The sequence below is a fragment of the Herbidospora sp. NBRC 101105 genome (genome assembly GCF_030269205.1).
In the GTDB taxonomy this organism is placed as follows: domain Bacteria; phylum Actinomycetota; class Actinomycetes; order Streptosporangiales; family Streptosporangiaceae; genus Herbidospora; species Herbidospora solisilvae.
In genome coordinates, this window is the sequence record NZ_BSSX01000003.1 from 658,944 (window position 1) to 715,878 (window position 56,935).

Consider the following 56,935-nt stretch of genomic DNA (forward strand, 5'->3'; position numbering starts at 1 on the left):
GGCGCTCGGCGACCACTGCGGGTTCACCGCGCACGACATCGACCCCGCGTCCACCGACCCGCTCGCCGTCGCGCTGAACGCGGCCCGGGCCCGGCACCGGCGTGTCCACCTGGAGGAGCGGTGGTGGAAGAAGGCCACCGTCCCGATGGTCGGCTTCACCAAGGAGACCGGCCGGCCGGTGGCGCTGCTGCCGCGCAGGGGCGGCTACCTGATCTCCGAGCCGGGCGAGGGCGTGCGCCGTGTCACCGACGAGGTGGCCGCGACCCTCGGCGAGGCCGCCTGGCAGGTCTATCCGTCGCTCGACGACGGCATCACCACGCCGCTCGCCCTGCTGCGGTTCGGGCTGCGTGGTGCGGGCCGGGAACTGGGCTGGCTCTTCGCGGCCGGAGGCGGCGCCGCGCTGCTCGCGCTCGGCGTGCCGATGCTCACGTTCGTCCTGCTGAGCTCGGCGCAGAACCCGGCCGACCTGCCGGCCACGATCTGGATCGCGGCCCTCATCGTGGGCGCGGTGACGGCGAGCACGCTGCTTCTCGCGGTGCGGAACTCGCTCCTCGTCCGGGTGCAGGGCCGGTTGCAGGAGCGGCTCGAACCGGCCATCTGGAGTCATCTGGTCTCGCTCGACCTGCCGTTCTACGCGCAGTACAGCACCGGCAACCTGGTCCACCGGGCCAACGCCGTCGCCGACATGCGCAAGGCGCTGGGCCAGGCCGCGGTCAACTCGCTCCTCGGTGGCGTGTTCTCGCTGCTCGGACTGCTGATCCTGGTGACGATCGACTGGCGGCTGGCGCTGGCCGTGCTGGGCGGGGTGCTCCTGCTGCTGGCCGTCCTGGCCCTGCTCGCCGTGCGCCAGCAGCGCCATGAGCTGGTCCTGCACGAGGAGTACAGCAAGATCTACTCGCTCCTGTACGCCTGTCTCAGCGCCATCGACAAGATCCATGTGGCGGGCCGGGAGGCGCAGGTCTTCGGCCTGTGGTCGCGGCTGTTCGCCGCGCAGCAGCACGCCGCCGCCGCGTCCCTGCGGGAGCGGGCGGTGTCGGCGGCGATCGGCGCGGCGGCGCAGCCCCTGCTGCTGCTCGTCCTGGCCGCCATCGGCCTGTCCCTGAACGTGCCCGCGGCCTCCTTCGTGGTCGCCGCCGTGGCGCTCGGGCAGTTCGTGCTCGCGCTCGGCCAGATGAGCCGGGCGGTGGAGGCGGCCTTCGCGCTGCTGCCCCGCTTCGAACGGCTCAAGCCCCTGCTGGAACGGGCCCCCGAGACCCCGCCCGGCGCCAAGGACCCCGGCGACCTCGTCGGCATGGTCCGGCTGAACGACGTCTCCTTCGCCTACCCGGGCACCCCCAAGCAGATCCTCGAAGAGGTCTCGATGGTGTTCCGGCCAGGCGAGTTCGTGGCGGTCACCGGGCATTCGGGTGCGGGCAAGTCGACGCTGGTCCGGCTGCTGCTCGGGTTCGAGCCGCCGCGTACGGGCCAGGTCCTCTACGACGGCGGTGACCTGCGCGACCTCGACCTGCGGCGGGTCCGCACCCAGGTCGGCGTGGTGATGCAGCAGGCCCGGGTGCTGCGCGGGTCGGTGCTGGAGAACATCGTCGGCGACGTGCCCGGCGCCAGGGAGGAGGACGCCTGGCGGGCGGCCCGGCTGGCCGACCTCGACGAGGACATCGCCAAGTTGCCCATGGGCATGCAGACGATCATCAGCGAGGACAACGCCTCCTTCTCCGGCGGCGAACTCCAGCGGCTGCTGATCGCCCGCGCGCTGGTGAAACGGCCCAAGATCCTCATCCTCGACGAGGCCACCAGCGCCCTGGACAACGTCACGCAGGCGCTGGTCAGCCGCCGGATCGCCGAGCTCGACATCACCCGGATCGTGATCGCACACCGGCTGAGCACCATCCGGCAGGCCGATCGGATCTACGTACTCGACCAGGGCAGGGTCGTCGCGAACGGCACCTTCGAGGAGCTGATGGACACCAACGAGCTGTTCGCCCGGATGGTCAGCCGACAGGAGGTCTGAGATGCCGTTGACGGTTCACCACGGAAACGCCGAAGCGCAGAGCGAAGGGCTGCTCTCCGTACCCGGCGGGGACGAGCGGCTGATGGCGGTGGTGGCTGCGGCGGCGCCCTTCCACGAGCGGGTGGCGGGGGACTACTTCGTCCCGGTCGCCGGGCGGGGGCGCCGGCAGGCGTCCGAACGCACCCAGCGCTGGCTCAAGGCGGCGGTCGGCGACGACGAGGACGCGAAGCGGGCGGTCCTGCACCACCGCAGGCGGACCGGCCGCGACCTGGGCGCGGGGCTCGTCGACGTCCAGCTGGCCGACCCCCGGCGGCTGCCCGACTGGGGGTACGCCCTGGTGGACTTCCTGCTCGCCCAGCCGCCGACGGCCGCGGCCGACCCGGCGACCGGACGTCCCGGCGCCCCGTTCGTGGCGTTTCGGCGCGCCATGAACCGGCTCGTGGACGTCAAGGACGGGTCGGTCCGCGGCGTGCCGGTGACGCCTGAGGCCCGGGAGGACATCGCGGGCCAGCTGATCGAACGGCTGACGCAGGCGTGCTGGGCCGGGTTCGCCTTCGAGGCCCAGCTCGCCGGCACGTCCAACGACATGTCCTCCTGGTTGCAGAGCCCCGGCCTGGACGTCAGCCAGTCGGGCTGGCTCGACCGGCTGGAGACGCTGCCCGGCCTCGCCTACGTGATGGGCATGACGTGCCTGCAGTGGCGCCGGGTCGTCCACGAGCTGTTCGACCGCCTCCGCGCCGACCTGCCGCAGTTGCGCCGCACCCTGTGGGGGTGGGCCAACCCGGGCCCGGTCACCGGCTACTCCGGCGACTCCGGCGACCTGCACAACCACGGCCGGGTGGTCACGCTGCTCACCTTCGCCTCGGGGGAGCGGGTCGTCTACAAACCGAAGGACCTGCGCTCGGCCGCCGGGCTGATGGACGTCTGCACCGCCCTGAACAACCACGGCCTGCCGCTCGACCTGCACACCCGGCAGGTGGTGCTGCGCGACGGCTACGGCTGGGAGGAGTACGTCGTCGCCGAGCCCGGCACCGACGAGGACAGCGTGCGCCGGTTCTACACGCGGCTGGGGATGTTCGCCCGGCTCGCCCAGTTCCTGGAGTGCCGCGACCTGTGGGCCGACAACCTGGTGGCGATCGGGGAGACCCCGGCGTTCATCGACCTGGAGAACGTCCTGCAGGGCCGGATCAGCCAACCGGCCGTCATCGGGCCGCGGATCGAGTCGTTGTGGGGAAAGGTCGAGGAGACGGTGGTCAAGACCGCCGTCGTCTCCTTCCCCCGGATGATCGCGGGGGGCGTGCAGGCCCAGGACGTCGGCTGCCTGGCCGCGCTGCGGGAACAGATCGCGCGGAACTCCGCCGGGTTCCCGGCCGGGTGGGAGGAGCCGCCCTACCGGCCGACGTGGGGCGCGGGCGAGCTGGCCGACCCGCGCGACTACGCCGACGAGGTCGCCGAGGGATACCGGCAGATGCAGGCCTGCCTGGAGCGCAACCAGGAACTCCTGGCCGACGCGACCGGGCCGTTCGCCCTGCTGCGGGACGCGCCCGTCCGCTACATCTGGCGCAGCACCTTCGACTGCGGCGACCTGCTCCGCATGAGCGTCAGTCCGGGCGCGCTGGTCGACGGCGTGGCCAGGGAGGTGTGCCTGGCCCACCTGTTCCGCAGCGCCATGGGGACGCTGCGCGTCGATCCGGGCCGCACCGACATCCTGGAGATCATCGAGCAGGAGATCGACGCGTTCCGGCGCATGGACATCCCGCTGTTCCTGTCGAGACCGGCCTCCGACTCCGCGTTCACCCCCGACGGAGACGAGATCCCCGGCCATTTCTCCGGTACGGCCTGGGACCGCCTCCAGGACCGCGTCGCCGACCTCGCGGGCTTCCCGCTGGAGGAGCACGTCGCGGTGCTGCAGACCTGCCTCGACATCACCGGCGCGGCCGACCTGCCCGTCTCCTTCCCGGTGAGCGCGGCCCCCCGGCCGCGGACGCTCCACGAGATCGGTCTCCAGGCCTACGAGATGTCCGGCCGGGGCGACGAGCCGCGTGCCGAGGAGCTGCTCGCCCGCGCCGGCGACCTGGCGAACGAGGTGCTCGACGCCGCCGTCCCGCTCGAATCCGACCGGTCGGCCTGGATGGGCGTGGTCACCTACCCCGCCCACGGCCTCGACCAGGTCGAACCCCTCCACGGCGACCTGCTGACCGGCACCGCCGGACTGGCCGTCTTCCTCTCGGAGCTGTACGCCAACACCGGCGCCCCCGCCCACTGGACCGCCGCCCAGGAGTCACTGGACGCGTCCGTCGAGTTCGCCACCCTCTCCGCCAAGTCGGCCTTCTACCGCCGGATGTGCGGCGGCCTGACACCCGTCGGCGCCTTCGTCGGGATCGGTTCGGCCATTTACGCGCTGAGCCGCTGCGGCGACGCGCTGGGCGACGGCAAACTGGTCGAGCGGGCGGCCGAGCTGGTCTCGCTGGCCGAATCGGAGCTGGCCGGGACCACGTCGGCCGAGCCGGTGTTCGGCCGGCCGGGCCTGCTGCTGGCCCTCCACCGGCTGCGCGCGGCCTCGCCCGTGGCGGTCCCCGAAGCCGACACGCTGGCCGCGCGGCTGCACGGGGAACTGCTCGCCGAACTCGCCTCGGGGCGCCAGGCGCGGTCGCCGTACCCGCCGATGGTCCCCGCCCTGGACGGGCTGCCCATCGGCGTCGACGGCCTGGTCTGGGCGCTGGCGAGCAGCGCCGCCGCACTCGGCGAGACCGGCTCGGCGCTCGCCCCGGTCCGGGCCCACCGGTTCGCGCTCGACACTCCGGGCTCGGTTCTCGCCGCCGTCGCCACCGCCCACGCCCTCACCGGGGAGGTGCCCGCCGACCTGCGCGACCTTGTGGCCAGGCGGTGCGCGCCCGCCCCGGGCCGCTCCTGCGCCGGGCTGGTGGTGGACGCCGAGGTGGCCGTGCACACCGCCCGCCTGACCGGGGACCAGGGGCTGCTGCGCACCGCCCGTGACCTGGCCGCCGAACTGCTGCTCCGCCGCGACCACACCGGCCGCTGGTTCGCCGACCGACGCCGCGCCGACCGGCTCACCCTGTCGGCCGTCAACGGACTCGCGGCGGCCGGACTGACCCTTCTCCGGCTGGCCGACGACGAAGTCGCCTCACTCCGCCTCGTGAACTGACTCGTGAACTGAAAGGAACGCCATGGACGCCAGACCTGGATTTCGCCGTCACTTCCGTGTGGAGGTCGTCGAGGGCGAAGGGGTCTTCCTGGTATCGGAACGCGACCTCCATCTGCTCACCGGCAGGTCGATCGAGAAGGTGGCGGGGCTGCTCGACGGCACCCGCGACGTCTCCGACATCCTGACCGCCGTCGAGTCCGACGTGCCGCCGGAGCATGTCTTCTTCGCGCTCCAGCAGCTCAGGAGCAAGAACCTGCTGGTCGACGTCACCGAGGACCTGGACCGGGGGACGGCCGCCTACTGGGAGATGGCCGGGCTGGAGGGCGAGGCGGCGGCCGGGAACGTGCGGGCCGGGCGGGCCGACGTGGTGGCGCTGGGCGAAGTGCCGGCCGAGGAGCTGCGGGAGTTGCTGGCGGCCGAGGGCGTCGACGTCACCGGAGGCGAGGGCGCGCTGACCGTCGTGCTGACCGACGACTACCTGCGGCAGGAGCTCGCCGAGATCAACCGGCAGCATCTCAAGGAGGGACGGCCGTGGCTGCTGGCCCGCCCGGTCGGGCCGGTGTTGTGGCTGGGTCCGGTGTTCCAGCCCGGTGCGAACGGCTGCTGGCGCTGCCTGTCGCAGCGGCTTGAGGGGCACCGGCAGTCGTTGTCCTATCTGGAGCAGAAGCTGGGTGTGAAGCCGCTCGGCATGCCCGCGGGCGACCTGTCCCTCACCCGCGGCGCGGGGGTCCGGATGGTCGCGGCGGAGGTGGTGAAGTGGCTCGCCGGGGCGCGCAGCGAGCAGCAGCGCGACCTGATCACCTTCGACACCCAGCAGCTCGGCACCGAACGCCACCAGTTGCGGCCCCGGCCGCAGTGCCCCGAGTGCGGCGACGCCGGGCTGATGGCCGCGACGGCCGCGCGGCCGATCGAGCTCCGGTCGCGGCCGAAGGTCTTCACCGCCGACGGCGGCCACCGCTCCCACCACCCCCAGGACACCCTGGAGCGGTACGCCCACCTGGTCAGCCCCGTCACCGGGGTCGTCAAGGAGCTCACCCGGGTCGAGTCGGGCAGCCCGTTCGTGAAGACCTACGTGGCCGGGCACAACTTCTCCCGCTCTCTGCGCAGTCTCGCGGACCTGCGCAACGGTCTGCGCACCAACAGCGCCGGCAAGGGCACTACCGACCTGCAGGCGAAGGTCAGTGCCATGTGCGAGGCGATGGAGCGCTACTCGGGCATGTTCCAGGGCGACGAGGCCCGGCACAAGGCCAGCTACCGGGAGCTCGGCGCCGACGCGGTCCACCCGAACAGCTGCACCCTGTACAGCGAGGAGCAGTACCGCACCCGGCCCGAGCGCCACGAGGGCACGTCGGTCGACTTCGTCCCCGCCCCCCTCGACGAGGACGAGGTGATCGACTGGACGCCGGTCTGGTCGCTCACCGAGCAGCGGCACAAGTACGTGCCCACCGGCTACCTCTACTACCACTTCAGCGAGTCGGGCAAGGAGAACTCGCAGGTGGCCGCCTGGGCCGACTCCAACGGCAACGCCGCCGGCTCTTCGATGGAGGACGCCATCGTCCAGGGCTTCATGGAACTCGCCGAACGCGACGCGGTGGCCATGTGGTGGTACAACCGCCTCGCCCGGCCGGCCTTCGACCTCGACAGCTTCGGCGATCCGTGGATGACCGAGTTCCGGGAGGTGTACGCGGGCCTCGGCCGCGACATCCAGGTCCTCGACCTCACCAACGACCTGGGCGTTCCGGTCGCCGTCTCGATCAGCCGCCGTCTCGACGGGCCGACCGAGGACATCATGATGGCCTTCGGCGCCCACTTCGACGTGGGCATCGCCGTGCAGCGGGCGCTGGCGGAGATGAACCAGTTCCTGCCCGCCGTCATCGACATCGGCCCCGACGGCCGCACCCGCTACGGCTTCACCGGCGGGGACCAGGTCACGTGGTGGCAGACCGCACGGATGGCCGACCACCCCTACCTGCGGCCCACGGGACCGGCCGTGCCCGCGTCGGCGTACGCCCGTCCCGCCACCGGCGACCTGCTCGACGACGTCGCCGCCATCCGCGCGGTGGTCGAGGAGCGCGGGATGGAGATGCTCGTGCTCGACCAGACCCGGCCCGACATCGGCCTCCCCGTGGTCAAGGTGATCGTGCCGGGGATGCGCCACTTCTGGCGGCGACTGGCGCCCGGCCGCCTCTACGACGTCCCCGTTCAGCTCGGCTGGCTGTCCGAACCCACTCCGGAGGACCAGATGAACCCCATCACGATGTTCCTGTGATCGGTCTGCGCGCCGACGCCGTCGTCACCTGGGAGGACGGCGCGCTGACCATCGTCCAGAATTTCGGGGTGCACACCGCCCGCGGCCTGACCCCGCGCATCGCGGCGCTGTTCGGCGAGCTGCCCGGCGCCCTGGCCGACGAGGACGAACTGGCCGAACGCCTCCTGCTGGCGGGGGGCACCGACCAGGAGGTCGCCCTGCTCTACCTGGCGCTCGGCCGGTTGCGCCCGACGTTCGTGCACACGGTCGAATACACGGGCGAGCCCCTGCTGAGGATCGTCCCGGTCGCCCGCGACGCGGTCTTCGAGGTTCCCGAGCTGCCCGCCGACCACGTGGTGCGCCTGTCGCGGTTCGCGCTGGTCCGCCAGGACGCGGGGGAACTGGTCCTGGAGTCCCCGCTGGCCCGGCACAAGGTCGTCCTGAGCGAGAAGGCCATGCCGCTCATCGCGGCGCTGAGCCGGGGCGTCCGGGTCGGCGAGGCGCCCGAGGCGCTGTGTCACCTGGTCGCCGCCGGGATGGCCCGCGCCGACGACGCCGAGGACACCGACCCCGCGCTGCGCACCTGGGAGTTCCACAACCTCTACTTCCACAGCAGGAGCCGTATGGGGCGGCACGACGGGCCGATCGGGGGCACCTACCGCTTCCGCGGCGAGCTGCCGCCGGAACCGGCGCTCAAGCCGCTCCCCGAGGGCCCGATCACCGAGCTCTACCGGCCCTCCCTGACCGAGGCCGCCGCCGCCGACCCCGCGTTCACCACCGTGCTGGAGTCACGCCGGTCGGTCCGCCAGTACGCGGACGCGCCCGTCACGGCACGCCAGCTCGGCGAGCTGCTCTACCGGGCCGCCCGAGTCCGGGGCGAGATCAGGCCGCCGACCGACGGCGCACCGTACGAGTCCAGCAACCGCCCCTACCCCGGCGGCGGCGCCTGCTACGAGCTGGAGCTGTACCTGACCGTCGACCGATGCGAGGGCCTGGACCAGGGCGTCTACTACTACGACCCGTACGGCCACCGGCTCGTCACCCTCCCCGCCCGGGCGGAGGACGCGCGGGCGATGCTGACCCTGGCCGGCATGTCGACGGGCGGCACCGCCAAACCCGACGTCCTCATCACCATGACCTCGCGGTTCAGCCGCATGTCGTGGAAGTACGCCGGCCTGCCCTACGCCGCCACGCTCAAGAACGTGGGCGCGCTCTACCAGACCTTCTACCTGGTGGCGACCGCGATGGGCATGGCGCCGTGCGGCCTCGGCAACGGCGACTCCGACCTGGCGGCCCGCGCTTTCGGGCTCGACTGGGCCGCCGAGTCGTCGGTCGGTGAGTTCTTGATCGGTGGCGCGCCCGCCCAGGGCTGAGAGCCATGTGATGTACGTCATGGGTGATTGATGTCGTCTGCATCTGCCCACCCTGGCTCGGATTTCGGATCGTTGCAGGTGAGCGAAGCCGTACAGAGAAGTGAACGAGGAGCCCCAATGGCCGAGAACATGTATTTCCTCGGTGACGAGGACCGCAAGAAGTTCGCCCGGTTGATCGCGGTGACGTGGGCCGACGGCGAGCTCCAGGCGCGCTACGAGTCCGAGCCGAGGGTGGTGCTGAGCGAATTCGGCATCACCTTCCCCGACGACGCGCCGATCCCGCCACTGCCGTCCAGGCCGCGTGGTGAGTTCGACGTGACCGAACTGGAGTTCGCCGCCGGGGCGGAAGGTGGCGCGCTGGCCACCATCAGCTCGACGGGGTGCATCTCCCCCTGCGTCGCCTGCACCCCGTAATGACCCGGCAGCAGCTGACGACCGTCGGGCCGGGTACGGTACGGCTCGCCCGCATCGCCGCGGCCACCTTCTCGGTCGGGATGGCGGCGTTCGCCGCGATCCCGCTCGCGGAGGTGCTCGAACGGCTGTCGGGCGTGCGGGGCGCGGTCGGGGTCGTGCTCATCACCGCGCTCACGGGCTGCTACCTGTGGCTCGGGGTCAGAGCCGTGCTCGGCCGGAGCGCCCGCGGGGATCTGTGGGTGCTGGGCGTGATGACGGCGCTGAACGTGGCCGTGCCCTTCGTCGGCGGGCCCTCCTGGCTGAGCCTGGGCTTCATGCTCCCCTTCGCCTTCGCGGTGACCCTGGCCGGCCGGCGGGCCTGGTGGGGATTCTTCGCCGCGATCGCGCTCAACCTCGCGCTGGCGGTTCCGCAGGAGCCCAACTGGGTGCTGTTCAGCGGGTTGCAGAGCCTGCTCACGGCCGCCGCGCTCGCGGGCCTGACCATCTTCGCGACGCTGCTCAGCGAACTGCACCGCAGCCGTGAGGAACTGGCCCGGCTGGCCATCACCGAGGAGCGGCTCCGGTTCGCCCGCGAACTCCACGACGTCCTCGGGCACAACCTGTCGGTCATCGCGATGCGCACCGAACTGTCGATGCGCATCCCCTCGGGACAGCGGTCGCGGCTGCACGGCGAGCTGGCCGAGATCCACGACATCGCCCGCCGCTCCCTTCACGACGTGCGGGCGGTGGTCAAGGGCTACCGCGAGATGTCGCTGGAGAAGGAGCTGACCGGGGTCCGCAAGGTGCTGGAGAGCGCCGGGGTCAAGTGCGACTTCGCCGACCTGCCGTCGTCGGTGTCGGCGGAGGTCCGGGTGGCGCTGGCGTGGGCGGTCCGTGAGGCGGCCACCAACCTGCTCCGGCACAGCGACGCCACCGTCTGCCTGCTCGGCGTCGAGTCGGAGGACGACCGCATCCGGGTCACGGTCTCCAACGATGGTGTACGTCAGGGCGGCGCCACCACGGCCCGCGCCGCCGGGGCCGAGGCGACCGTGGGCGGCAGCGGCCTGGCCGGGCTCGACGAACGACTCGCGCAGGTCGGCGGGACCTGCGACCGGCACCTCGAAGACGGCTGGTTCACGCTGTCCCTGGACGTCCCGAGCCGCGCCCTGGCGGCCTCACTCACCTCTGCCACAGGAGACCGGAAATGATCAAAGTTCTTATCGCTGAGGACCACGATCTGATCAGGGGTGCGCTGATCGCCCTGCTGTCGGAAGAGCGCGACATCCACGTCATCGAAGAGGTGTCCAGGGGCGACGAGATCCTGGACGCCGTGGTCGGCTGCCGGCCCGACGTGGCCCTCCTCGACATCGGCCTGCCGGGCATCGACGGCCTGGAGGCCGCGGGCCTGATCAAGGAACTGGAGGAGCCGCCGCCGGTCCTGATCCTCACCAGCGTCGGCAGCCCGGGCAACTTCGACCGGGCGATGGCCGCGGGGGTGCGCGGCTTCCTGGTCAAGGACGCCCCCGCCCACCGACTCACCGACGCGATCCGCGCCGTCGCCAGGGGCGAACGCTACATCGACCTCGACCTGGCCGACGACGGTGGCGGCGACGGCGTGGAGATCACCACCAACCCGCTGACCGCCAGGGAGGTCACCGTCCTGGCCGCCCTCGCGGCCGGGGAGCGCGCCGCCGATCTGCGCGGCAGCCTGGGGCTGTCGGCCCACACGATCAGGAACTACCTCGCCGCCGCCCGCCTGAAGACCGGCGCCCGCAGTGACGAGGAAGCGGTGCACATCGCCCGAGCAAATGGGTGGTTAAAGGATCATGCAGATGGTTGATCGCGAAACAGGAAAGAGTCACGATCAGTATGGAACTTGACGCTTCGGACACGTAGCGGAGACCGATCGTGGCGCAGGAGAAGCAGGCGCAGGTCAGAGGGCTGTCGATCAGTGTCATCGTGCCGACCGGAGCGTTGTGGGCACTTCCACCCATCGCCTTCCTGCTCGTCGGCGACCTGACCCGGGCCCTGCTGGCGGCCGCCCTGCTCATCGGTCTGCTGATCGTCTACGCGAAGGTCGTCGTCGGCCACATCTCCGGTCCCGGCCCCGGCCGGCACCGCACGCAGATCTTCGCCCTGTTCGCGACCGTCGTGTACGGCTCGTTCACGTTCCTCGGGTCGACCTGGGTGTACACGCCCCTCATCGTCGGCACCGCCGCCCTGCTCCTGCTGCGCCTCTGGGTCGCCGTCGGCGTCCTGGCCCTGGTGACCGTCATCGAATTCCCGCTGACCCTGGCCCTCGGCGAGCCCTCGGGCGCGGTGGCCCTGCAGAACAGCGCGGCCGTCCTCGTCGCCTCCGTCGTCGCGGCGGGCATCGTCCACTACGCCAGGTTCGTCCTGGAGCTGCGGCAGGTCCGCGCCATGCTGGCCGAGCTGGCCGTCGACCAGGACCGCCTGCGCATGGCCGGGCAACTCCACGACCTGCTCGGCCAGACCCTGGCATCGATCAGGCTCAAGACCGAGGTGGCACTGGCCCTGGTCGACCGGGACCGCCAACGCGCCCTCCACGAGGTCGAGGCCACCATCCTCATCGCCAGCGAGGCCCGCGAGGAGATCGGCGACGTCGTCGCCGCCCGGCGCTCCCTCGACCTCGGCGCCGAACTGTCCGCCGCCGTCGCCCTCATCGAACTGACCGGCGCCCACTGCGACCTGCGCCTCGGCATCAGCGAGATCGACGAGGAGAACGGCGACGCGCTCGCCTGGATCGTCCGCGAGGCCGCCACCAACATCGTCAAACACAGCGACGCCCGCACCTGCGTGATCGACCTCGACAGCGTCAGCGAACGCGTGCACCTCGTCGTTCGCAACGACGGCATCCGCCGCGTCCCGAAGAGCAGAGGATCGGGGCTCGCCGGCCTCACCCAGCGAGTCGACCGGCTCGGAGGAGAACTGCACACGGACCTGAACGGCGTGGACTGTTTCGAACTGAGGGTCTGGCTGCCCGCCATCCCCGATCAGGAGAGAGTGATCACCATTGATTCGTGTCCTGCTGGCTGAAGACCACGGCGTCGTCCGAGGCGCCCTGACCGTCCTGCTGAACCTGACGGGCGACATCCAGGTGGTGGCCGAAGCCGACCGCGGCGACGAGGTGGTGGCCAAGGCCCTGGCCGCCACCCCCGACATCGCCGTCCTCGACATCGAGATGCCCCGGCTGGACGGAATCGAGGCGACCGGCCGCCTGCGCCGCGCCCTGCCGACCTGCCAGGTCCTCATCCTGACGGCCCTGGCCCAGACGTCCCTGCTCAAGAAGGCGATGGACGCCGGCGCGAGCGGCTTCCTGCTCAAGGACGCCCCCACCGAACGCCTGGCCGAGAGCATCCGCCGGATCGCCGCCGGGGAGCGGGTGATCGACGCCTCCCTCGCGGTGGCGGCGATGACGGCGTCGGCCTCCGTGCTCACCGATCGGGAGGCCGACGTCCTCAGCCTGGTAGGGCTGGGCGCGACGACGGGGGAGATCGCCGCCGAACTGCACCTGTCGGCGGCCACGGTCCGGAACTACATCTCCAACATCATCACCAAGACGAGAGCTCGGAACCGGACCGACGCGGTGCGCATCGCGGTCGACTCGGGGTGGATCGAACGCCCCCGGCCCAACCCGGCGGCTTCGGCCTCCCGCCGCTGATCACCGCGGCGACTTCCAGGGGTTCAGGCCCGGTCTTGTCTGCCACCCGGCCGCCAGTCGGTCGGAGACACCTGCCACGCACACCCCACCGCGAACCGAAGTGGATCTGGAAGACATCGGTTGCCGGGCCCGCCACCTGACCGCCGACGAGACGGAAGGTTCTCACTGGTCACGGACGAGATCCTCGCCGAGGCCGGCATCCCGCCCGTGCTCACCGGCATCCGGATGCCGATGCGATCACCGGACGGTGGGCGCAGGCCTGCCGCGTCTCTATCTAGAGCATCGCGGCCAGGACGAGTACTGCCGCAGTTCCGCCTGCGGCCACTCCCGCAGCGACCTGGGCAGGCGTGTGGTCGCCAAGCCTCGCCCGGGACCAGGCGATCGCCCCCACCAACGCGGCTCCGACCACGTACACGGGCACAGGCGGCAGAAGCCAGGCCACAACCACCACACTGCCCGCCGCCACCGCCGTGTGGAAGCTGATCTTCCACCACAAAGTGATCGACCCAGTCACGATCAGCGTGGCGAGCATGACGGCCACGCAGGCGATCGTCACTCGCGGGGCACCCACCATCAGCAGCAGAACCAGCGTGCCTGACACCAGCACGACGGTCACCCCGATGAACCACGGCCGCTGCGCCCGATCGCCGATGTGCCTGTCGCCGAACCGGCCCGATCGAACACCCGCGACGATCACCCCGAACGGGATCCCCCCGCACAACGCGGCGACAAGCGCACCCCAGCCAAGGCCCTCCCAGCCGCCGGCGATCGCGCCCACCGCCAAGGGCAGCGAAAGAACGAGATGCGCGGGCGCGAATATCTCCGTCACCCCACGCGCGAACCGGTCCCGCCGACCCGCCTGTAGGCCACTGCGACCTGTCGAAGCCACGCTGTCTCCTTTTCGATGTCACCGGCGAAATCAGGCCCTGGAATGACTCCGGACGGCACCCCTGGCCTGAGCGGGCCAGCTCCAACGAGGACACGATCCAGGTCGCGACATCTCGGAGTACGTCGCTCGTCGGGGGTGGCGACGGACGTGAGAGACAGCATTCCATCTTGGATCTCCACAACCCGCCGACACAAACGAACCCGGACCCGGCCCTCACATCGGGATAGTGACGTGAACGCCTCCCACAGTGGGCGAAGCTCCCTCAGCGCGCGGGCCTGGCGGATTGTGGTCGACGCCCACCAGCCGTGATTCCGATGATGCAGAGGAGAAATGCCATCTGGCGAAGGATCGGCCACTCGCGCAGCCCCATTCCGGCCGGAACAGATTGACCACATTGATCACCATGACATGACCGCGGTTGAGGACCCCGGCGATCATGCCGATAGCCATCCTGATGGTGGCGATGGCCCTGAGCACAGCGGCCGAGTTCCTGACGCTTAGCCGGTCGCTGGCTCCGTCGCGATCCTCAGCCACCACAGGTTCCTCGTAGAGATTCGCGCCCAGGCATCTCACCGTGCCGTGGCCGGTGGCCGTCGTCGGGGCGGCGGTGGTATTCAAGGCGAAGCCCCGATGTCATCGAGCGAAGCGAGTGCCGCCCGAGCGGAGCGAGGCCTGTCCAGGGAGCGCGAGGGGCGGAGCCCTTCGCCAGGAGCGAAGCGACCCAGAGCGACAGCGATGCCAGGCCGCGACAGCGGCCAGGGGGAGCGCGAGGGGGCGCCAGCCCTCTCGTATCGGGGGGTTCGGGGGGTCGTCCCCCCGTAGAAAAAGGAACGGCTTGTGACAGCCGCCCGAAGGGCGTCAACCACAAGCCGTGACGAAAGTGGGGCGCCAGGGATTCGAACCCTGAACCTACGGATTAAAAGTCCGGAGCTCTGCCGTTGAGCTAGCACCCCTCGTCTGCAGGGTACAGCGATCGTCTCACCGGAGCGAAGCAGTTCCCTGTGATCAGCCTACCGGCCGCCTCACCGATATGCCGCCACCCCGGTCAGCGCCTCTCCGAGCACCAGCGTGTGAATCTCCTGCGTCCCCTCGTACGTCAGCACCGACTCCAGGTTGTTCATGTGCCGGATGACCGGATACTCCAGCGTCACCCCGTTGGCCCCCAGAATCGACCGGGCCTCCCGTGCCACGTCGAGCGCCGCCCGCACGTTGGCCAGCTTCCCGAAGGAGACCTGCTGCGGCCGCAACGCCCCGGCGTCCTTAAGGGCACCAAGGTGCAAAGCGGTCAACCCCGCCTGCCCCAAAGCCACCGCCATCCACGCCAGTTTCTCCTGTGTGAGCTGGAACCCCGCGATCGGCTTCCCGAACTGCACCCGCGTCTTCGCGTACTCGAGCGCAGCCTCGAAACAGGCCCGCCCAGCCCCTACGACCCCCCAGAGGATCCCGAACCGGGCCTCCGACAGACACGACAACGGCCCCTTGAGCCCCACCACGTCCAGAACGGAAGAGGCAGGCACCCGCACGTCATCGAAGTACAGCGAAGACGTCACCGAAGCCCGGAGCGACAACTTCCGGTGGATCACCGGAGCCGAGAACCCCGGAGACGACGTCGGCACCACGAACCCGCGGATCCCGCCGTCCGTCTGGGCCCACACCACGGCCACGTCGGCCACCGAGCCGTTGGTGATCCACATCTTCGACCCGTTGAGGATCCAGTCCCCGGACGGGTCCTGCTTGGCGTAGGTCTTCATGTTCGCCGGATCGGACCCGTGGTCGGGCTCGGTCAGCCCGAAGCACCCGATGGCCGTCCCGGCCGCCAGTGAGGGCAGCCATTCCTCTTTCAGCTCGGCCGACCCGTACTTCCAGATGGGGAACATCGCCAGCGACCCCTGGACCGACACGAACGACCGCAGCCCCGAGTCGCCGGCCTCCAGTTCACGGCACGCCACTCCGTAGGAGATCGCGTCGAGGCCGGCGCAGCCGTAGCCGGTCAGGTGCATGCCCAGCATGCCGAGGGAGCCCAGCACGGGGCCCAGTTCCCGGGCCGGGAAGGTCCCCTCTTCGAACCACGTCGCCACGTCCGGGAGGACGTGTTCCCTGACGAACCCCTGAGCCGTGTCCCTGACCAGTCGCTGGTCCGCGGTCAGCCGGTCGTCGAGGTTGAGAAGGTCCATGATTGCAGCGTATCGGGGCGGCGTCGGGGTAGGGCCAGGGGGAATCCCGATGTGCCATAGACGACAAAAGGGGCACGCTATGGACATGAACGAGATACAGCCCAGTGGACACGTCAAGCAGCTTCGCCGGACTCGCAACGGCCGGATCGTCGCGGGGGTCTGCTCCGGGGTCGGTCAGTACATCGGCATCGACCCGAACATCCTGCGGATCGTTCTCGCGGTCGCGTCGTTCTTCGGCGGCCTCGGTGTCGGCATCTACGCCGTCGCCTGGCTCCTGATCCCGAGCGAGGAGAAGAACGCTTCGATCGTCCAGGACCTCATCGAGAAGAACAAGGACAACCCGACCTGGCTCGACGCCAAGGCGAAGGCGCAGGAGGGGTGGGCCAAGGCGACCAAGTCGCACAACGGCCACAAGACGTCGGCCCCGCCGGTCGACCCTTACACCACCCACCCGTACGCCCAGACGAAGCAGCCGAACGACTGATCACGAGGTGTGCACCTTGGCGATGATCTCCGTTCGGGATTCCGTCCACGCGATGGCCAGGATGGCCGCGGCGCTCAGCCCGGCCACCCCGGCCAGCGCCACGACCGGTTCCGGGCCGAGGATCTGCGCGAGCGCGCCGCCGATGAGGATGCCCACACCCTGTGAGGCCAGCAGGCCTGACTGGACCAGGCCGAACGCCTGACCCCGTCGTTCGGGGGGCACACACTGGACGAAGGCGGCGTTGGCCGCGAGCTGGTATGCGCCTCCCACGCCGGACAGGACCCACAACACCAGCACGATCTCCAACGGCGGGCGCATGGCGCACACGACCAGCGGAGCGCAGGTCAGCATGGCCATCCAGCCCATCGTCTTGAGACGGGTGCTGGGATTGACGAACCTGCTGAAGAGGAACGCCCCGAGGACCGTGCCGGTCGGCATGGCGGCCATGAGCAGGCCCGTGATCACGGGCACCGGGAGACCGCCGTCGTCGAGTTCGGCCGCATAGGGGACCGCGATTCCCTCGGGCAGCACGTAGAAGCCGCACAACCACGCGAAGAGCACGAGGGTGCGCAGCCGCCGGTCGCCGAAGACCAGGCGGGCGCCCGCGGCGGTCATCGTCCACATCGACGGTTTTCCGCCGTCGGCCGACACCGTCGCCGATCTGCGGCTCACCCCGGCGACGATGATGAGCGCCGAGGCCAGGAACGTGGCGCAGTCGAGCGCCAGCGCCCTATAGGGGCCCAGGCCCGCGATGACGGCCCCGCCCGCGGCGAATCCGAGCATCTGGACGGCCTGGTTCGTCATGTTCTGCAGGGCGCTGCCGGCGACGTATCGATCGCCTTCGAGGATCTCGGGCAGCAGCGCGGCCCGCGCGGCCGAGAACGGCGCGCTGAGCAGCACCACGAGGAAGACCAGCACGCACAACACCGGGAACGGGGTGCCCGGGATCGCCATGATCGCGACCATGAGGGCGCGCAGGACGTCGCAGACCAGCATGACCCGGCGGCGCGGGTAGCGGTCGGCGAGGCCGGCCAGCAGGGGGCCGCCCAGGATCGGCGGCAGGTAGGTCAGCGCGTAGACGGCCGCCGTGGCGAGCGCCGACTGGGTGCGGTTGAACACCAGGACCGCCAGGGCGACCTGCGCGAGCTGGTCGCCGAGCAGGGACAACCCCTGGCCGAGCCACAGCGCCCGGAATTCCTTGATCGCGATGACTTCGCCGTATGTCGCTTGGCGCTCCGCTGGACGGCGGTGTTTCCCCGGCAGTTTTCCGGGCTTCGTGGCCGCCATTTCTCTCCGCTGAGCTCAGGCCGTAGCTGACACACTGTGTTCAGTATGTCACCTACAGTGCCTATAGCGCTCGCGAATCGCAACCTCGCGACTACCACCCGAGTTCGTGGAGGCGGTCGTCGTCGATGCCGAAGTGGTGGGCGATCTCGTGGACCACCGTGATCTGAACCTCTTCGACGACGTCAGCCTCGGTTTCACAGATTGCCAAGGTCGGATTCCGGTAGATCTCGATGCGGTCGGGAAGCACTCCTGAGTACCACTCGCCCCGCTCCGTGAGCGGAATGCCGGTGTAGAGACCGAGGAGGCCAGCTTCGGGCGGATCGTCCACGACCACGACGACGACGTTGTCCATGACTTTGGCCAGATCGGGCGGGATCAGGTCGAGTGCCTCGGCCACGAGCTCCTCGAACTTGCTCCTCGAGACGTCGATCACACGTCAAATCTACTTCCCCGTGGTTTTCGGGTAGACAGGAAGGAACGTGGATTTGCCGAAGTGGGGAGAATCCGTGGTCCGGTTTCTTCGAGGCCGGTTCGTACGGTTTCTGACAGTCGTCGTCGTCGCCCTGGCCGGAGCCTGGCTGGGGCTTTTGTTCGGCGCGTCCGTACAGACGCCCATCGGCCCCGCCGACATCAACATGGCTCTGCGGCCCTCCTTCGACGGCGGCACGGTCGTCGACGTGCGGCCCCTGGGAACGCTCCGGTTCGACACCCACTCGGGGCCGGTGCAGCTCAACCTGAGCATCGAGGCGGTCCATCCCGAGGCCGCCGAGCAGATCCTTCAGAACCCCCGCTGGGCCGACCGGCTGCCCGAGACCATCGAGACCGACCTCATGGGCGGCGTCCAGGATCTGCTGGTGAGGGCCGCGGTCGGCGCGGTGCTCGCCGGCTTCCTGGGCGGGCTGATCGTCTTCCGCGACGTCTTCCGTGGCCTGTGGAGCGGCCTGGGCTCGATCCTGCTGGTCGGCGCGATGGCCGTCACGGCCGCGCTGAGCTTCAACCCCCAGGCGATCGCCGAGCCCCGCTACACGGGCCTGCTGACCGGCGTGCCGTCACTGGTGGGCAACGCCCAGTCGATCGTCACCAAGTTCTCCGAATACCGGGGCCAGTTGGCCAAGCTCGTCACGAACATCAGCCGCCTGTACGAAGCGGGCTCGACCCTCCCCATCTACGATCCCGACCCCGACACGATCAGGGTGCTGCACATCTCCGACCTGCACATCTACCTGCCGGGCTGGAACGTGGTCCGCTCCCTGATCGACCAGTTCAAGATCGACCTGGTCATCGACACCGGCGACATCAGCGACCACGGCACCAAGATCGAGAACTCCTTCGTCGAGGAGATCGGCGACCTGGGCATCCCCTACGTGTTCGTGCGGGGCAACCACGACTCCATGGAGACCCAGAAGGCGGTCGCCAAGCAGAAGAACGCGATCGTCCTGGACGACCGGGTCGCCGAGGTCGAGGGCCTGCGCATCTACGGCATCGGAGATCCGCGTTTCACCCCCGACAAGTCGGTCGAGGGCGATGAGAGCCCCGAGTCCCTGGCCGCCCTCGGGCGTGAGAAGGCCGCCGGCGTCGCACCGCCCGAATGGCCGCGCTCGTCGTCGACCACGGCGCCGCAGCGCTCTCCGGTCGATCTGGTGGCCGTCCACGACCCGACCATCGGGCGGGCCTTCTACGGGTCGGTCTCGCTGGTCCTGGCCGGGCACGTCCACGCCCGCTCGACCGAGTTGTCCCCGACCGGGACCCGGCTGATGGTCCAGGGGTCGACCGGCGGGGCGGGCCTGCGGGGCCTCGAACACGACGAGCCCACGCCTCTGCAGGCCTCGGTTCTCTACTTCAGCAAGGACACCCACAGGCTCCAGGCCTGGGACGACATCACCGTCGGAGGGCTCGGGGAGCAACGTATCGCCGTGGAGCGGCAAATCGAGGCCGCGCCAGGTCGTACAATTTTCCCTGTGCCAGGGAACGCCCCGTCCCCGACGGGAACGATCACTGACACACCGTCGCCGGTCGCTTTGGCACAGAGGGCAAACGTCCCCTATGCTTCAGAGGTCCCCGACGGAGCGCGGTAAGGACAGAGAGAAATCTCTGCGCCCCCATCGTCTAGCGGCCTAGGACACCGCCCTTTCAAGGCGGCGGCACGGGTTCGAATCCCGTTGGGGGCACGGAAGGGCCAGGAAAACGGCAGGTCGAAGACCTCCGAAGAACTGGTAAGCTACAAAAGCCGAAAGCGAAACGCCGGAAGCAAAGTAGCAAAGCAAGGTCCTGTAGAGCAGTTTGGAGTGCTCGCCACCCTGTCAAGGTGGAGGTCGCGGGTTCAAGTCCCGTCAGGACCGCTTGGGTCAGGTAGCTCAGTTGGTACGAGCGACCGCCTGAAAAGCGGTAGGTCGGCGGTTCGACCCCGCCCCTGACCACATCTCTTAGCAGTAGCGACGCCCAATCCAAGATCTCTGGATTGGGCGTTTGTCGTTTCCGGGGGACGCTCGGGAAGACGCGGGCCGTGACCGTCGACGCCCGGGCCGGAATTGCCGTCGGTAGAGCACTCCGGGGCATTCCGGAGCCGCACAGCAGGGAAACGAGGCGCGGCGCACGGGCGTCCGCTGGTTCCGCGCTCTGTCGAAGATGCCGGCGTGACGGCCGCATGGCTCTCCACGGTCCGACGACCGATCCGGGGGAGTCGATGCTCATGTCCGCTCGAACGTTGCTCACGTCGTGCCGGTTGGGGTGGACCCGCTTTCTCCAGCACGGTGTGCGGGCGCCGCGCTCCACTTCGGCTCTGTAACCCACCCGTGAAGGTCGAAGGCTTCAGCCTGATCGTCACGAGCCGACCCCCGCTTCTACGACGCGGCAAGGCCTGCGGTCACCGCACTGGATGGGCGCGGCGGGCCTCCACACAGCGCAGGGCTACACCGCCGCCGCTTGGTCTCGCTGTCGCCGGCGTAGACGAGGGAATGCCGCACATGATCCCTCATGTGCGGCATTCTTCGCGGCTCTCGCTCACACGATATTGACGTACGTTTCCGTCTTATTCTTCTTCTTATCGTGCTTGTCCCACTTGTCGTGCTTCTTGTTCTTCTTCTTGGTGTGCTTCTCCCACTTGCCCTTCTTGCCGTGTTTATTCCACTTCCCCTTCTTCTTGTCCTTCTTCTTGTCGTGCGGGGGATCCTTCTTGGCGGGCGACGGGTTCGTCGGTGTCGTCGTCGAGGCACTCGCCGCATACTGCGCGGTCGAGGCGAGAGACGACGAGACCCCGGCCGCCGCCTGCTGAGCGGCCATGGCCGGCGACACCGGCGCGAGCAATATGGCCGACCCTCCGAGGACGCCCGCACTCCACCGCGCGATTCGCTTACCGTTCATAAGCGTCTCCTCCCGTGTTCGCCTGTCGCTGGTGATACACCTCCATCGTTCGCATCGCCGAAGAAGAGCGTCCAGGCGTCACGAAGGAGATTTGCCCATGCGCGGGCGCGCACTAGGCGCGGGCGTTTGCGCGGGCATTCTCAATGCCGATCAGGCATACCGTCGTTTGGAGCGCCCCGTGCTCCGCCCTCAGGGAAACGGCCGGGAATCGCCGCTCGTCGTGCTCCTGCGGACGTGCCGACGGTGACATAGGTAAAAATCGCCGCCCGGGACGTCTCCGGTCGGCGGGCGCCGGATCAGCCGACTCTCGGCTCGTCCGCGCTGAAGGTGTCGCACGATCGGGCGTCCCGCGACTCGAAGCCGCGGGTGAACCACGCCTCCCGGTTGCGCGGCGAGCCGTGGCTGCCGTTGATGCCGCCCCCGTCGTCGTCGAGGGTCATCATGCGCCGCAGGTCCCGCAGGTCGGAGGCGGGCCGGTTCAGGGACTTCCAGGCGCTGCCCATGAACACCCCGGCCAGGCACTCCGACTGCAGTTCGACGCGCCGGGAGCGCTCCAGTTCCTCGTCCTGGCCGGAGGTGGGCAGGTTGACCTCGGCCCACAGGATGCCGGTCATGTGCTGGACGTGGTGGCCGTATTCGTGGGCGGCCAGCAGGAAGGTGCTGAGGTCGTGGGGCGTGGCCAGCAGACGCTGGTCGAGCAGGATGTCGAAGCGGCGGTCGGCGGGGCAGTACTGGCCCTGGATGCCCTGCCGCCACATCACCCCGCACCGGACCTCGCGCCGGTTGACGAAGCCCACGGTCGCCGGGGGCATCGGCACGCCCACCCGGCCCATCAGATCGGCCCAGGCGGTGTTCATGCAGTCGACGAGCGACCGGACGTACTTCCTGGTCAGGTCGCGGTTGCCGACGGCGACGGGTCTCTCCGGGCAATCGACCTCGGCCATCTGGCCGGCCCGGTAGAGCAGGTTGCCGGTCAGCACGGGGTCGTCGACCGGGTAGGCCGTGCCGCCCAGCAGCAGGAGCGAGACGAGGAGAGCGCGCATCTATGCCACCTTGCCGGGCTTGGAGGTCCAGGTGTTGCACGATTTGGGGTCGCGGGACTCGAAACCCCGCGTGAACCAGGTCTCCTGGTTCTTGCCTTTGCCGTGGTCGTGGCCTTTCCAGTACTCGTCGCCGCTGCTCCGGATGATCTCCTTGAGCTCGGCCACATCGCTCGCCGGGCGGCCGAGCGACGCGAAGGCGCTCCCCATGAAGACCCCCGACAGGCAGGTGGCCTGGAGTTCTAATCGCCGGGTCTGTTCCTGGGTCTCGCGGTTTCCACTGGTCGGATAGTGGCTGTAGGCGTCGAGGAGGCCCATCGTCTTCTGGATGTGGTGGCCGTACTCGTGGCCGACGAGGTGGAAGATGAACAGGCTGTGGGGATATTCGAGCAGGTTCCGGTCGAGCAGGATGACGTAGCCGAAATCCCGGTAGCAGTACTGTCCGGCGACGCTGGCCTCCCATTTCGATCCGCAGTGGTCCTTGCGGCTGTTGATGAAGCCGACACTCGAGTTCTTGAGCGGCAGGCCCACCTTCTTCAGTTGGGCCCGCCACGCCTTGTTGAGGCAGTCGTTCAGCGCCTTGATGTACGTCCTGGCCTGCGCGCGGTTCATCGACGAGATCGGCTTCTCGCGGCACTTGACCTTGGCCATCTTCCCCGTCTGGTAGAGCGGGTTCTTGAGGAGCGTCTGGTCGTAGACGGGGTGGGCGGTCGTGACGGAGAACGCCAGGGCGAGATGGATGAGCATGTCAGGCCACCTTGGCGGAGGTGGCGGTCCAGGTGTTGCAGGCCCCGGGTCTGCGGGTCGCGAAGCCCCTGTCGAGCCAGGTCAGCACGCTCTTGCCCCGGCCGTGGGTGCGGCTGTGGCCGGTGCCGTCGAGTTCGCGCAGGTACTGCCAGTCGGCGTCGCTGCGGCCCAGCGTCGGCCAGACGGCGCCGAAGAAGACGCCGGCCAGGCATTCGGCCTGGAGTTCGTTGCGGCGGATCTGCTGGTAGAGCTCGGCTTTGGAGTGGTAGGGGTGGGTGCGGTACGCGTCGGCCAGGCCCGTCAGGTTCTGCAGGTGGTGGCCGAACTCGTGGGCGATCACCAGGTAGAGGTAGAGGTTCGACGAGTCGGCCAGGGCGTCCCGGTCGAGCAGCACCATGAAGCGGTGCTGGGAGTCGCAGTAGCGGCCGGCGGCGTCGCCCCACTTTCGGCCGCAGAACGCCTTCGGCCTGGTCTGGAAGTCGATCTTGACCGGGGCGAAGGGCAGGCCGTTCCTGCGGAAGTGTGCTCCCCAGGCCTCGTTGAGGCAGGTGGTCACCGTCGTCGCGTAGCGGCGGGCCGAGGCCGCGTCGCCGTCGCGTAACGGGGGTTCGGGGCAGTCGACCGGTGCGAGCCGGCCCGTTCGGTAGAGCGCGTTCTGGGTGAGGACGCGGTCGTCGATCGGGTAGGCGGACGCCGGGGCCGCTCCCACGACCAGCAGCGAGGCGAGGACGGTGACGAATGGGGTTAAACGCACACAGTGATCCTAGGTGGGACACCGGCGGTCATGCCTGGTTGATGAAGGAGGCCACCTCCTTCGGATGGCTCAGCATGGGCATGTGGCCGGCCGGGATCTCGCCCGTCACGGCGTTCGGCAGGCGGTCGGCGACCACGCGGCGCATGAAGTCGATGGGGAAGAAGCGGTCCTCCGTACAGAACAGGAACCGCACCGGCACATCGGGCCACGGCTGACCAGGGGTGTTGAACGGGGTGAACGACTGGTCGCGGGACGCGGCGTCGCCGATCGCGATGCCCTCGGGGTCGACGCCGTTGTAGAAGACGGCCTTCTCGTCGGAGGAGTCGACGCCCAGGGCGGTGTGGCCGGTGGCCTCCCACCATTCGCCGCCGGTCTCGCCGGGCCTGGGGACCATCGCGGTGATGAGCACGATCGCGCGCGCCGGGACGCGGGCGGCGACCAGGGGAGCGGTCAGGCCGCCCAGCGAGTGGGCCACCACGACGACGTCTTCCCGGTCGCCGACGGCCTCGACGGCCAGGTCGGCGTATTCGGGCACACCCGCCGACGGGTCGGCGGTCGGCAGGTCGAGGGCGATCACCTCGCCGTCGAGCAGGGGGACCAGCCGGCTCCAGTAGCCGGGCCCGGCGCCGCCGCCGGGAATTAGAACGTTAGTACGCATGCTCCTACCCTATGGTGGGCAGCATGCTCTCGCGGCGTGCTTTCCTGGCCGGGGCCCTGCTGCCGGCGTCCGGAGGTCGCGATGACGCCTGGCCGGCGCTGGAGCGCAACTGGGCGGCCGTCTCGTCGCGGGGTGAGCCGTGGTCGCCGGAACACGCCATGGCCAGGGAGTTCCGGCTGACGGGCGATCCGGCGCTGAAGAGAAGGGTCGCCGAGACGATCGGCCGGGGGGTGCGCGAGGCCTACCACGCCGGGGCGGTCAAGACCGGGAACTGGTGGAACTGGGAGATCGGGGTGCCCAAGCGGCTGCTCGACCTCGCCATCCTCGTCGGCCACCGCGACGACGGACTGATCGAGGCGGTCGACCACTTCGTCCGGCCGTGGCGGCTGCTGTTCTACCGGGGCACCAGCACCGCCGCCAACCGTGCCGACCTGTGCCTGGTCACGCTGCTCAACGGCATCCTGTCGCGCGACCCGCGGAAGATCTCCCGCGCCGCCGAGGCGCTCTCCCCGGTCTTCCGGTACGTCACGAGCGGCGACGGCCTCTACCGCGACGGTTCCTTCATCCAGCACTCGACCGTCCCCTACCAGGGCACCTACGGGGTGTCGATGCTCCACGGGATCGGCGCGATCCTCAGAACGCTGCGCGGCACCCCGTGGGAGATCACCGACCCGGCCCTGGGGAACGTCTTCGCCGCCGTCGAACACTCCTTCCTGCCCTTCCTCCACGAGGGCCGGATGATGGACCTGGTCAGCGGGCGGGCGATCGCGCGCAAGCCAGACGGAGACCGGAGAAGGGCGCGTGCGTTCACCGACGCGCTCGACCTGCTCGGAGAGTCGGCCTCCGCATCACAACGGGCCCGCTGGCGCGAACTGATCGCGAACCCGCCCACCGGCCACCGGCTGATGCCCGCCGGCGCCCGCGCGGTCCACCGCCGCGAGGGCTGGACGGCCGCGCTCAGCATGTCCTCCCACCGGGTCGCCCACTACGAGCACGGCAACGGCGAGAACCTGCGCGGCTGGCACACCGGCGCCGGGATGCTCTATTGGTGGGGCAAGGGTCACGGCGACCACTATTCGGGCGACTTCTGGCACACCGTCGACCCCTACCGCCTGCCCGGCACGACGGTCTCCACCAAACGCCTGCCCGACGGCGCGGGCGGCGCCTGGGGCGAGAACTGCCCGCCCGCGCGGTGGGTCGGCGGGGCGTCCGACGGCGTCCACGCCACGGTCGGCCAGCACCTCTTCGGCCTCGAAAGCACCCTGGAGGCCCGCAAGTCGTGGATCTTCCTCGACGACATGGTGGTCTGCCTCGGCGCGGGCATCACCTGCCGCGACGGGGTGCCGGTCGAGACGGTCGTCGACAACCGCCGCTCCCGCGCCCGGCTGACCCTGGGCGACGGCTGGGCCCATCTGGAGGGCCACGGCGGCTACCTCTTCGACGGCTCGATCCGCGTGCGGCAGGACGAATACACCACGCTCTGGTTCGACCACGGCACCGACCCGACCGACGCCCGCTACGTCTACGCGCTGCTGCCCAACGCCGACCTGGCCGCCACGAAGGCGGCCCGCGTCACCGTCGTGGCCAACACGCCCGCCCAGCAGGGCGTCACCGCGGGTGACCTGACCGCCGTGAACTTCTGGCGGCCCGGCACGGTCGCCGGCATCACGGTCACCGAGCCGTCGGCGATCCTCTACCGGCCCGGCCACACCCTGGTCGCCGAACCGCAGGGTTAACGCACCTTCCTGGGCTTGCCGAGTTGCTTGATCGTCTGGGGATCGGCCCCCTTGGGCAGGTCGGCTACGGTGATGGGCCCCTTGCCGTGGGCGACCTTCATGTTGGGCACGCACATGTTCGTGGCCAGCCGGCCCTCCCACTTGTAGGCGAACACCAGATACCGCGCGCCCCGGGAGAACCGGGTGCCGCAGGCCGCCGACTGCGTGTGCGTGTTCACCGAGATGGTGGCCTTCGGCTTTCCCTTGTACGCATGGTCGACCCGGAAGGTGTACACGACCGGCCGCACCGGATCCCACCGGTCCTTCGGCCGTCTGACCGTCTTGGCGGTGCCGGTGAACACCAGGGCCGAGTCCTTCAGGTGCCGGGGGACCTCGGGAGGCATGCAGCTACAGGCGTAGGAAGGCGGCGCCCCGAAGACGAGGGTGCCCAGGACGAGGGTGAGAGCGATCAAGATTCGACGCAGCATGCCCCTGAAACGGAATGCCATGCCGAACGGTTCGGGCGAAAAACCTGGGTTGGGCTAGTCGCGATCAAGAGAGCCCACTACGCTTGGCCAGCAGTGAATCCGCCGTGTGTCCGCGGGCCTTTTCTCATTTCATTGGGGTGGCTACGTGTCGGGGCCCGGCGTTGAGTTCCTGCTCGCCAATGTGCTGCAAGGTGTCGCCGACCTGTCCGGGGTCGACGGGGCCGCCCTTCGCCTGCTCGACGACACCGATCGGCTCCGCATGGTCGGAGCGACCGACGAAGACGGCTGGGTCCTCGAGCGCGCGGGCTGTTCGGCCCTGTCCGTTCCCCTGATCGAGGGCCGGGAAGTCATCGGGGAGCTCACCCTCTACACGCACGAGCGTCACGAGTGGAGCCGTTCCGAGGTGGAAAAAGGCGCGCGTCTGGGTGAGCTCGTCGTCGTCGCTCTGGAAGCCATGGCCGGGGGCAGGACTGAGTCCTCCGCCTCTGGGCAGGTGAGATGACCACGAAGCTACCTCTCCACGACCGCGCCGGCGCACAGGTGAGGTTCACGGGAGGATACGGAATGACCCATATCGATCCAGAAGCGCTCGTCGCGAGCCTGCGGCGGATGCAGAAGGCCGCTCCGGCGACCGGGATCGTGCACCACCTTGAGCGGATCGTCCAGGTCGTCGACCGGATCTTCGGATATTCCGGGGCCGGCCTGATGTTCGCCGACCCCGATCGCATCCTGCGATACCTGTTCGCCACCGACGAGGCGGGACGCAGCCTCGAACACGCCCAGGCGACCGTCCAGGCGGGGCCATGTGTGGCCGCGTACACGACCGACGGCGCCGTGACCACGTACGACGTCCGGAAGGACGACCGCTGGCCCGATCTCGCGCCGCTCCTGCACCCCGACGTGCGGGCCGTCGCGGGGGTGCCGGTGCGTCTCGGCGGAGAGCCCGTCGGGACGCTCAACGTCTACCAGGACACCACCCACGACTGGGAGGAGTCCGACACCGAGGCGCTGCATGCCTACGCCCACGTGATCGAGCAGGTCATCGCCGCCGCCGTGGAGGCGGAGGAGAAGTCCCAGCTCGCCGACCAGCTCCAATACGCACTCGACTACCGCGTGGTCATCGAACGGGCCATCGGCTACCTGATGGGAAAGCACGACCTGACCGCCAGCCAGGCCTTCACGGGCCTGCGGAAACAGGCCAGGGACAGTCGCCGGAGGGTTGCCGATCTGGCCGCCGAACTGCTCGGGGAACAGGGTCGTGGAGATCCGGACCACGCGATCTGACCTGATGACCACGATCATCATGCAAGGTGATCTCGACGTCTTCGGCGCCGTGGAACTCCGCCGCGCCGTCTGGAGGGCCGGACGGGCCGCGCATCTGCGGCTCGACCTGGCCAAGGTGACGTTCATCGACGTCGCGGGCGCCCGGACGCTGCTCTGGGCGCACCGCAGGGCCCGCGGGCGGGTCTCCATCGCGAACCCGCCCGACGGGGTGATCCGGCTGCTGCGGCTGCTCGACTTCGACCGGTACCTCGAAATGGATACGCTGGCCGGTGATGTCGTACCGAATGCTCTTCACCTGGGTCCTGCGCCGCACCGACGCGGAGAAGATCCACCATCTGACGATCCGCCTGCTGGCGACCCTGTCGGTCCTGCCGGTCGTGAAGCGGATCCTCCACGCCTTGCTGGCCCCCCGTGACGAGTCCCTGCGGGTCCAGGCGTTCGGGGTGCACTTCCCGACGCCCTTCGGGCTCGCCGCAGGCTTCGACAAGAACGCCGAGTGCGTCCCGGCGCTGGCCGCGCTCGGGTTCGGCCACGTCGAGGTCGGCACGATCACGGCCCACGCCCAGCCCGGCAACGCCCGGCCGCGCCTGTTCCGGCTGGTCCCGGAGAAGGCGATCATCAACCGGATGGGCTTCAACAACGAGGGCGCCAAGGCGGCCGCCCGCCGGTTGAAGCGGGTCCGCGGGGTGCCCGCCGTGGTGGGGGTGAACATCGGCAAGACCAAGGTCGTCCCCGAAGAGGAGGCCACCCGCGACTACGTCGCCAGCGCCAAGGTCCTCGCGGGCCTGGCCGACTACCTGGTCGTGAACGTCTCCTCGCCCAACACCCCCGGCCTGCGCAACCTCCAGGCGGTCGACCTGCTGCGCCCCCTGCTGACCGAGGTCAAGGCGGTCGCCGGGCGCACCCCGCTGCTGGTGAAGATCGCCCCCGACCTGGCCGACGAGGACATCGACGAGGTCGCCGAGCTCGCCGCCGAACTGGGCCTGGCCGGCATCATCGCGACCAACACCACGATCAGCCGCGCGGGCGTCTCCAGCACCGAGACCGGCGGCCTGTCCGGCCGCCCGCTGAAAGACCGGTCGCTGGAGGTGCTGCGCCGCCTCCACGCCAAGGTCGGCGACCGCCTCGTGCTGGTCTCCGTCGGCGGTGTGGAAGACGTCGACGACGTCTGGGAGCGCCTGCTGGCCGGCGCCACGCTGGTCCAGGGCTACACCGGCCTCATCTACGGCGGCCCGCTGTGGGCCTTCGACATCAACCGGCAGCTGGCCCGCCGGTTGAAGCGCCACGGTCTGTCTTCGGTACGCGACCTACATGCTCGGGCGGGTCGAGTCGGCTGACAACGTCAGCTCGTCGAGATGGCGCATGACGGCGGCCACGTCGACCCGGCCCGGCGTGTGGGGGCGTGACCGCTGCCACGGCCGGGGTCCGTCGAGCGGGCGGTAGCCGACGCCCGCCGCGTCGAGGCGGCCGAGATGGCGTTCCAGGCGGCCCGGGAAGTCCGGCCCGGCCGGGCGGCCCGTCCAGGCGATCTCGGCCATGGCGCAACCCCGCGGCCACGCCTTGTAGTCGAGGGTGCGGCCGTCGGGGATGTACTCCGACCAGAGCTGGAACTGCGCACCAAGGTAGCCCGAGACGTCGAAGGCGGCGACGTCGGCCACGGTGATCGTCTCGCCCAGCGCGGCCGGTTCGCCGGCCGAGGCCGCCTCGGCGTAGTCGAAGTAGAGCGGGAACACCGGCGTGAGCACCACGTCGTGGCCCGCGGCGGCGGCCCGCCGGGCGACGTTCATGCCGCGCCAGGGCATCACGATCGTGTCCTCGCGCAACATGCCGCTGACGAACGCCTCATCCCACACCACCGCCCGGCTGCCCCGCTCGGCCAGCAGGTCGGCCAGCCGCCGCAGGAACCAGGCGTGCAGGTCTGCGGGCGTGGCCAGGCCCCGGGCGTGCCGGAAGGCGGTGATCTCGGTGGAGGCGGCCCAGGCGTCCAGCACGCACTCGTCGCCGCCGATGTGGAAGAACGGGGTCTGGCCGAGCGCGCCGAGGATCTCGTCGAACACCGTGGCCAGGAAGTCGATCGTCTTGGGCAGCGGGGCGAGGATCGCGGGGGAGATGCCCCAGCGCTCCAAAACCGTGTGCCGCTGCGACGGGTCGGCCCCGAACTCCGGATAGGCGGCCAGGATCGCCGACGCGTGGCCCGGAACGTCGATCTCCGGCACGACCGTGACCGCCCGCTGCCGGGCATAGGCCGCGATCTCCCGCAGATCGTCGAGCGTGTAGAAGCCCCCGTGGGGGATTCCGTCGTAGGCGTCCGGCTCGCCCTTGCGTGAGGTGATCGTCTGGGCGCGGTGGGAGCCGATCTCGTGCAGGCGCGGGTAGGCCCGCGACTCCACCCGCCAGCCCTGGTCGTCGGCCAGGTGGAGGTGGAGCCGGTTGAGCTTGTGCATCGCCAGCAGGTCGATCATGCGCAGCACGTCGTGCTTGGGCAGGAAGTGCCGGGAGACGTCCAGGTGCGCGCCACGCCATGAGAGCGCCGGAGCGTCCTCGACACGGACGCAGGGGACGTCATATGCGGAAAGCGGGGAAACGGCGCGGAAGACGTCGTCAGGGAGCAACTGGCGCAATGTCTGCGCGGCGTAGAAGGCGCCCGCCGCGTCGCCCGCGACGATCTCGACGCCGTCGGCCGTCACGGTCAGGGTGGACGACTCGGGGGCGCCGTGGCGGCGTACCGAAACCGGCTGGCCGCCGACGACGGGGCCGAGCGTCGCGAGCGCCCGCCGGACCGGTTCGGCGAGGTCCCCGGCGACGCCGAAACCGGGCGCCAGCGGGAACGCGCCCGGCAGGGGTTCGACGGACCGGGGGGCAGGCAGGAACTGGTGCATGCCCTCGATCATGGATTACTTCAGATAGGTCTGGAAGCTGCTCGCCAGCGCCTCGGCGAGGTCCTGCCGCCAGGAGGAGCTCTTCATCTTGGCGGCGTCGCCGGCGTTGCGCATGTTGCCCGACTCGATGAAGACCTTCGGCACCGTCGACAGGTTCAGGCCGCCGAGGTCGGAGCGGTAGTCGAGGGCGTTCTTGCCGATGTAGTTGGCATAGGGCATGCCGGTCTGCTTCTTCACCGCGTTGCGCACGGCGAGGCCGAGCTTGGCCGACTTGGCGACCACCGGGTCGACCGGGCCGTTGATCTTCTTCGGCATGATGACGTGGAAGCCGTGACTGGTCGAGCCGGCGCCGTCGGCGTGGATCGAGATGGCCAGGTCGGCCTTGGCCTTGTTGCCGATCGCGGCGCGCTGGGTGATGCACGGCCCGACGCCGGTGTTGTCGTCACGGGTCAGCTTGACCGTGGCGCCCTCGGCCCGCAGGAGCTTGGCGAGGCGGACCGAGACGTCCCAGGTGAACGCGGCCTCGGAGTAGCCGTCGTTGGTCGCGGTGCCGGTCGTGTCGCAGGCCTTCTTCTGGGTCAGCACGTCGACCTGCTTGTTGATGACGTCGGGGCGCTTGTAGTTGCCGCCGTTGTGACCCGGGTCGATCACGACGACCTTGCCCGCGAGCGGTTTGGCGGGAGCCTGCGCGGGGGCGGCGACCGCTTCAGCAGTGCTCTTCTGAACGGCGGCCGGGGCGGACTCGGCACCCGCGGCCACCCCGCCACCGCACGCGGCGGTCCCCAGACCGATCACGGCCAGAGCGGCGGCGGCGAGCGCCGGACGAGTCTTCATCACGGTGGGTCCTCTCGCAGGCGGGCACTACAAGCACCCAACCTACGCGTTCCCTGCCCGTGACCTGGCCGTTATGTGAGTAAAGGATGCAGATCACCCAGAGCCCGGGCCCTGGATCTGCAGCAGGGCCGCGAGTTCGCGGGCCTCCTCGGCGTCGAGGCCGAGGACGACCCGGGGCCGTCCCCACGGGTGGTCGATCGAATGCGCCACGTAGCTGGCCACGGATTCGTCGCCCGTTTCGCCGTGGCCCCGGGAATGCCGCCAGTGGCCCCAGGCCCGTTCGAGTTCGGCCGCCGCGCGCTGGGCACAGGAGACCAACTCTGGATCACGCATTGAATTCCCCCAGATCTCTACCGTCCGGCGTCGTGGCCCGAGTCAACACGGACCGTGACCCGACGCCGGACCGGTTGACCTAGCTTTGGGAATCCTTTGGCGCGGGGCCAGTGCTGCGGCGGGTGATGAGCTGCGGGGTCACCTGGCGCAGGCGGGAGTTCTTGCCCGGCTCGGAGATCCGGTCGCTGAGCAGCGCGGCGGCCGAGCGGCCCATCGCGCGGCGCGGCTGGTCGACCGACGTCAGCGAGATGTGGTGGACGGCGGCCAGGTGGGTGTTGTCGTAGCCGACGACCGACAGGTCTTCGGGGACCCGCAGCCCGAGCTCGCTGGCGGCGGTGAGCACCCCGAGGGCGACGACGTCGTTGGCGGCGAAGATGGCGGTCGGCCGGGGGTCGCGCTCGAGCAGGGCCATCGCCGCGCGGCGGCCGCCCTCCTCGGTGAAGTCGCCGTGCTCGACCATGATGTACGGCGCCAGCGCGTGCCGGCGCATCGCCACCAGGTAACCCTCGCAGCGGCAGCGGGCCGCGGAGGAGGGGGTGCCCTCGATGTGGGCGATCCGGCGGTGTCCGAGCTCGACCAGATGGTCGACCGCCAGACGCGCGCCGAGCTGGTCGTCGTCGACGACGATGTCGACGCTCTCGAGGTCGACGTCGCGTTCTCCGACGACGACGGTGGGCGTGTAGGCGGCGGCCTCGGCCAGCGTGTCGCTGGACGGGGCGACCCCCAGCAGCACCAGCCCGTCGACGCGCAGTTCGAGGAAGGCCTCGACGGCTTCGTCCTCGAACGCCGGGTCGAAGCGGCCGGAGCCGATGAGCAGCCGCAGGCCCTCACCGTGGAGGCTCTCCTGGAGGCCGTCGAGGAACTCGGCGTAGAACGGGTTGTGCAGGTCGGCGACGAGGGCGCCGACGAGATGAGTGCGGCCTTCGACGAGACTGCGGGCGACGGCGTTGGGCCGGTATCCCAGCTCCCTGGCCGCCTGCAGAACCGCCTCACGGCGATGTTCGCTCACATGAGGTGAGCCGCGAAGGACCAGCGAGACCAGGGACTTAGAGACGCCCGCGCGCTCGGCTACGTTGCGAATCGTCGGCCGTGGCCGTGGACTGAATCCGTCGAGTCCGGTAGGTCCGGGTACCGCGATGTCGCGCCGGGCAGTGGTCTGCATGGACGGTCCTGACATGGTTCTCCCCACGATGCGCGGATGTGCACCTGCCAAGAAGAACGATCGAGAGCCGAATAAGGTACGGCCGAGTTGTCTCGATCCTTGAGAAAGCTGTCAGGACGGAGCGGGAGGGGCCACGGAACCGGTTGGGGTTGGCGCCGGGCGGGCGGCGCCTTTCCACACCCCTACTGCAGGTGTGCGGCTGTTGGACGCGCTCACTGACGCGAGCGCGCCATCCCCCTCGTGGTTGCGACCCCCCGCTGCGTTACTCCGAACGCTGCTGCGGAATTCCCGCCAGCAGCGCCCTCACCTCGGTCTCCCGGTAACGCCGGTGCCCACCGAGCGTGCGGATGGACGTCAACTTGCCGGCCTTCGCCCACCGCGTGACGGTCTTGGGGTCGACCCGGAACATCGTTGCGACCTCCGCCGGGGTGAGCAGTGGCTCGGCCTCGGGTGTACGAGCTGACATTTGTGCGGCCTCTCCTCCGTGTGGACCGGCGACAGCGATCCTGCGACTTATATCTGCGCTTGTCACGGGATGTCCCTCAATGATCCATAACGTGCGGTTTCACGGACCATTTGCGGCATCACCCGATGTGACCATACAGCCACGTAGCGCGATTGGCGAGCCCTCTGGGCACAACGTCTCGACCACGTGTTGATGTCACGCTCGGTGATTCTAGCGACACGTTTCGTGGTATCGCAGTGAAAACGGCAAACTACTCAGTTCGCAGTTGTGAGATCGTGCATCTCCTGACCCAACGTTGCAGGTCAGCGTCGAGTGATTACGGTCAGTTAGCCGATTCGAGGCTCTGCACTGACCGCCATCGGAGGATCACGCGCTGGTACATGGCGAAGGCAAGTTCTTCCTGACCGTTGTCCAAACCCGTGAGAGCGGCGGCCAGCTCGGCCACCGACTGGTCGGCCTGGAGGGTCGCGTCGTCCATGAGGTGGACGATGCCGCCGTAGTCGAGCTCCACCAGCGAGTGGGGGTGGAACTCCTCCAGCCAGCGGCCCACCTCCTCGACGTCGGTCAGCGTGTCGACGTCGCCCACGTGACGGCGGATGACCACCAGGGCGCGGGCGACCCGCTTCCTGGCCTGGGCCATCGAGGTGACGTAGAGCATGTTCCTGGCCGGGGCCATGGTCATCCCGGTCGACGACTCGGGCTCCTGCTCGCCGTTCAGGACCAGCCACCGCTCGGCGGAGTCGAACGGCACGAACCAGGGCGTCGGGACGTGCCAGGTGCTCGTCATGATGTGCGTGCGCAGCGACGGCTCGCCGCGCTTGAAGGCGTCGAACTCGTCGGCCGTGCGCTCGGCGACCGGCGGGGGTACGAAGCGGTCGGCCAGCTTGGTCGGCAGGCTGCCCCGCCAGGAGGCGAAGGCCAGCCACGACCGCAGCCGGGTCTGCCACGGGCAGACGTAGAGGACGCCGTCGACCCGGCGCAGATAGGCGTTGTGACTCTCCGCCGCCGGCGCCGGGGCGGGTGGGACCCGCAACAGCCGGCGAATCGACTCCTCGTGCTCCACCGCGAGGGCGCCCGCGCGGCGGGGCCGCCGCGGATTCTGGGCATAGGCGTTCCACCGAAGGCGATCCTGCTCGGAGAAGGCGCTCAGCGGCTCATAGACGCGGAGATACGCGGCGTAGGGCAGCACAACGGCATCGTGCCATGCCACGCCGCGTAACGCATTGGGTGGCGTTCCGTAATCCATGATCGTCGCTACGCTGGAAGGTGGAACCGCCGCGACGGAGCGGCGGACAGAGACGATCAGGAGTCACCAAAGTGACCGACGTCTTCGGGCTCTCCCACAAGGACCAGACCCGTCACGAACAGGTCGTGTTCTGCGCCGACGACAAGTCAGGCCTCTACGCGATCATCGCCGTCCACAACACCGCCCTGGGCCCCGGCCTGGGTGGAACACGTTTCTATCCCTACCCCGACGAATCCGCCGCGCTGGCCGACGTGCTGAACCTGTCGCGGGCGATGGCGTACAAGAACGCGCTCGCCGGCCTCGACCACGGCGGCGGCAAAGCGGTGATCATCGGTGACCCCGCGACCGACAAGTCCGAGGCCCTGCTGCGGGCCTACGGCAAGTTCGTCCAGTCGCTCGGCGGCCGCTACTACACCGCCTGCGACGTGGGCACCTACAGCGAGGACATGGACGTCATCGCCCGCGAGTGCTCCTACGTCACCGGCCGCACCCCGGCCAACGGCGGCGCCGGCGACAGCTCGATCCTCACCGCCTACGGCGTCTACCAGGGCATGCGGGCCGCCGCCCGGCACGCCTTCGGCGAGACCTCGCTGCGCGGGCGCCGGGTCGGCGTCGAGGGGGTCGGCAAGGTCGGCCACCGGCTGGTGGAACACATTCTCGACGAGGGCGGCGAGGTCGTGGTCTGCGACGTCGACGAACTCGCGGTCGGCCGGATCCGCCAGCGGCACCCGCAGGTCGAGGTCGTCTCCGACGCCGCGGCCCTGAAGCGGAGCGACATCGACGTGTACGCCCCCTGCGCCCTCGGCGGCGCCCTCGACGACACGGTGGTGGCCGAGCTCCGGGCGAAGATCGTCTGCGGCGGGGCCAACAACCAGCTCGCCCACCCCGGGGTCGAGAAGCAACTCGCCGACCGCGGCATCCTCTACGCCCCCGACTACGTGGTGAATTCGGGGGGAGTGATCCAGGTCGCTGATGAGATCGCCGGATTCGACATGGACAGGGCGAGGGCGCGGGCGGGTCAGATCTTCGACACGACCCTGAAAATCTTCGCCATCGCCGACGACGAAGGCGTTCCACCGGCCGTCGCAGCAGATAGGCTGGCGGAGCGCAGAATGTCGGAAGTCGGGCGGCTTAGGGGTATTTGGCTGGGCCGGTGACCGCCGACGCGCATACGGCGTACCGAGCGGGGCGCAAAACAGGTACGGTTGTAGGCGAACGAATGGCTGACGTCCAAAGTCAGGTGGCGTCAGTGCGTGGTGCGTTAGCGACGAGGGGTCGGGCACGACCCCGCATGAGGGGGTCGAGCCAATGGGGCGCGGCCGAGCCAAGGCCAAGCAGGTCAAGGTTGCCCGCCAGCTGAAGTACAACAGCGGCGGCACCGATCTTGAGCGCCTGCGCGCGGAGCTCGGAGTCGAGGAACATGTCGATTCCGACCGCACAGACGAGCACGACCCTTATGACGAGTTGGCCGAGCGGTACGCCGACTACGCCAACGTCGATGACGAGGATGATGAGGACGACTCCTCATCCGGGGGCCGTCGTTGAGCGGCACCTGACCCAGCGTTGATCACGCCCGGCGCGGTTCGCCACGCCGGGTGTTTTCCGCGCGACCTCGTGAGGGTCCCGCACTCCGGGTGACCGGAGTGCATACAGTCATTTCCATACGAGACCGAGAGCGCCGCCCGGTGGCAACCAACCACCAGGCGGCCTTTCGTGTTTCTCCTCAGCGGTACCGCGCTTCGCCCGTGCCCGGCACGATCTCGCCGAGCACCCACGACGGCACGCCGCGGGTGGCGAGGAGTTCCAGTGCCCTGTCGGCGTCTTCCGCCGGGACGATCGCGGCCATGCCGACGCCCAGGTTGAAGGTCTTGTCGAGCTCGGCCCGCGGCACCTTCCCGGCCTCGCCGAGGACCGTGAACACCGGCGGGACCGTCCACGACGAGCGGTCGAGGACGGCGTCGACACTCCCGGGCAGCGAGCGGGCCAGGTTGGCGGTCAGGCCGCCGCCGGTGATGTGGGCGTAGGCCCGCACCGGCACGTGACGGGTCAGGGCCAGGCAGTCGAGCGAGTAGATCCGGGTCGGTTCGAGCAGCTCCTCGCCGAGGGTGCGGCCGAACTCGGGGATCTGCGACTCCAGGCCCAGGCCCGCCGTCTTGATGATGTGGCGGACCAGCGAGTAGCCGTTGGAGTGCACCCCCGACGACGCCATCGCCAGCACGACGTCGCCCGCGCGGACCCGGTTGGGACCGAGCAGCTCGTCGGCCTCGACCACGCCGGTTCCGGCGCCCGCGAGGTCGTAGTCGTCGGGGCCCATCGCGCCCGGGTGTTCGGCGGTCTCGCCGCCGACCAGGGCGCAGCCGGCCTGGCGGCAACCTTCGGCGACGCCTCCGACGATCTCGGCGACGCGCTCGGGCACCACCTTGCCGCAGGCGATGTAGTCGGTCATGAACAGCGGCTCGGCGCCGCAGACCACCAGGTCGTCGACGACCATGCCGACCAGGTCGATGCCGATCGTGTCGTGCTTGCCGAGCCTGGACGCCAGCATGACCTTGGTGCCGACCCCGTCGGTCGAGGTCGCCAGCAGCGGGCGGCGGTATTTCAGCAGGGCCGACACGTCGAACAGGCCCGCGAACCCGCTGGCGTCGTCGACCACCTCGGGGCGCCGGGAGCGGGCCACCTTCGACTTCATCAGCTCGACGGCGCGGTCACCGGCCTCGATGTCGACACCGGCGGCGGCGTACGAGGTCATGCGCGGGCCTCCAGGACGTACTTGCCGACCTTGTCCTGGTCGATCGGGATGGGGTAGCTGCCGTCGAAGCAGGCCCGGCAGAGCTTCTGGGCCGGGATGGTGGTGGCCTCGGTGAGGCCTTCCATCGAGATGTAGCCGAGGGAGTCGGCGCCCAGGTGCTCGCGGATCTCCTCGACGTTCATCGAACCGGCCAGCAGTTCGGCGCGGGTGGCGAAGTCGATGCCGTAGAAGCAGGGCCAGGCCACCGGCGGGGCCGAGATGCGCACGTGGACCTCGGTCGCCCCGGCCTCGCGGAGCATCTTCACGATCGCCCGCTGGGTGTTGCCGCGCACGATCGTGTCGTCGACGACCACCAGGCGCTTGCCCTGGACGATCTCCTTCAGCGGGTTCAGCTTCAGCCGGATGCCGAGCTGGCGGATCGTCTGGGACGGCTGGATGAAGGTCCGGCCGACGTAGGAGTTCTTCACCAGCCCCTGGCCGTAGGGGATGCCGCTCTGCTCGGCGTAGCCGATCGCGGCCGGGGTGCCCGACTCGGGGGTCGGGATCACCAGGTCGGCGTCGACGGGGTGTTCGCGGGCCAGCCGGCGGCCGACCTCGACCCGGGTCGCCTGGACGCCCCGCCCGGCGATCGTGGTGTCGGGGCGGGCCAGGTAGACGTATTCGAACAGGCAGCCCTTGGGGTCGGCCGGGGCGAACCGCTGCGACTTGACCCCGCGCTCGTCGATGGTGAGGAGCTCGCCCGGCTCGACCTCACGCTGGAACGTCGCGCCGACGATGTCGAGGGCGGCCGTCTCGGAGGCCACCACCCAGCCGCGCTCCAGACGGCCCAGGACGAGCGGACGGATGCCCTGGGGGTCTCGGGCCGCGTAGAGCGTCTTCTCGTCCATGAAGACGAGTGAGTAGGCGCCGCGGACCATCGGCAGCAGCCGGGCGGCCGCCTCGTCGATCGGCTCGGAGCGGTCTTTGGCCAGGATCGCGGTGAGGATCTCGCTGTCGGTGGTGGCCCTGATGGTGCCGGGGGCCACCCGCTCGGCGAGCTCGCCGGTGTTGATCAGGTTGCCGTTGTGGGCCAGCGCGAGGCCGCCCACGTCGGTCGAGCTCAGTGTGGGCTGCGCGTTCTCCCACACACTCGAACCGGTGGTGGAGTAGCGGCAGTGCCCGATGGCCAGGTGTCCCTTGAGGGTGCCGAGAATCGACTCGTCGAAGACCTGGGCCACCAGGCCCATGTCTTTGTAGACGAGGATGCGGCTGCCCTCGCTGACCGCGATGCCCGCGGACTCCTGGCCGCGGTGCTGCAACGCGTACAGCCCGTAGTAGGTGAGTTTGGAGACGTCCTCCCCCGGAGCCCAGACGCCGAAGACGCCACAGGCGTCTTTGGGGCCTTGGTCGAGGGGGTCAAGGTCATGGCTCAGATGGCCGTCGCCCTTCAGCACATGCTTGAGTCTATTTCGGCCTCTCGGCTGCTCGAACCCCCGGGTGGGCTGAACCCGGCGAAACGATCACCAGTGCTTTGCCGTGTCGGCCGCCGTACCCCCGGCCCCGCAGGGGAAGTGAGAGGAACATGACCACTCCTGACGAGCCGAGGGACGACCAGCCCAAGCGGCGCATGCCCTGGGACGTTCCGCCCGAACAGGCCCCGGGCAGGCCGTCGCCGGACGCCGAGGACACCGCGGTCTTCAGTGCCCAGAACCACCCCGGCGGTTCCCTCGGGCCCGACCCGGGCCGACGGGAGGACCGGCCTGAGGATCGACCGGAGAACCAGCCGGGACACCGCGCGGAGATGCCGCCCGAGGGCCCGCCGCCCTATCGGCCGTCGCCGGCTCAGCCGGGCCCCTCCGGGCCGAGCGCCTACCAGCCGACCTCCTACCCGCAGGCGCCCTATCCCGCGGGGCCCTACGGCGAGAAACCGCCGTCCAAGGGCGGGCTGGGCACGGCCGCGCTGGTGCTGGGCATCGTGGCGATCGTGCTGCTGCTGGTCTGCGGCCTCGGGCTGCTGGTGGCGGTGGCCGGCGTGATCGTCGGCATCATCGCGATCGCGAAGCGGTCGAACAAGGGTCGGGCCGTCGTCGGCCTGATCCTGAGCATCCTGACGCTGGTGATAGGCGCGATCATCATCGGCGTGGTGGTCAACTGGGCCAACCAGAACAACATCGCGGAGTGTTTCGACACCCGGCTCCACCCGACGCAGGAGTCGTCGCAGCAGTGCGTCCAGCGGAAGATCAACGCGCCGATCGAGGAGGGCGGCTACTAGACGAGCGGGAGGTAGGGCGACAGGTCGGCCCGGCCGCCGCTCGCCCTGACCCGCCCGTCGGCCACGGCCGCCGGCCAGCCCTCACGGCCGGTGGCCAGCGTGATCCACGTGTGGGGGTCGGTCTCGACGACGTTCGGGGGAGTGCCCCGAGTGTGCCGGGGCCCCTCGACGCACTGGACGGCGGCGAACGGCGGCACCCGCACCTCCACGGTCCGGCCGGGCGCCCTCGCCACGAGCTCGTCGAGCAGGAAGCGCACGGCCGCGCGCAGCGCCTCGCGCTGGGGCGCCGTCTCCCGGCCGTACGCGGACACCACCGCCGCCACCACGGCCGGACCCGCGGCGTGGTCGGGGCCGTCGAACGGCGGCAGGCCGAGATCCGCCAACTGGGCGTCGAGAGCTGCGCGAACGCGGGCGGGGTCCTGGCGGCGGGGCGGCATGTGCCCATTGTGGCGCGTGGGGATCGTTCACCGGCGTGGCGGTCGACGTTCACCTTCACTTCGGTCGCCGACAATACGGTCCGGGCGGGGACCTGCGCCGTCTGGGCCGTTCCCCCGATCCCGCGCGACCCTTTTGGAGGAGCTGTGACGAACCCGTCACCGCGTCGATCCCTGCCGCTGCTGACGCCGGCCCACCCGGGCGGCCGCAGCGCCATGACCTGCAAATACCGCTGTGGCGACGCCTGTTTCCACGACGTGCCCAACACCAGTGAGAACGCCTACTTCGGTGACGTCGTCGCCGACATGTCCCGCCGTGGCGCGCTGCGCGCCGGCGCGCTGGGCGCGCTGGTCCTGTCGGCCGGCGTCGTCGGCGCCGCGACCCCCGCCGCCGCCGACGACAAGTTCACCCTCGACTGGTGGAACAAGGGCGGCAACTGGCACAACGGCGGCGCCCACCCCTACAAGGGCGGCCTGACCTTCACACCGGTCGCGCCGAACACCAACGACCAGGTCACCGTGCCCAACGGCTACGAGTCGGCGGTCGTGGTCCGGTGGGGCGACCCGGTCGTCCCGGGTGCGCCGGCGTTCGACTTCGAGGCCCAGACGCCCGACGCGCAGGCCAGGCAGTTCGGCTACAACTGCGACTTCGTGACGCTGTTCCAGCTCGGCCGCGACCGCGGGCTGCTGTGGGTGAACCACGAGTACACCAACGAAGAGCTGATGTTCCGCGGCTACACCAACGGCGACAACGCCACCCCCGAGCAGATCGCCATCGCGATGAACGCCCACGGCGGTTCGGTGGTCGAGGTCCGGCGGCGCGGCAACACCGGCCGCTGGGAACTCGTCACCGCGGGCCCGCGCCGCTACAACCGCCGCATCACGGCCCACACCGAGATGAGGTTCACCGGCCCGGCCGCCGGTTCCAGCCTGCTGAAGACCGCCGCCGACCCGAGCGGCCGCGTCGTCAAGGGCATGCTGAACAACTGCGCCGGCGGCACCACCCCGTGGGGCACCGTGCTGACCGCCGAGGAGAACTTCAACCAGTACTTCGTGAACGCCGGCAAGGCGCCCGCGGAGGCCCAGGCCGGGCTGACCCGCTATGCCTTCCCCGCCGCGCTCGGCGGCCGCCGCTGGGACCGCGTCGACGAGCGCTTCGACCTGTCGAAGCACCCCAACGAGGCCAACCGCTTCGGCTGGATCGTCGAGATCGACCCGACCGACCCCGACTCGACCCCGATCAAGCGCACCGCGCTCGGCCGGATGGCCCACGAGGCGGCCACCACGACCATCAGCCGGGACGGCCGTCTGGTCGCGTACATGGGTGACGACTCGCGGTTCGAGTACATCTACAAGTTCGTGTCGAAGGACCGCTACGTCCCGGGCAACGACCGCCACAACCGGACGCTGCTCGACAACGGCACCCTCTACGTCGCCCAGTTCACCGGCGACAGCCCGGCCGCCGAGATCGACGGCACCGGCAAGCTGCCCAAGGACAAGGCCTTCGACGGCGTCGGCAAGTGGATCCCGCTGGTCAGCGGCACCAGGTCGTACGTCGCGGGGATGACCGCCGAGCAGGTCCTGGTCTTCACCCGCCTGGCCGCCGACAAGGTCGGCGCGACCAAGATGGACCGCCCGGAGGACATGGAGCGCAACCCGGTCACCGGCACCGTGTTCGTGGCCCTGACCAACAACACCGCGCGCACCTCCGGCCCCGACGAGGCCAACCCGCGCCTCAACAACAAGCACGGCCACATCCTGGAGATCGCCGAGAATCGCGACGACGCCGCGGCGCTGACCTTCGCGTGGACGCTGCCGCTGGTCTGCGGCGACCCCAACGACCCGGGCACCTACTTCGGCGGCTTCGACAAGACCAAGGTCTCGCCGATCTCCTGCCCCGACAACGTGACCTTCGACAAGGACGGCAACCTCTGGATCTCCACGGACGGCAACGCCCTGGGGACCCACGACGGCCTGTTCGCCGTGCCGGTCCGCGGCAAGGACAAGGGTCACGTCCGCCAGTTCCTCACGATGCCCAAGGGCGCCGAGTGCTGCGGCCCGCTGGTCTCGGAGGACCAGCGGTCGGTCTTCGTCGCCGTGCAGCACCCGGGTGAGGGCACCGGCGCCTCGCCGGCCGCCCCGATCTCCCACTTCCCCGACGGCGGGACCTCGCAGCCCCGTCCGTCGGTCGTGGTGGCCTGGCACAAGCACGGCAAGAAGATCGGCAGCTAGACCAGCGCCGGGTCCCGGTCGTCCTCGGTGACCGTCTCGACGGTCCGGTCCTTGCGGAGGGCGTACAGGGCGACCGGGACCCCGGCCGCGACGATCGCCGCGGCGATGAGCAGCGTGAACTGGTAGGCGTCCAGGAACGCGGTCATCGTCGGGGCGGTCTGGCGGGCGTTCAGGACCGCGCCGAGGATGGTGATCCCGAGCAGTCCGAAGACCTCGCGGGAGACGTTGAGCGTGCCGGAGGCGACCCCGGCCCGGTCGGCGGGCACCGCGCCGATGATCACGTCGGTCAGCGGCACCAGCATGCCGCCGCCCGCGCCGAAGACCAGGAACCAGGGCAGCAGGTCGAGATAGGTCGAGCCCGCGCCGGTGCTCGACAGGCCCGCCATCGCGACGACCATCAGGGCGAGCCCGGCGGCGACCGACGGCCCGGTGCCGATGCGCCGCGCCAGTTGCGGCGAGAAGACCGCGACGGCCGCCATGAGCAGCGCCATCGGCACGAAGCCCGCCCCGGCCTCGGTCGGGCTGAAGCCGAGCGCGCTCTGCAGGTAGATCGCGGTGAAGAAGTAGATCCCGAACACGCCGAACGCCCACAGGCCCATCGACAGCAGGCCGCCGCTGAACACGCGTGAGCGGAACAGGCGCAGGTCGATCATGGGCTCACGGCTGCGCCACTCGATCGTCAGGAACGCCGCGAACGCGACGGCGGCCACCGCGAACGAGCCCAGGATGAGCCCGGAGGTCCAGCCCTCGCCTTCGCCCTCGATGAGCGCGAAGGTCAGCGCGAACAGCGCGATCGAGGAGCTGAGCACGCCCGGCACGTCGATGCGGACCCCTCGGGTCCGGGTGCCGGCCGGCAGGGCGACGCCGGCGATCACGGCCACCGCGACGCCGATGGGCAGGTTGATCAGGAAGATCCAGCCCCAGCTGATGTTCTCGCTGAGCACGCCGCCGGTCAGCGGCCCGACGGCCAGCGCCAGCGCGGAGACGGCGCCCCAGATGCCCACGGCCGTGGCGCGTTCGCGCGCGTCGACGAACGTGGCCCTGATCAGCGCCAGCGACGTGGGCGTCACCAGGGCGGCGCCCACGCCCTGCGCGACCCGCGCCGCGATCAGCGTCTCCTGCGACCCGGCCAGCCCGGCGGCCACCGAGGAGGCGGTGAACACGGCCAGGCCGATGAAGAACATGACGCGCAGGCCGAAGACGTCGGCCAGCCGTCCGCCGGCCAGCAGCAGCCCGGCGAAGGCCAGGATGTAGCCGCTCACGATCCATTCGAGCCCGGCGAGCGTCAGCCCCAGGTCCTGCTCGATCGTCGGCAGCGCGACGTTGACCACGTTGTTGTCGAGGTAGGTCATGAACGTCGCCAGCGACACGGCCGCCAGCACCCACCATCTTGATCGCATTCCTCAGGCCCCCTATACGGAGTACTTGTACGGCGTACATGTACAGTGCATAGCTCAGCTTGTACGTCGTATAGTTGTCAAGTGGCACCTGAGAAGCTGAGCCGGGAATCAGTCGTCGAACGGGCCATCGACCTGATCGACGCCGAAGGGCTCGAAGCCGTCACCGTGCGGCGGCTCGCCCAGTTGCTCGGCGTCACGCCGATGGCGCTCTACTGGCATTTCAAGAACAAGGACGAACTGCTCGCGGGCGTGGCCGACCATCTGCTGGCGCAGATCCTCGCCGAGGTCACCGACGAGCCCGCGTGGCACGTCCAGGTCCGGGGCGTGGTCGAGCGGCTGGTCACGCTGCTCGACCGGCACCCGGCGCTGGCGACTCTGCTCCACACGGTCGACAAGCACCGCGTCGACAGCTTCAACGTCGCCACCAACATGGCCCTCGACCTGCTCCGCCGGGGCGGCTTCACCGTCCAGGAGGGCTTCCTGGTCTCGTCCTACCTGCTGTCGGGGGTCATCGGCCTGGTCGGCGGCGCGCCGGTCTGCCCGACGCCGCTCAGCCCCGCCGAGGCGCGCGAATGGCGGCGGCGCAAGCGCCTGGAACTGGAGAACCTGTCGGCCGAGCGGTTCCCCCTGCTGATGGAGTTCGCCAAGACCTGGGAAGACGAGACCGACGTGGCCGCCTACTACAGGTACGGCGTCGACCTGCTCATGGCCGGGGTCGAGACGATGGCCGCGCGAGCGCGGCGCACAGGGCCCCTGCGAGACTGACGCAGAACAGCGCCGCGTACGTCACCCGGAAGCCCTCCATCAGCTGCTCCACCGCCGAAGGCGAGAGCAGCGACAACGTCGCCTGGTAGACCTGCGCCCGGATCTCCGGCGTGACCGCCCCGGTCAGCAGGGTCAGCGTGGTCGCCACGCTGAGCGACGTGCCGATGTTCTGGATCGTCAGCCGGAACCCGTTGACCACCCCGAGGCTGCCCGCCGGGAGCAGATTCATGATCTGGGTGGTGTTCCCGGTCAGGAAGGTGCCGTTCCCGCAGCCGGCCAGGAACAGCCCGGCCGCGATCACCGGATAGGACGCCTCGGTCGACACCGCCAGCACCGCCAGCCCGGACGCCGCGAGCACCGCCCCGCCCACCGACACCGCGTAGGCCCCCAGCCGCCGCGCCAACGCCCCGGCGAGAGGGGAGGCGAGCGCCATGCCCACCGGCACCGGCAGGATCGCCAGCCCGGCCTGGAGCGCGTCGACCCCGCGCGCCGCCTGGAAGTACAGCCCCGCCAGCAGGATCAGCGACGAGCGCGCCAGCGCCGCGCAGAACGAGGCCAGGTTGGAGAACACCAGCAGCGGCGCCCCGAACAGGGCGCCGTTCAGGATGGGGTTGGCGGCCCGGCGCTCCACCACGAACAGGACCGGCGCCAGCGCCGCCGCGACCACCAGGCCGGCGAGCGAGCCCTCGGTCACCGCGTAGAGCGCGGCCGACAGCAGCGCGAAGACGACCAGGTTTCCGGCGGCGTCGATCGGCGCCCGTCGTGCCGGGCTCCCCGGCCGCAGGATGAGGAGCCCGGCGACCAGCGCCAGCAGCCCGGCCGGCACGTTCACCCAGAAGATCCACCGCCACCCGAGCGTGTCGGCGATCAGCCCGCCCAGCGTCGGCCCGGTGAGCTGCGCGACCGACAGGGTGCCGATGTAGACGCCCATGCCCTGGCCGAGCCGGTCGGGCGGGAAGGCGTCGGTGATGATGACCGTCCCGTTGGCGAGGATCATCGCGGCGCCGATGGCCTGCAGCGCCCGCATCGCGATCAGCACGCCCACGTCGGGGGCCAGCCCGGCCAGCGCCGAGGCGGCGGTGAAGAGGGCGAACCCGGTCAGGTAGACCCCGCGCCGCCCCAGCAGGTCGGCCACCCGCCCGAAGAACACCAGGGTCGCCGTGTTCACCAGCATGAACGACAACAGGATCCAGTTCGACGCGAACGGCGACGCGTGGAAGTGGCGGACGACGACGGGTAACGCGACGTTCAGCGTGCTGCCCGACATGCCGATGAGGATCAGCCCGAGACTGGTGACCAGGCAGACCCGCCACGCATACCTCACCGGGCTCTCTTGCGCAGCCCGTCCAGGTCGTAGATGATCACGCGGCGGCGGCCGGTCTCGATCAGGCCTCGGTCGCGCAGGCTTCTGAGGGCCTTGCTGACGGCCTCGCGGGACGCGCCGGTCCAGCCCGCCAGTTCGTCCTGCGAGAGCGGCAGCATGACCCTCACGCCGCCCGGGGTCTGCTCGCCGTAGCGTTCGGCCAGCTCGACCAGGCGGGTGGCGACCCGGCCCGTGGTGTCGAACGCGCCGTATTCGACCCGCTTGCGGTCGGCGTCGCGCAGGCGGCCGGTGATGAGCTGGAGGAGCAGCACGGCGATGCGGCCGTGTTCGCGCAGGAACGAGGCGAAGTCGCGGACCACGATGGCCTCGATGGGCTCCAGCGCGGTGACGGTGCCCGAGCGGGGGCCGCCGTCGACGGCCGACATGTCGCCCAGCAGGGCGCCGGGCCCGCGTACCGCCAGCACGACCTCGGTGCCGCCCGCCGTGTGGGACGACACCTTCACCCGCCCCGAGGTCAGCACGATGACCCAGTCGTTGGTGTCGCCCTCGGTCATGACGGTCTCGCCGCGCTCCCACTGCCGGGGTCGCCCGGCGGCCCGGAGGTCGGCGATCTCCTCGGCGGTGAGGAGGGCCAGGAACTCTCCCGGCTCCGGTGATTTCATGGCGTCCAGTCTTGGGTCAAGCATGGTCGTTCGTAAAATCGATCTCGACGCTGCGCAGGACGTACGCGTGCACGGTGTGCTCCTTGCCCTTGAGCGACAGGTCGCCCAGCGAGACGACGTCGGCCGGGCCGAGCAGGTCGTAGGTCGACTGCCCGATCACGACTGATCCCGGTTCGGCCAGCGCCTGGAGCCGGGCCGCGACGTTGACCGCGTCGCCCATCGCGTTGAAGCCGCGGAACTCGGGGCTGCCGATGTTGCCGACCAGCGCCGGGCCGGTGTTGACGCCCACCCGGAACTTGGGCCACTCGACCTCCGACAGCATTCCGGCCTCCTGCTCGCGCAGCACCTCGGCCGACACCCGGGCCGCCGCCCGCTGCATCTCCAGGCCCGCCTGCGCGGCCCGCCGCGCGTGGTCGGCCTGCGGCGCGGGCGCGTTGAACAGGGCCAGCAGGGCGTCGCCGACGAACTGCACGATCGTGCCGCCGTTGCCGAGGATGCACGGCACCGCCGCGGTGTGGAAGCGGTTCAGCATGTCGACGATCTCGCCGGGGGAGACCTTCTCGGAGAACGTGGTGAACCCGCGCAGGTCGGCGAACAGCGCGGTGACCTCGGTCAGCGAACCGCCGAGCGCGGCCTTGTTGGGGTCGGCGAGCAGGCTCTTGGCGACGTCGGGCGACATGTAGGCGCGGAAGAGGGTCTCCAGTTCGGCGTACAGCCGGGCGTTCTCCAGGCTGATGGACAGCTGGGTGGCCAGCGTGGCGGCCAGGGCGGCGTCGTGGGAGGTATGACCGACCGGCACGGCCAGCGCGCCCGCCAGGTGGCCCTTCACGGTCAGCGGGTGCACCACCGAGCCGGACATCTCGACCGGCGACCCGCTGGTCAGCGCGGCCAACTCCTGGGTCGTCAGGGTGGGCGCGCCGCGCGCGCCGAGCGGGGTCAGCGCGCCGTCGTTCATGACGCTCACCCGCACGTCCCCGTACGCCTCCCTGACCCGCCGCAGCGACTCCGCCAGCAGCTCCGACTCGGGCAGCCCGACCCGGGCCCGGCCGCCGACCTCGACGAGCGCGCCCAGCCGCTCCGACAACTCCCGCTCGTTCGCCAGGGCCGCGCCGGCCTTGTCGAGCACGGCGGCCTGGCCCTCGGTCAGCTTGAACCGCCCGGCCAGCCGCGTCGCGACCGGCACCCCCGACTCGGTCCGGCGGCGCAGATGGGAGACCAGCTCTTCGAGGGCCTCCTCGTACTGGGCCTGGATGCGCCGGGCGGTCGCCGACAGGGTGACCGCGTCGAACAGGCCGCTGCTGGAGCCCTCCCGCCGGAACTGGATGTACGCCGAGTAGGCCACGAAGAAGAACGCCAGCGTCAGCAGCACGTGCCAGAGCCACCAGGAGATCGCCCAGTTGCGGTGCTCGATCCCGGCGACCATCACCTCGGCCAGCAGCGCGTAGGCGGTGATCAGGGAGATCAGCACGGCGGCGGGCCGCTTGCGGTGCAGGCGGAACATCATGACGGCGGCGGCGACGTACAGGAAGACCCCGATCAGCCCCCAGAAACCGAGGCCGACCCCGCCGGGCGGGAGCTTGTCGGTCAGCGGCGTCAGGCCCGGCACCAGCGACGCGACACCCCAGGCGACCAGCAGCACACCCACCGCGATGCGCAGCGGGAGCTGGAGCTTCAGCACCGTCTCACCCTGCCGGTCGTTCAGCGGCAGGCCCGACAGGAAGGCGAACACCGAGGCGATCATGAGGCCGACCGGGTGGGCCAGGTCGAAGCCGACCGTCGCGCCCGGGAGGATGACGGCCGGAGTGGTCAGCGCGTGGAGGGTGAAGAACCCGGCGCTGCTCAGGAAGACCAGCGACACCAGCAGGAGCCGGGCGTCCCTCCGCCGTGCCGAGGCCTGGCTGATCAGCACCCCGAGCACCAGGTTGATCCCGGCGACCACCAGGACCAGCCAGAAATGGCTCGGGTTGTGCTGCCACACGTGGTCGAGGTCGACCGTGTGCGGGTCATTGTCCACGGGGTGGGCCAGCAGCAACCACAGGCCGAGCATCGGCACGATCAGGTGAATGAACCAGACGACCCCACGCACCGGCTGCGTCGCCGGCGGCAGGAAGGGGTCTTGGTCGTTCGAGGTCACGGAGATCCTCCGGAGGTCAGCCTTGGGCTTGAAGTGCGGGTTCCTCCCGAACGGTGCTGATTATTCCGCTGCCTGGGAGCGCGGCCAACGCGAAGAGGCCATACCAGGGATTAATACGCGTTCACCGATGCGAAGACGTGATGTTCCGCTGACATCCAACGGCGCACCTTGCTCGTCTATCTCTCTGTCACCTGGTGTAACAGGCGTTGGGGTCGTGGGGGCCTCGATGCCGTGCACATGACAGAGCCCCTCCGGATCGGCGCCGGAGGGGCTCTTTTTCTGTACGACCTGCTCATGCCAGAGCCGCGCGCTGGATTTCGGCGCCGGAGGGGCTCTTTTTCTGTACGACCTGCTCAAGCTAGAGCCGCGCGCTGGATTTCGGCGCCGGAGGCGCTCTTTTTCTGTACGACTAAAGGTCAGCCGAACACGCCGGGAAGCGTGGCCTCGTGGGACATGCGCAGTTCGGTGACCGTGGCCTCCAGCACGCCCTCGACGACCAGGCTGTCGCCGCCGGTTTCGCCCAGGCCGTAGCAGGGCACGTCGAGGCGGGCGCACAGGTCGGTCAGCGCCTCGAAGTGCTCGGGCTTCAGGCAGACCAGCGCCCGCGCCGTCGACTCGGAGAACAGGTCGACGAACGCGTCGTCGCCCGGCAGGGAGACGGTCGCGCCGACACCGTGGGCCAGGCAGGCTTCGGCGAGGGCGATGCCGAGACCGCCGTCGGACAGGTCGTGGGACCCTTCGAGCAGGCCCTGCTTGGACGCCTCGGTCAGCACGGTCGCCAGGTCGCGCTCGGCCTCCAGGTTCACCCGGGGCGGCAGCCCGCCCAGGTGGTCGTGGGCGACGTGGGCCCACTCCGACCCGCCGAACTCGTCGTAGGTCGCGCCCAGCAGCACCACCCGCAGCCCGGCCGCCGGGAAGCCCGACCGCACGCGCTTTGCGACGTCGTCGATCACGCCCAGCACGCCCACCACGGGAGTCGGGTTGATCGCCGCCGAACCGGTCTGGTTGTAGAACGACACGTTGCCGCCGGTCACCGGCACGCCCAGGGTCTTGCACGCGTCGGCCAGGCCGCGCACGGCCTCGGCGAACTGCCACATGACCTCGGGGTCTTCGGGCGAGCCGAAGTTGAGGCAGTTGGTCACCGCGAGCGGGGTCGCCCCGGTCACGGCCACGTTCCGGTAGGCCTCCGACAGCGCCAGCTGCGCGCCCGCGTAGGGGTCGAGCTTGGCGTAGCGCCCGTTGCCGTCGGTCGCCAGGGCGATGCCCCGGGTGGTCTCCTCGGCGCCCGGCATGACCTCGCTGACCCGCAGCAGCCCGGCGTCGGCCGGCTGGGCGAGCACGGTGTTGCCGCGCACGTAGCGGTCGTACTGGGAGGTCACCCACTCGCGGGACGAGAGGTTCGCCGACGCGACGAGTTGGAGCAGGGTGGTCCGCAGGTCGGACGGGCGCTCCAGCGAGTCGGGGGTGTCGAGGTTCAGGTCGTGCTGGCCCAGCGGCTCGTGGAAGGGCCGCTCGTAGACGGGGCCCTCGTCGGCGGCTGTGCCCGGCGGGATGTCGACGATCACTTCGCCGTCCCACGTCATGACCAGGCGGCCGGTGTCGGTCACCTCGCCGATGACGGTCGCCGGGACGTCCCACTTCGCGCAGATCGCCAGGAACGCGTCGATGTCGCCGGGCGTGACCACGGCCATCATGCGTTCCTGCGACTCGCTCATCAGGATCTCCTCGGGCCGCAGCGTGGGGTCGCGCAGCGGGACGAGGTTGAGGTCGACGGTCATACCGCCGGTGCCCTTGGCCGCGAGCTCGGTGGTCGCGCAGGACACCCCGGCCGCGCCGAGGTCCTGGATGCCGACGACCACGTCGGCCTGGTAGAGCTCCAGGCAGCACTCGATCAGCAGCTTCTCCATGAACGGGTCGCCGACCTGGACGGCCGGCCGCTTGGCCTGCGACTCGTCTTCGAAGGTCGCAGACGCGAGCACCGAGGCGCCGCCGATGCCGTCGGCGCCGGTCCGGGCGCCGAACAGGATGACCTTGTTGCCCGGTCCGGGGGCGGTGGCCAGCTTGATCTGGTCTTTGCGCAGCAGGCCCACGCAGAGCGCGTTGACCAGGGGGTTGCCGATGTAGCAGGGGTCGAAGACGACCTCGCCGCCGATGTTCGGCAGGCCCAGGCAGTTGCCGTAGTGGGAGATGCCCTCGACCACGCCCGGCAGCACCCGGCGGGTGTCACCCTGGTCGAGCCCGCCGAACCGCAGCGAGTCCATCACCGCGACCGGCCGCGCGCCCATCGACATGATGTCGCGGACGATGCCGCCGACCCCGGTGGCCGCGCCCTGGTGGGGCTCCACGTAGGAGGGGTGGTTGTGCGACTCGATCTTGAAGGTGGCCGCCCAGCCGTCGCCGATGTCGACGACGCCGGCGTTCTCGCCCATGCCGACCAGCAGCGCCTCGGACTTGGGGGCCTTGGTGCCGAACTGCCGCAGGTGCACCTTCGACGACTTGTACGAGCAGTGCTCGCTCCACATGACCGAGTAGATGGCCAGCTCGGAGCCGGTCGGGCGGCGGCCGAGGATGGCCACCACCCGGTCGTACTCGTCCTGCTTCATGCCGAGCTCGGCGAACGGCATGCGCTCGTCGGGGGTTTGTCCGGCCCGCTTGACGGTGTCGAGGCTCACGCGTTCACCAGCTTCCGGACGATGGAGGAGAAGAAGCCGCGCCCGTCGACGCCGGGGGCGCCGGTCAGCTCTTCGACGGCGTGCTCGGGGTGGGGCATAAGGCCCACCACGTTGCCGGCCTCGTTGGTGATGCCGGCGATGTCGTTGAGCGAGCCGTTGGGGTTGGAGCCGGCGTAGCGGAAGACGACCCGGCCGGCCGCTTCGAGCTCGGCCAGCGTCTCGGCGTCGGCGACGTAGCGGCCCTCGCCGTGCTTGACCGGGAGGGTGATCTCCTGGCCTTCGGCGAAGTCGGTCGTCCAGGCGGTCGAGGCGTTGTCGACCCTGATGCGCTGGTCGCGGCAGACGTAGTGGAGGCCCGCGTTGCGGACCAGGGCGCCCGGCAGCAGGTGGGCCTCGCAGAGGATCTGGAAGCCGTTGCAGGTGCCCAGCACCGGCAGCCCCGCTTGGGCGGCGGGGATCAGTTCGGTCATCAGGGGCGCGAATCGGGAGATGGCCCCGCACCGGAGGTAGTCGCCGTAGGAGAACCCGCCGGGGAGGAAGACCGCGTCCACCCCCTTGAGGTCGTGGTCGGCGTGCCACAGGGGCACGGCCTCGGCACCGGCCAGCCGCAGCGCCCGCGCCGCGTCCTGGTCGTCGAGTGTTCCGGGAAAGGTGACGACGCCCACCCGCATGGTCCGAAGTCCTCCAATGCGCACGCGAAGCCTCCGGCTCTTGTCCGGCGGTCTCTGGCGGTACGCCTCAGGTTATCGGACCACGTGGGATGGGTTAACGCGGGTCAGACAGCAGCCAGTTCGCGGTCTTTGGCCATGGATAGGGCGATGGCGTCGTGGTCCCAGTCGAGTTCCTTGCAGAGGCGCACGGTGGTGCCGCTGCCAGGAGTGATGTCGAAGGAGATCTCGTCGACCACGGCTTGCATGATGAGAATGCCGCGTCCGTTCTCGACCTCGCCTGAGGGGTAGCGCTGCGGGATCGCGGTGAGCCCGCGACCGCCGTCTACCACACGGAGCTCGCAACGGCCGTCGTCTATGGCCGCTTCGACCTGGTAGCGGGCCGACGGCCCGCCGTGCCGCACCGCGTTGGCGCACGCCTCGGAGGTGGCGAGGAGGATGTCGGACACACAGTCCTCCGTCACGCCGAGCGAACGAAGGGCGTCTCCGATCACGCGACGGACCATCGGGATGCCGATCGCATCCCTTGGCAAAGCGAGCGAGAACTCGATGTCCACGGGGTTCCCTCCCCGGTCGTCGTAGGTACCTAAGCAGAGCTTCCCTGTGAGATGAGGGCTAACCGCAAAATGACGCTCTTGTTATTTAGGTTGACCTGGATGCCGGTTTACGGATGGCAGATGAGGCCCTTGTCACGCTTTGCGTAGCTCGGGCCGACGGGAATGTGCTGTTTTACCCCTCGACGCGGACGACGAAGTCCTCGATCACCGTGTTGGCCAGCAGGGTTTCGGCCATCTTCCTGACCTCGGCGATCGCCGCGTCGTCGGCCGGGCCGTCGAGTTCGACCTCGAAACGCTTGCCCTGACGGACGTCCGAAACGCCCGAGAACCCCAGCCGGGGGAGCGCGCGGGCGATGGCCTGACCCTGCGGGTCGAGGATCTCCGGCTTGAGCATGACATCGACGATCACGCGCGCCACTTGGGGTGCCTCCTGATGTGGGGACGGAGCTCGGGGATGGAGAGTGAGCGCGACAAGCTTATCCACAGGCTGTGGATGGTGTGGCGGCAGGTCGGAGGGGAACCGGAAAGGTGTGGAGCAGGGTGTGGAGGCGGACAGTGATGTCTGCCACTATGTCCGCAAGCGCGGACGTTCCACCACCAAACGGGACGAAAGCGTCTAGACCTGGCCGAAACATGATGGAAACCCCATTCATGTACGGCCCCGAACGCAGGAGTGGCACATGACTGCCCCTACGGCACCCCCGGAACTCGTCCAGCTCCTCACACCCGAAGGTGAGCGGATCGAGCATCCCGACTATGACATCGACCTGACGGCCGAGGAGGTCCGGTCGCTCTACCGCGACCTGGTCCTCGTGCGCCGGGTCGACCTGGAAGCGGTCGCCCTCCAGCGGCAGGGCGAGCTCGGGTTGTGGGCCTCGCTGCTCGGGCAGGAGGCGGCCCAGGTCGGATCGGGCCGCGCGCTGACCGACGCCGACATGGCCTTCCCCACCTACCGCGAACACGGCGTCGCCTGGTGCCGCGGGGTCGACCCGCTCCACCTGCTCGGCCTGTTCCGCGGCGTCAACCACGGCGGGTGGGACCCCTACGAGCACAACTTCCACCTCTACACGATCGTCATCGGCTCGCAGACCCTCCACTCGGTCGGCTACGCCATGGGCATCCAGCGCGACGGCGCCGAGGCCGCCACCATCGTCTACTTCGGCGACGGCGCCACCTCCCAGGGTGACGTGAACGAGGCCTTCATCTGGGCGTCCGTCTTCAACGCGCCGGTCGTGTTCTTCTGCCAGAACAACCAGTGGGCCATCTCCGAGCCGCTGGAGAAGCAGTCGAAGATCCCCCTCTACAAGCGGGCCAGCGGGTTCGGCTTCCCCGGCATCCGGGTCGACGGCAACGACGTCTTCGCCTGCCTGGCGGTCACCCGGGCGGCGCTGCGCAACGCGCGCGAGGGCCAGGGCCCGACGCTGGTCGAGGCCTTCACCTACCGCATGGGCGCCCACACCACCTCCGACGACCCGACCCGCTACCGGGTCGCCGACGAGCTGGAGGCCTGGAAGCTCAAAGACCCGATCGAGCGCGTGAAGGCCTACCTGTTCAAGAACCAGCTCGCCGACCAGGAGTTCTTCGACAAGATCGACGCCGAGGCCGACCTGCTCGGCAAGGACCTGCGGGCCCGCTGCCTCGCCCTCCCCGACCCCCAGCCCGGCGCGATCTTCGACCACGTCTACGCCGAGCCCCACGCCCTCCTCGCCGAGGAGCGCGAGCAGTTCACGACCTACCTGGCCGGTTTCGAGGGGGCCCAGTGACCACTCTGACCTTGGCGAAGGCCCTCAACGAGGGGCTTCGCGCGGCGATGGACGCCGACTCGAAGGTGCTCGTCATGGGCGAGGACGTCGGCAAGCTCGGCGGCGTGTTCCGGGTCACCGACGGCCTGCAGAAGGACTTCGGCGAAGACCGGGTCATCGACACCCCCCTCGCCGAGTCGGGCATCATCGGCACCGCCATCGGCCTCGCGCTCCGGGGCTACCGCCCGGTCTGCGAGATCCAGTTCGACGGCTTCGTCTTCCCGGCCGCCGACCAGATCATCACCCAGCTCGCCAAGATGCCGCTGCGCTCCCTGGGCAAGATCAAACTTCCGGTGGTCGTACGCATCCCCTGCGGCGGCGGCATCGGCGCGGTCGAGCACCACAGCGAGTCTCCCGAGAGCTACTTCACCCACACGGCCGGCCTGCGCGTGGTGGCCTGCTCGAACCCGGTCGACGCCTACACCATGATCCAAGACGCGGTGCGCTGCGACGACCCGGTGGTGTTCTTCGAGCCCAAGCGCCGCTACTGGGACAAGGCCGACGTCGAGTTCGGCGCCCCCGGCCTGCCGCTCGACCGGGCCCGCGTGGCCCGCGAGGGCGACGACGTCACCCTCGTCGCCTACGGCCCCATGGTGAAGACCTGCCTGGAGGCCGCGGCGGCGGCCGAGGAAGACGGGCGGTCGATCGGCGTCATCGACCTGCGTTCCCTCAATCCGCTCGACATGCCCGTCGTCCGCGACGCGGTCAACCGCACCGGCCGGTGCGTGGTCGTCCACGAGGCGCCGGTCTTCAGCGGTCTCGGCGGCGAGATCGCGGCGCGGGTGACCGAGCAGTGCTTCTACCGGCTCGAGGCGCCGGTCCTGCGGGTGGGCGGATTCTCCACGCCCTATCCGCCGTCGCGGCTGGAAGACCACTACCTGCCCGACCTCGACCGCATCCTCGAAGCCGTCGACCGCGTCTTCGGCTACTAGGAGCGCAACGGATGAAACGTGACTTCAAGCTGCCCGACGTGGGCGAAGGCCTGACCGAGGCCGAGATCGTCCGGTGGCACGTCGCCGTCGGCGACACCGTGAAGGTCAACCAGATCGTCGTCGAGATCGAGACCGCCAAAGCGGTCGTCGAGTTGCCCTCTCCCTACGAGGGCGAGGTGGCCGCCATCCTGGCCGCCGAGGGCGAGACGGTCGACGTGGGCCGCGTCATCATCACCGTCGACGACGCGACCGAAGAGGCCCTGACCGAGAGCCTGGTCCCCGAGGAGCCCCAGAAACGCGAACCGGTGCTGGTCGGCTACGGGGTGAAGCAGGGGCCCAGCAAGCGCAGGGCCAGGAAGGGACACACGGGTTCGGGAATCCCGGCCCCGGCCCCGGCTCCGGAGAAGCCCGCGCCGGTGCAGCCTGCTCCGGTTCCCGCGCGGCCTGGCTCCAACGGCTCGGCTCATCGGGTGGCCGTGCTGGCGAAGCCGCCCGTCCGGAAGCTGGCCAAGGACCTGGGTGTCGACCTCGCCGACGTCGCGCCCACCGGGCCCAACGGGTCGATTACCCGCGACGACGTGCTGGCCGCGCAGGTCGCGCCGGTCGTCCCGCTGGTGGTGGAGGAGCAGGAGCTCATCCCGGTACGCGGGGTCCGCAAGGCCACCGCCGCCGCGATGGTGGCCAGCGCCTTCACCGCGCCCCACGTCACCGAGTTCCTCCAGGTCGACGTCACCGAGACGATGAACGCCGTCCGCCGGCTGCGCGAGCAGCCCGACTTCGCCGGCGTCAAGGTGTCGCCGCTGCTGCTGGTGGCCAAGGCGCTGGTGACCGCGATGAAGCGGCACCCCCACGCCAACTCCACCTGGACCGACGAGGCGATCATCCTCAAGAAGTCGGTCAACCTGGGCATCGCGGCGGCCACCGAGCGCGGCCTGATCGTGCCGAACGTCAAAGACGCCCAGGCGCTCTCGCTGGTCGACCTCGCCAGGGCGCTCAACGACCTGACCGACCGGGCCAGGGCCGGGAAGTGCACCCCGGCCGAGATGTCCGGCGGCACCGTCACGATCACCAACGTCGGCGTCTTCGGCATCGACGCCGGCACCCCGATCCTCAACCCGGGCGAGTCGGCGATCCTGGCGTTCGGCCAGATCAGAGACATGCCGTGGGTGGTCGACGGGCAGATCGCGGTGCGCAAGGTCACCACGCTCGCGTTGTCGTTCGACCACCGGGTGATCGACGGCGAACTGGGCTCCTACGTGCTCAGAGACGTCGGCGCGATGCTGGAGGACCCGCTGCGCATGCTGGCCTGGGCGTAGCACAAGAGTCCTGCAAGTCGGCACCAGTGATCCTCAAGTGACTGCTCTTACCGTCGGAGGCGGGTTCCCGTCGGGGGTGTGCCGCACATCCCCGGTGCCCCGGGAGCCCGCTGATCGTCGCGCGGCGAGGCGGCGCCGGGCCCCCTCGGAAAGGGCCTCGCCGCGCGGCACGGTTCGCCGAGAGGAGCAGAAGTCAGTGATCACGGGATCGGGCGCCGACTGTCTCGTCCGGGTCGACGCGGTTCACCTGCCGATCGCGGAAGCCGTCACGATGGTCCGCCAGTTCTCCCACCGTGACCGTGCGGTCCACGACGAGATCGTCGACTACTGCCTGATCAGGGCCGAGATGCTCGCCGACGTCGAACCG

At 69.9% G+C, this 56,935-nt stretch carries 54 protein-coding genes and 4 tRNA genes (2 of these 58 only partly in view); 28 read left to right on the forward strand and 30 right to left on the reverse strand.

Going from position 1 to position 56,935, the window contains the following annotated elements:
* The 9 genes from QSK34_RS16885 to QSK34_RS16925 all read left to right on the forward strand — a co-directional run.
* Positions 1-2,008 carry the 3' portion of an ATP-binding cassette domain-containing protein gene (locus QSK34_RS16885; protein WP_285585222.1) on the forward strand. Its footprint begins 521 nt before the window's first position, so 2,008 of the gene's 2,529 nt are visible here — the last part of the coding sequence; the start codon falls outside the window, past its left edge; its stop codon occupies positions 2,006-2,008.
* Position 2,009: 1 nt separating this feature from the next.
* Positions 2,010-5,174 carry a type 2 lanthipeptide synthetase LanM gene (lanM, locus tag QSK34_RS16890; protein ID WP_285585225.1) on the forward strand — a complete coding sequence of 1,055 codons (3,165 nt, stop codon included), beginning with the start codon at positions 2,010-2,012 and terminating at the stop codon, positions 5,172-5,174.
* 22 nt (positions 5,175-5,196) lie between these two features.
* A complete protein-coding gene (locus QSK34_RS16895; protein ID WP_285585226.1) occupies positions 5,197-7,443 on the forward strand; it encodes a TOMM precursor leader peptide-binding protein in 2,247 nt (748 codons plus the stop codon).
* Positions 7,440-8,795: a SagB/ThcOx family dehydrogenase gene (locus QSK34_RS16900; protein ID WP_285585227.1), complete on the forward strand. Its 1,356-nt coding sequence runs from the start codon at positions 7,440-7,442 to the stop codon at positions 8,793-8,795. Before QSK34_RS16895 ends, QSK34_RS16900 begins: the two co-directional genes overlap by 4 nt.
* Before the next feature lie 117 nt (positions 8,796-8,912).
* Positions 8,913-9,209 carry a hypothetical protein gene (locus tag QSK34_RS16905; protein WP_285585228.1) on the forward strand — a complete coding sequence of 99 codons (297 nt, stop codon included), beginning with the start codon at positions 8,913-8,915 and terminating at the stop codon, positions 9,207-9,209.
* A complete protein-coding gene (locus tag QSK34_RS16910; RefSeq protein ID WP_285585229.1) occupies positions 9,209-10,396 on the forward strand; it encodes a sensor histidine kinase in 1,188 nt (395 codons plus the stop codon). Before QSK34_RS16905 ends, QSK34_RS16910 begins: the two co-directional genes overlap by 1 nt.
* Positions 10,393-11,028: a response regulator transcription factor gene (locus QSK34_RS16915; RefSeq protein ID WP_285585230.1), complete on the forward strand. Its 636-nt coding sequence runs from the start codon at positions 10,393-10,395 to the stop codon at positions 11,026-11,028. Before QSK34_RS16910 ends, QSK34_RS16915 begins: the two co-directional genes overlap by 4 nt.
* Before the next feature lie 68 nt (positions 11,029-11,096).
* Positions 11,097-12,245, forward strand: a complete 1,149-nt coding sequence (locus QSK34_RS16920) for a sensor histidine kinase (RefSeq protein WP_285585231.1) — start codon at positions 11,097-11,099, stop codon at positions 12,243-12,245.
* A complete protein-coding gene (locus tag QSK34_RS16925) occupies positions 12,223-12,870 on the forward strand; it encodes a response regulator transcription factor (RefSeq protein WP_285585232.1) in 648 nt (215 codons plus the stop codon). The genes QSK34_RS16920 and QSK34_RS16925 overlap by 23 nt, the downstream gene beginning before the upstream one ends.
* A gap of 274 nt (positions 12,871-13,144) precedes the next feature.
* Here QSK34_RS16925 and QSK34_RS16930 read toward each other — a convergent pair whose 3' ends face one another.
* From QSK34_RS16930 to QSK34_RS16945, 5 genes are all read right to left on the reverse strand, one after another.
* On the reverse strand, positions 13,145-13,699 hold the full coding sequence (locus tag QSK34_RS16930) for a hypothetical protein (RefSeq protein WP_285585233.1): 555 nt from the start codon (positions 13,697-13,699) through the stop codon (positions 13,145-13,147).
* On the reverse strand, positions 13,696-14,091 hold the full coding sequence (locus QSK34_RS37785; protein ID WP_353051396.1) for a DUF6545 domain-containing protein: 396 nt from the start codon (positions 14,089-14,091) through the stop codon (positions 13,696-13,698). The genes QSK34_RS16930 and QSK34_RS37785 overlap by 4 nt, the downstream gene beginning before the upstream one ends.
* Positions 13,973-14,293: a hypothetical protein gene (locus QSK34_RS16935; RefSeq protein ID WP_285585234.1), complete on the reverse strand. Its 321-nt coding sequence runs from the start codon at positions 14,291-14,293 to the stop codon at positions 13,973-13,975. The genes QSK34_RS37785 and QSK34_RS16935 overlap by 119 nt, the downstream gene beginning before the upstream one ends.
* Positions 14,294-14,640: 347 nt before the next feature.
* Positions 14,641-14,712 (reverse strand) — tRNA-Lys (locus QSK34_RS16940).
* Between the two features lie 69 nt (positions 14,713-14,781).
* Positions 14,782-15,933 (reverse strand): acyl-CoA dehydrogenase family protein, encoded by a 1,152-nt coding sequence (locus QSK34_RS16945; protein ID WP_285585235.1) that lies wholly within the window; start codon positions 15,931-15,933, stop codon positions 14,782-14,784.
* Between the two features lie 85 nt (positions 15,934-16,018).
* Here QSK34_RS16945 and QSK34_RS16950 point away from each other — a divergent pair, with 85 nt between their 5' ends.
* Positions 16,019-16,417, forward strand: a complete 399-nt coding sequence (locus QSK34_RS16950) for a PspC domain-containing protein (protein WP_285585236.1) — start codon at positions 16,019-16,021, stop codon at positions 16,415-16,417.
* Here QSK34_RS16950 and QSK34_RS16955 read toward each other — a convergent pair whose 3' ends face one another.
* Both QSK34_RS16955 and QSK34_RS16960 read right to left on the reverse strand, forming a co-directional pair.
* Complete coding sequence (locus QSK34_RS16955) at positions 16,418-17,704, reverse strand: MFS transporter (RefSeq protein ID WP_285585237.1); 1,287 nt, start codon at positions 17,702-17,704, stop codon at positions 16,418-16,420. It lies immediately after the preceding gene.
* Between the two features lie 91 nt (positions 17,705-17,795).
* Entirely contained in the window at positions 17,796-18,137 is a 342-nt protein-coding gene (locus tag QSK34_RS16960) for a metallopeptidase family protein (protein WP_030455058.1), read from the reverse strand.
* A gap of 73 nt (positions 18,138-18,210) precedes the next feature.
* Here QSK34_RS16960 and QSK34_RS16965 point away from each other — a divergent pair, with 73 nt between their 5' ends.
* From QSK34_RS16965 to QSK34_RS16980, 4 genes are all read left to right on the forward strand, one after another.
* A complete protein-coding gene (locus QSK34_RS16965) occupies positions 18,211-19,779 on the forward strand; it encodes a metallophosphoesterase family protein (RefSeq protein ID WP_285585239.1) in 1,569 nt (522 codons plus the stop codon).
* Between the two features lie 20 nt (positions 19,780-19,799).
* A tRNA-Glu gene (locus QSK34_RS16970) sits at positions 19,800-19,872 on the forward strand.
* Positions 19,873-19,968: 96 nt separating this feature from the next.
* Positions 19,969-20,043 (forward strand) — tRNA-Asp (locus QSK34_RS16975).
* A gap of 4 nt (positions 20,044-20,047) precedes the next feature.
* A tRNA-Phe gene (locus QSK34_RS16980) sits at positions 20,048-20,121 on the forward strand.
* 583 nt (positions 20,122-20,704) lie between these two features.
* Here QSK34_RS16980 and QSK34_RS16985 read toward each other — a convergent pair.
* The 5 genes from QSK34_RS16985 to QSK34_RS17005 all read right to left on the reverse strand — a co-directional run bounded on the left by QSK34_RS16985 (position 20,705) and on the right by QSK34_RS17005 (position 24,263).
* Positions 20,705-21,064 carry a hypothetical protein gene (locus QSK34_RS16985; RefSeq protein ID WP_285585240.1) on the reverse strand — a complete coding sequence of 120 codons (360 nt, stop codon included), beginning with the start codon at positions 21,062-21,064 and terminating at the stop codon, positions 20,705-20,707.
* A gap of 296 nt (positions 21,065-21,360) precedes the next feature.
* Complete coding sequence (locus QSK34_RS16990) at positions 21,361-22,107, reverse strand: neutral zinc metallopeptidase (protein ID WP_285585241.1); 747 nt, start codon at positions 22,105-22,107, stop codon at positions 21,361-21,363.
* Entirely contained in the window at positions 22,108-22,851 is a 744-nt protein-coding gene (locus QSK34_RS16995; RefSeq protein WP_285585242.1) for a neutral zinc metallopeptidase, read from the reverse strand.
* A gap of 1 nt (position 22,852) precedes the next feature.
* Positions 22,853-23,605, reverse strand: a complete 753-nt coding sequence (locus QSK34_RS17000) for a neutral zinc metallopeptidase (RefSeq protein WP_285585243.1) — start codon at positions 23,603-23,605, stop codon at positions 22,853-22,855.
* Between the two features lie 28 nt (positions 23,606-23,633).
* Positions 23,634-24,263: an alpha/beta fold hydrolase gene (locus tag QSK34_RS17005; protein WP_285585245.1), complete on the reverse strand. Its 630-nt coding sequence runs from the start codon at positions 24,261-24,263 to the stop codon at positions 23,634-23,636.
* A gap of 23 nt (positions 24,264-24,286) precedes the next feature.
* On the opposite strand from QSK34_RS17005, the gene QSK34_RS17010 reads away from it, so the two are divergent.
* Positions 24,287-25,999, forward strand: coding sequence for a polysaccharide lyase 8 family protein (locus tag QSK34_RS17010; protein WP_285585247.1), 1,713 nt, complete (start codon positions 24,287-24,289; stop codon positions 25,997-25,999).
* On the opposite strand, the gene QSK34_RS17015 is transcribed toward QSK34_RS17010, so the two are convergent.
* Positions 25,996-26,451 (reverse strand): hypothetical protein, encoded by a 456-nt coding sequence (locus QSK34_RS17015; protein WP_285585249.1) that lies wholly within the window; start codon positions 26,449-26,451, stop codon positions 25,996-25,998. The two genes, QSK34_RS17010 and QSK34_RS17015, sit on opposite strands and share 4 nt — an antisense overlap.
* Before the next feature lie 160 nt (positions 26,452-26,611).
* Here QSK34_RS17015 and QSK34_RS17020 point away from each other — a divergent pair, with 160 nt between their 5' ends.
* The 4 genes from QSK34_RS17020 (at position 26,612) to QSK34_RS17035 (ending at position 29,087) form a co-directional block, all read left to right on the forward strand.
* Entirely contained in the window at positions 26,612-26,968 is a 357-nt protein-coding gene (locus QSK34_RS17020) for a GAF domain-containing protein (RefSeq protein WP_161481136.1), read from the forward strand.
* A 62-nt stretch (positions 26,969-27,030) separates the two neighbouring features.
* The gene (locus QSK34_RS17025) at positions 27,031-27,750 is read left to right on the forward strand and encodes a GAF and ANTAR domain-containing protein (RefSeq protein WP_063910179.1); all 720 of its coding nucleotides are present in this window, start codon (positions 27,031-27,033) and stop codon (positions 27,748-27,750) included.
* 4 nt (positions 27,751-27,754) lie between these two features.
* Positions 27,755-28,165 (forward strand): STAS domain-containing protein, encoded by a 411-nt coding sequence (locus tag QSK34_RS17030; protein ID WP_285585256.1) that lies wholly within the window; start codon positions 27,755-27,757, stop codon positions 28,163-28,165.
* Positions 28,086-29,087 carry a quinone-dependent dihydroorotate dehydrogenase gene (locus tag QSK34_RS17035; protein WP_285585306.1) on the forward strand — a complete coding sequence of 334 codons (1,002 nt, stop codon included), beginning with the start codon at positions 28,086-28,088 and terminating at the stop codon, positions 29,085-29,087. The genes QSK34_RS17030 and QSK34_RS17035 overlap by 80 nt, the downstream gene beginning before the upstream one ends.
* Here QSK34_RS17035 and QSK34_RS17040 read toward each other — a convergent pair.
* The 6 genes from QSK34_RS17040 to QSK34_RS17065 all read right to left on the reverse strand — a co-directional run bounded on the left by QSK34_RS17040 (position 29,058) and on the right by QSK34_RS17065 (position 34,613).
* Positions 29,058-30,629 carry a beta-N-acetylhexosaminidase gene (locus tag QSK34_RS17040; protein ID WP_285585258.1) on the reverse strand — a complete coding sequence of 524 codons (1,572 nt, stop codon included), beginning with the start codon at positions 30,627-30,629 and terminating at the stop codon, positions 29,058-29,060. The two genes, QSK34_RS17035 and QSK34_RS17040, sit on opposite strands and share 30 nt — an antisense overlap.
* Positions 30,630-30,644: 15 nt before the next feature.
* Positions 30,645-31,463: an N-acetylmuramoyl-L-alanine amidase gene (locus QSK34_RS17045; protein ID WP_161481140.1), complete on the reverse strand. Its 819-nt coding sequence runs from the start codon at positions 31,461-31,463 to the stop codon at positions 30,645-30,647.
* Positions 31,464-31,556: 93 nt separating this feature from the next.
* On the reverse strand, positions 31,557-31,796 hold the full coding sequence (locus QSK34_RS17050) for a hypothetical protein (RefSeq protein ID WP_285585260.1): 240 nt from the start codon (positions 31,794-31,796) through the stop codon (positions 31,557-31,559).
* 79 nt (positions 31,797-31,875) lie between these two features.
* Complete coding sequence (locus QSK34_RS17055) at positions 31,876-32,973, reverse strand: LacI family DNA-binding transcriptional regulator (protein ID WP_034385346.1); 1,098 nt, start codon at positions 32,971-32,973, stop codon at positions 31,876-31,878.
* Positions 32,974-33,220: 247 nt separating this feature from the next.
* Positions 33,221-33,424, reverse strand: coding sequence for a developmental transcriptional regulator BldC (gene bldC, locus QSK34_RS17060; protein WP_013133571.1), 204 nt, complete (start codon positions 33,422-33,424; stop codon positions 33,221-33,223).
* A gap of 322 nt (positions 33,425-33,746) precedes the next feature.
* Complete coding sequence (locus QSK34_RS17065) at positions 33,747-34,613, reverse strand: DUF8083 family protein (RefSeq protein WP_161481223.1); 867 nt, start codon at positions 34,611-34,613, stop codon at positions 33,747-33,749.
* 128 nt (positions 34,614-34,741) lie between these two features.
* Here QSK34_RS17065 and QSK34_RS17070 point away from each other — a divergent pair, with 128 nt between their 5' ends.
* Both QSK34_RS17070 and QSK34_RS17075 read left to right on the forward strand, forming a co-directional pair.
* The gene (locus QSK34_RS17070; RefSeq protein WP_285585277.1) at positions 34,742-35,827 is read left to right on the forward strand and encodes a Leu/Phe/Val dehydrogenase; all 1,086 of its coding nucleotides are present in this window, start codon (positions 34,742-34,744) and stop codon (positions 35,825-35,827) included.
* Between the two features lie 151 nt (positions 35,828-35,978).
* Positions 35,979-36,215, forward strand: coding sequence for a DUF3073 domain-containing protein (locus QSK34_RS17075; RefSeq protein WP_062356318.1), 237 nt, complete (start codon positions 35,979-35,981; stop codon positions 36,213-36,215).
* A 178-nt stretch (positions 36,216-36,393) separates the two neighbouring features.
* Here the strand turns inward: QSK34_RS17075 and purM are convergent, their stop codons facing one another.
* Together purM and purF are read right to left on the reverse strand one after the other, a co-directional pair.
* The gene (gene purM / locus QSK34_RS17080) at positions 36,394-37,419 is read right to left on the reverse strand and encodes a phosphoribosylformylglycinamidine cyclo-ligase (protein WP_285585278.1); all 1,026 of its coding nucleotides are present in this window, start codon (positions 37,417-37,419) and stop codon (positions 36,394-36,396) included.
* On the reverse strand, positions 37,416-38,852 hold the full coding sequence (purF, locus tag QSK34_RS17085; protein WP_161481144.1) for an amidophosphoribosyltransferase: 1,437 nt from the start codon (positions 38,850-38,852) through the stop codon (positions 37,416-37,418). The genes purM and purF overlap by 4 nt, the downstream gene beginning before the upstream one ends.
* A gap of 128 nt (positions 38,853-38,980) precedes the next feature.
* Between purF and QSK34_RS17090 the strand changes: the two genes are divergently transcribed.
* Positions 38,981-39,670, forward strand: a complete 690-nt coding sequence (locus QSK34_RS17090; protein WP_285585279.1) for a hypothetical protein — start codon at positions 38,981-38,983, stop codon at positions 39,668-39,670.
* Here the strand turns inward: QSK34_RS17090 and QSK34_RS17095 are convergent.
* The gene (locus tag QSK34_RS17095) at positions 39,667-40,107 is read right to left on the reverse strand and encodes a sterol carrier family protein (RefSeq protein WP_285585280.1); all 441 of its coding nucleotides are present in this window, start codon (positions 40,105-40,107) and stop codon (positions 39,667-39,669) included. The two genes, QSK34_RS17090 and QSK34_RS17095, sit on opposite strands and share 4 nt — an antisense overlap.
* Before the next feature lie 144 nt (positions 40,108-40,251).
* Between QSK34_RS17095 and QSK34_RS17100 the strand changes: the two genes are divergently transcribed.
* The gene (locus QSK34_RS17100; RefSeq protein ID WP_285585281.1) at positions 40,252-42,336 is read left to right on the forward strand and encodes a PhoX family protein; all 2,085 of its coding nucleotides are present in this window, start codon (positions 40,252-40,254) and stop codon (positions 42,334-42,336) included.
* On the opposite strand, the gene QSK34_RS17105 is transcribed toward QSK34_RS17100, so the two are convergent.
* Complete coding sequence (locus QSK34_RS17105; protein WP_285585282.1) at positions 42,333-43,736, reverse strand: MFS transporter; 1,404 nt, start codon at positions 43,734-43,736, stop codon at positions 42,333-42,335. The genes QSK34_RS17100 and QSK34_RS17105 overlap by 4 nt on opposite strands.
* Before the next feature lie 81 nt (positions 43,737-43,817).
* On the opposite strand from QSK34_RS17105, the gene QSK34_RS17110 reads away from it, so the two are divergent.
* Positions 43,818-44,501, forward strand: a complete 684-nt coding sequence (locus tag QSK34_RS17110) for a TetR/AcrR family transcriptional regulator (RefSeq protein WP_285585283.1) — start codon at positions 43,818-43,820, stop codon at positions 44,499-44,501.
* On the opposite strand, the gene QSK34_RS17115 is transcribed toward QSK34_RS17110, so the two are convergent.
* From QSK34_RS17115 to purS, 7 genes are all read right to left on the reverse strand, one after another.
* Entirely contained in the window at positions 44,440-45,825 is a 1,386-nt protein-coding gene (locus QSK34_RS17115; RefSeq protein ID WP_285585284.1) for an MFS transporter, read from the reverse strand. The two genes, QSK34_RS17110 and QSK34_RS17115, sit on opposite strands and share 62 nt — an antisense overlap.
* Positions 45,822-46,487: a Crp/Fnr family transcriptional regulator gene (locus tag QSK34_RS17120; RefSeq protein WP_030455084.1), complete on the reverse strand. Its 666-nt coding sequence runs from the start codon at positions 46,485-46,487 to the stop codon at positions 45,822-45,824. Before QSK34_RS17120 ends, QSK34_RS17115 begins: the two co-directional genes overlap by 4 nt.
* Before the next feature lie 16 nt (positions 46,488-46,503).
* On the reverse strand, positions 46,504-48,621 hold the full coding sequence (locus tag QSK34_RS17125; protein ID WP_285585285.1) for an adenylate/guanylate cyclase domain-containing protein: 2,118 nt from the start codon (positions 48,619-48,621) through the stop codon (positions 46,504-46,506).
* A 416-nt stretch (positions 48,622-49,037) separates the two neighbouring features.
* Entirely contained in the window at positions 49,038-51,245 is a 2,208-nt protein-coding gene (purL, locus tag QSK34_RS17130; RefSeq protein WP_285585307.1) for a phosphoribosylformylglycinamidine synthase subunit PurL, read from the reverse strand.
* Between the two features lie 44 nt (positions 51,246-51,289).
* On the reverse strand, positions 51,290-51,964 hold the full coding sequence (purQ, locus tag QSK34_RS17135) for a phosphoribosylformylglycinamidine synthase subunit PurQ (protein WP_285585286.1): 675 nt from the start codon (positions 51,962-51,964) through the stop codon (positions 51,290-51,292).
* A gap of 104 nt (positions 51,965-52,068) precedes the next feature.
* A complete protein-coding gene (locus tag QSK34_RS17140; RefSeq protein ID WP_161481151.1) occupies positions 52,069-52,518 on the reverse strand; it encodes an ATP-binding protein in 450 nt (149 codons plus the stop codon).
* Between the two features lie 172 nt (positions 52,519-52,690).
* Positions 52,691-52,936, reverse strand: a complete 246-nt coding sequence (gene purS / locus QSK34_RS17145; protein WP_030455089.1) for a phosphoribosylformylglycinamidine synthase subunit PurS — start codon at positions 52,934-52,936, stop codon at positions 52,691-52,693.
* 262 nt (positions 52,937-53,198) lie between these two features.
* On the opposite strand from purS, the gene pdhA reads away from it, so the two are divergent.
* The 4 genes from pdhA to QSK34_RS17165 all read left to right on the forward strand — a co-directional run.
* Entirely contained in the window at positions 53,199-54,281 is a 1,083-nt protein-coding gene (gene pdhA, locus QSK34_RS17150) for a pyruvate dehydrogenase (acetyl-transferring) E1 component subunit alpha (RefSeq protein WP_161481152.1), read from the forward strand.
* Positions 54,278-55,252, forward strand: coding sequence for an alpha-ketoacid dehydrogenase subunit beta (locus tag QSK34_RS17155; RefSeq protein WP_285585287.1), 975 nt, complete (start codon positions 54,278-54,280; stop codon positions 55,250-55,252). The genes pdhA and QSK34_RS17155 overlap by 4 nt, the downstream gene beginning before the upstream one ends.
* An 11-nt stretch (positions 55,253-55,263) precedes the next feature.
* Positions 55,264-56,568: a dihydrolipoamide acetyltransferase family protein gene (locus QSK34_RS17160; RefSeq protein ID WP_285585288.1), complete on the forward strand. Its 1,305-nt coding sequence runs from the start codon at positions 55,264-55,266 to the stop codon at positions 56,566-56,568.
* Positions 56,569-56,764: 196 nt separating this feature from the next.
* Positions 56,765-56,935, forward strand: partial view of a hypothetical protein gene (locus tag QSK34_RS17165; protein ID WP_285585289.1) — the 5' end (the start) only. The gene runs 552 nt beyond the window's last position; only the first 171 of its 723 coding nucleotides appear in the window; it begins with the start codon at positions 56,765-56,767; its stop codon lies beyond the right edge, outside the window.

Coding starts and splice junctions, on each gene's coding strand:
- lanM (WP_285585225.1), top strand. CDS start 2,010: ATGCCGTTGACGGTTCACCACGGAAACGCCGAAGCGCAGAGCGAAGGG.
- QSK34_RS16895 (WP_285585226.1), top strand. CDS start 5,197: ATGGACGCCAGACCTGGATTTCGCCGTCACTTCCGTGTGGAGGTCGTC.
- QSK34_RS16905 (WP_285585228.1), top strand. CDS start 8,913: ATGGCCGAGAACATGTATTTCCTCGGTGACGAGGACCGCAAGAAGTTC.
- QSK34_RS16910 (WP_285585229.1), top strand. CDS start 9,209: ATGACCCGGCAGCAGCTGACGACCGTCGGGCCGGGTACGGTACGGCTC.
- QSK34_RS16915 (WP_285585230.1), top strand. CDS start 10,393: ATGATCAAAGTTCTTATCGCTGAGGACCACGATCTGATCAGGGGTGCG.
- QSK34_RS16945 (WP_285585235.1), bottom strand. CDS start 15,933: ATGGACCTTCTCAACCTCGACGACCGGCTGACCGCGGACCAGCGACTG.
- QSK34_RS16950 (WP_285585236.1), top strand. CDS start 16,019: ATGAACGAGATACAGCCCAGTGGACACGTCAAGCAGCTTCGCCGGACT.
- QSK34_RS16955 (WP_285585237.1), bottom strand. CDS start 17,704: ATGGCGGCCACGAAGCCCGGAAAACTGCCGGGGAAACACCGCCGTCCA.
- QSK34_RS16985 (WP_285585240.1), bottom strand. CDS start 21,064: ATGAACGGTAAGCGAATCGCGCGGTGGAGTGCGGGCGTCCTCGGAGGG.
- QSK34_RS16990 (WP_285585241.1), bottom strand. CDS start 22,107: ATGCGCGCTCTCCTCGTCTCGCTCCTGCTGCTGGGCGGCACGGCCTAC.
- QSK34_RS16995 (WP_285585242.1), bottom strand. CDS start 22,851: ATGCTCATCCATCTCGCCCTGGCGTTCTCCGTCACGACCGCCCACCCC.
- QSK34_RS17005 (WP_285585245.1), bottom strand. CDS start 24,263: ATGCGTACTAACGTTCTAATTCCCGGCGGCGGCGCCGGGCCCGGCTAC.
- QSK34_RS17010 (WP_285585247.1), top strand. CDS start 24,287: ATGCTCTCGCGGCGTGCTTTCCTGGCCGGGGCCCTGCTGCCGGCGTCC.
- QSK34_RS17025 (WP_063910179.1), top strand. CDS start 27,031: ATGACCCATATCGATCCAGAAGCGCTCGTCGCGAGCCTGCGGCGGATG.
- QSK34_RS17030 (WP_285585256.1), top strand. CDS start 27,755: ATGACCACGATCATCATGCAAGGTGATCTCGACGTCTTCGGCGCCGTG.
- QSK34_RS17040 (WP_285585258.1), bottom strand. CDS start 30,629: ATGCACCAGTTCCTGCCTGCCCCCCGGTCCGTCGAACCCCTGCCGGGC.
- QSK34_RS17045 (WP_161481140.1), bottom strand. CDS start 31,463: ATGAAGACTCGTCCGGCGCTCGCCGCCGCCGCTCTGGCCGTGATCGGT.
- QSK34_RS17050 (WP_285585260.1), bottom strand. CDS start 31,796: ATGCGTGATCCAGAGTTGGTCTCCTGTGCCCAGCGCGCGGCGGCCGAA.
- QSK34_RS17055 (WP_034385346.1), bottom strand. CDS start 32,973: ATGTCAGGACCGTCCATGCAGACCACTGCCCGGCGCGACATCGCGGTA.
- bldC (WP_013133571.1), bottom strand. CDS start 33,424: ATGTCAGCTCGTACACCCGAGGCCGAGCCACTGCTCACCCCGGCGGAG.
- QSK34_RS17075 (WP_062356318.1), top strand. CDS start 35,979: ATGGGGCGCGGCCGAGCCAAGGCCAAGCAGGTCAAGGTTGCCCGCCAG.
- purM (WP_285585278.1), bottom strand. CDS start 37,419: ATGACCTCGTACGCCGCCGCCGGTGTCGACATCGAGGCCGGTGACCGC.
- QSK34_RS17090 (WP_285585279.1), top strand. CDS start 38,981: ATGACCACTCCTGACGAGCCGAGGGACGACCAGCCCAAGCGGCGCATG.
- QSK34_RS17095 (WP_285585280.1), bottom strand. CDS start 40,107: ATGCCGCCCCGCCGCCAGGACCCCGCCCGCGTTCGCGCAGCTCTCGAC.
- QSK34_RS17105 (WP_285585282.1), bottom strand. CDS start 43,736: ATGCGATCAAGATGGTGGGTGCTGGCGGCCGTGTCGCTGGCGACGTTC.
- QSK34_RS17120 (WP_030455084.1), bottom strand. CDS start 46,487: ATGAAATCACCGGAGCCGGGAGAGTTCCTGGCCCTCCTCACCGCCGAG.
- purL (WP_285585307.1), bottom strand. CDS start 51,245: ATGCCGTTCGCCGAGCTCGGCATGAAGCAGGACGAGTACGACCGGGTG.
- purQ (WP_285585286.1), bottom strand. CDS start 51,964: ATGCGGGTGGGCGTCGTCACCTTTCCCGGAACACTCGACGACCAGGAC.
- pdhA (WP_161481152.1), top strand. CDS start 53,199: ATGACTGCCCCTACGGCACCCCCGGAACTCGTCCAGCTCCTCACACCC.
- QSK34_RS17160 (WP_285585288.1), top strand. CDS start 55,264: ATGAAACGTGACTTCAAGCTGCCCGACGTGGGCGAAGGCCTGACCGAG.